Here is a 57,671-nt window from a genome sequence, read left to right as displayed (position 1 = left end):
ACCTCTTCGATAGTCTTTTCCTTGGTTACAGTATCACTTTTTTTGGTTTGAGCATGTACGTCGGCACTAAAATAAAATGCCGCTACAAGGCACGAAACCTGTAACACTTTTTTGTTCATACTAATACTTCTTTACTTTAACTTACATTCAATTGTCTCCAAAAAAGACTATATCAAATATATATTAATTTCTCTTAACATTACAACAACTTTTTTTAACATTTTATTATAAAAAAATAAAAACCCCTTAAAAAAGGGGTTTTATATTGTTCTGTAAGCCAAATAATTAATGTTCCACTCTGAGGGTTCTCTTGCGAAGAAGCAGTACCAGATTAAGGAATATAAGAAGAAAGTCTAAAGTAATCCAGATAGCTTCTGTAACTGTATCATTAACATAAGCATTCACCTTTTTGACTCCTAGATCGGACAAACGTTGACTTTGATTGATATAATTTCGTACCTCTACCAGTTGGTCTTCATTTTTGTTCACAACAGTATGTTGTGAAAAGTAAACCAACTTTTTCTTTCCAATGAAGCCCATTAACCAATATTCATCAGAATTTTTTACATTAAAATATTCTATTCTGTAATATCCGGATCTGATTGTACCTAAATGGTTAATAACATCTCCTGCATCCGGGCCTTTATTAATTCTTACCGTATAAAAATCTATAGGTTGCTGTAAATTATTGATAATCTGAACTGATAAAGAGTTATCCGTAAGTCTTGGAAAGCTCTTTTTGAAAAACCACCAACTAAAGAAAGCAATACCTCCGATAGTAATAACCCAGCGAAGTATCTTTATAGAAAGAGCCAGTCTTCCTGTTCGTATTGTGGATAACAATAACGAAAGACACAGGAATATAAAGAGTATTATGGTAATAGCGTACATCATAATTTTCAACAAAAATAAGATTTTCTACGGAATAGCTCTATACTACAGCATTCCATTCGTCATAAAATTGCTGTAGGAAATTTTCCATGTATTGGTGTCTTACTGTTGCCATTTCTTTTCCTTTTTCAGTATTCATAAGGTCTCCCAACAATAGAAGCTTCTCATAAAAATGGTTGATTGATGTTCCGTTGGACTTCTTATACTCTTCTTTGGATAAGTTTAGTTTTGGCTCTTCTCCAGGGATATAGATAGGATTATTTTTAAATCCTCCGAAATTAAAAACTCTTGCAATTCCTATTGCACCGATAGCATCCAAGCGATCTGCATCCTGAACCACCTGCAATTCTATTGGCTTTTCTTTTGGCGCTTCATTTCGGTTCTTAAAGGATATATTTCTGATAATAAAGATTACCTGTTCAATAGTATCTTCGTCTACATTCTGACTTTCTAAAAAAGCTTTTGCAGTATCCGGACCTATGTTTTCATCACCGTTATGAAATTTGGGGTCTGCGATATCGTGTAGTAATGCTCCTAATTCTACAATTTCTATGTTACATTCTTCTGCCTCGGCAATCTTTTTAGAAAGTTTCCATACTCTTTCAATATGGAACCAATCGTGCCCCGCCTCTGCTCCTTCTAGTTTTTTCTTTACAAACTCAATTGTTTTAGAAATTAAATCGTTCATGAATTAAATTTTATTGTTTGATTTATCAATTACCGGGAATAGAAATTTTGCTGTTAAAACAAATTAAAAAAACTTATACTTTTTCAACACCTTAGTAAAAAGCTATCTAACAACAATATTAAGTGTGTTTAATTAAAAGCAAATTCTAATGGTTTAAGGTTAGATTTTAAAATCCATTTAGACCACAACAAATATACATTGTAGCCCTGAAAAAAACAGAATATAACGATTAGAAAATTGTGTGGTTATGTTATTTCATTCAGGATAATTTTCCACAATTTCCGATTATAACTTCGGAAAAAATTAATGTGTCCAATTTCTCCTTTTTCGGATTCGGATACTTTTATCAGTCTGTAGGTAGGCTTCATATTCGGGTAAGTATCATTCAGCAGGCTCTTAACTCCTTTTTCTGTCAGCCATACATCATCCTCTGCACGAATTACAAAAACTTTATGGTTGAAATTCTCGGCAAAGCTTTCTGTACGTTCCAAGAGTTTATTCGTAGATTTTTTATTTAGAATTAATTTTCTCCAATCGAAAGCATTTCCTTTTGGCAAGCTTTCTCCCAGCCCAAACCATTGCGCCGGAAAATAACCGAATAATCTTGTAATTAAAGGTTGTACAACTCCAAAGCCCAGATAAGCCTCAATTTTGGTCTTCCATTTAAGATTTCCAACGTATGCATTCTGGGTTCCGACAAAAATAAATCTCTCAAATATTTCTGAATCAGCATTCATTCCTAGTATCAGAGCACCCACAGAATGCCCCAAACAGTATTTTTTATAATCAGAAAAGTTTTCTTTGATATAAGCTGTAATAATTCCAAAGTCCTCTTTACCCCATAAAACAGCATCGGAATTGAAGTTGCGCATATCCGAAGGTTTAGAGAGTCCTATCCCTCGATAATCATAGGTAATAACAGTAAAAGAATTTTCGGCAAAATATTGGGCAAAAGCAAAATAAACCTGCTGCTTCACTCCTGTTGCAGAATTAATCAGTAATAATTTGCCATTACTTTTATCGGATTGAAAAAGATGAGCTATAATATTGACGCCATCCCGGGTTTTCAGAATTACTTCCTTCATATCGTTTGTAAAAGAAAAAATCCACTTAAAGGTGGATTTTTATTCTCAATATAATATATTTTATTCAGAGTTTCTATATGCAGTAAATAGCTTAAAAACTGAAATCTTTCAAATATGGTAATCCTTTTTGAGAACCTTTATTAGCAGATGCCTTCAGGGATACTTCATTACCAAATCTTACACATTCGTCTATTTCATTTCCATGGCAAAGAGCAATTGCAAAACCTGAAGTAAATGCATCTCCCATTCCCATTTTATAAGCAATGGTATCTGGTGCATTACGGTAGTACTTCATTTCCTCACCGTTAAAATAAACTGTAGAGTTAGTATCATCACGAATAAATAATTTATTCGGTAGCTTTTTCAGTACTTTATCTCTTCCCTCTTCTCCAAATACAACAGACAAATCATTGCTTTTGATTACAATAAAATCTGCTTTTTCGGCAATATCTTCTCCTATAAACTTTGCTGGTGAAGCATACAATCCAATTTTGGTACTATGTTTTTTGCAAATTTCAAAAAGATATTCCACTACCTCAACCGGAATTTCCAGCTGCGTCAATATTATATCTGCTTCTGCAATTTCTGCTTCTGCCTTGTCTATATCAGCCGTGGTTATAAAATTATTAGCAGCAGGTGCAACTATAATACTGATCTTACCATGTGCAGAAGTAACATAAGCTGTACCTGTAGGATAATCTGAATTTTCCTCTACAAAATTGACGTTTACCCCCTCATTAATCAGATTTTCAAGTACATGCTTGCCGTTAGTATCTTTACCGACACACCCTACAAAATGTACCTTTGCTCCTAACCTGCTGGCTCCTACAGCCTGATTTGCTCCCTTACCACCAAAGAAATTTTCGGTTTGGGTAGCCAGTACTGTTTCATTGATACGAGGGTGATGCTCGGTTGTAAGCACCAAATCTATTGATGAACTTCCTACTACTACAATTTTGGGTATATGATTTGAAAATTTCATTATAATACTATCAAAAAAATTTCAAGGACTAATCTACTACTATTTCGATAAATTCGGTAATTAATTTTACAGGAATACCATTTACATCATAGGCTATATAGCTTGCGTAGAAGCCTTCTCCGAATCCTGTTTCAAAAGCAAAGATATTATTGGCTTTATCCAAGTAAGGTTTTAGTAGCGTATACTGATGTACCGCACCATCTTGCTCATAAAAATGTTCATGGAAAAACTCTGCATAAATTCCTTCAAAATCATCTGCTTTTTTCTGAAACATTTCCTGTTCCAAAGCATTGAGTAATTTCTGGGTTTCATAGTCCATAAAACAGCCCATTCCGCTTTCTACAGGATATCCGAATACTTCTCCTTCGGCTAAATCTTTTACGTTCTGGCCATTTGTTGTTGCCAGTTTCCAATCTGTAATCTTAGCTTCCTGAAATACAACCTCAGCATAAGCAACACAATTACTTTCCCTTTCTTTATGGATATTTACAGCAAATTCTCCTGTTGGAAATTGTTGATCAAAAGCCTCCTTATCTGGTGTAATCAGTGGATCACTAGCTACAATTTCTCCTGTAGTAATTACCAGTTTTCCTGCATCAAAACTTTCCAACAAAGGTGACTCTACAAAATTCTTAGAAAAAAGCTTCTGTATGTTTTCTATATGATTCATTACGATTCAATAATAATTAAAGATAAAATAAAAAAGACCCAAAAAACGAATGTTCTCAAGTCTTTTTTATTTTTTATGAAAGATGACTTACTATAAAGTTTTCAGTTTCTCTTCCAATAATGTTATTTTATCCTGAGCATCTTTTTGTTTTTTCAGCTCATTATCTACAACTTGTTGTGGAGCACCAGCCATGAATTTTTCATTACTAAGCTTCTTTTCAACGGAGATAAGGAAACCTTTCAGATACTTCAGTTCTTCTTCTGTTTTGGTTTTCTCCTCACCCAGATCAAGATTCTCACTCAACGGGATAGAACATTCCACTGCACCTACAAGGAATGTAAAGCTTGGCTTATCCGTTTTTTGTGCATAGTGAATCTCCGAAACATTAGCCAGTTTTTTGATAACAGCTTCATTTTCGAACCGAGAAACATTGGTATAAACCTCAACTTCTTCTCTTGGAGAAATACCTTTGCTCTGACGGTAGTTTCTTACTCCTGAAACGATTTCTTTCGTTTGTTCGAAGTTTTTAAGAACATCTGCATCAAAAACTGTTTCTTTATTTTGTTGAGTAATAATTAATGCTTCAGAAGTTTGTCTCTCTTCAATCGCCTGCCAAATTTCTTCTGTTAAGAATGGCATGAAAGGATGCAGGAACTTCATTAAATTTCCGAAGAATTCTATTGTTTTGTCATATACCTGCTGACTGATAGCCTCACCATAGTTTGGCTTTACAATTTCCAGATACCATGAACAGAAATCGTCCCAAACTAATTTATATAATAAATGTAATGCATCAGAAATTCTGAACTTTTCGAACTGGTCATTAATTGCAGCAACAGTCTTATTGAATTCTGCTTCAAACCATTCAATAGCTTGTGCATTTTCTTCAGAAATCTCTTTATCCTCTTTCTTCCAGCTTTGAGTCAGCTTGAATGCATTCCATATTTTGGTTGCAAAATTACGTCCCTGAAGCATTAAATCTTCATCAAACATAAGGTCATTACCTGCCGCTGAGCTTAATAAAATCCCTACTCTTACTCCGTCAGAACCATATTTGTCCATTAGTTCAATCGGATCTGGAGAGTTTCCTAAAGATTTAGACATCTTACGACGCTGCTTATCTCTTACAATTCCGGTAAAGTATACATTTTTAAACGGAATCTGGTTTTTAAACTCTAGTCCGGCCATAATCATACGGGCTACCCAGAAGAAGATAATATCTGGTCCTGTTACCAAATCCGAAGTCGGATAATAGTAATTGATATCTTTATTATCCGGTGCAGTAATACCATTGAATACTGACATTGGCCATAACCATGCAGAGAACCATGTATCCAGTGCATCTTCATCCTGTCTTAGGTTATCAGTTGTTAGCTCTGTATTACCCGTTTTTTGTTTTGCAAGTTCTAATGCTGCTTCAATCGTTTCAGCAACTACAAAGTCGTTCTCACCAGATGCATAGTAATAGGCCGGAATTCTATGCCCCCACCATAGCTGGCGGGATATATTCCAGTCGTGTACATTCTCCATCCAGTGTCTGTATGTATTCTTGAATTTCTCCGGATAGAATTTAACTTCATCATCCATTACAACATCCAATGCAGGCTTTGCCATTTCACTCATCTTCAGGAACCACTGTACAGAGATTTTCGGCTCTATTACAGCTCCTGTTCTTTCGGAGGTACCTACTTTATTCAGATAGTCTTCAGATTTTAACAAAAGACCTTTCTCTTCAAGCTCTTTTGCAATTTCTTTTCTTACTGTAAATCTGTCTTTGCCTTGATAGTGTTTTCCGTTTTCATTAAGAACAGCACTATCGTCCATAGAGTCTATAATCTCCAATTGGTGGCGCTGACCAATTTCGTAGTCATTGATATCATGAGCCGGGGTAATCTTCAATGCTCCGGTACCAAATTCTATATCAACATAATCGTCCTCAATAATAGGAACTTCACGTCCTACAATTGGTACAATTACTTTTTTACCTTTCAGGTGTGTATAACGTTCGTCATTAGGATTGATACATACTGCAGTATCACCAAATATCGTTTCCGGACGTGTTGTAGCAACTGTAAGGAACTCATCTGAACCTACGATCTGATATTTCAGGAAATATAATTTACCATTTTGCTCTTTATAGATTACCTCCTCATCAGAAATATTTGTTTTTGCTTCCGGATCCCAGTTTACCATTTTATAACCACGGTAAACAAGTCCTTTATTATAAAGGTCCACGAATACTTTAATAACTGCTTTAGACAGATCATCTTCCATTGTGAAGCGGGTTCTGTCCCAGTCACAAGAGCATCCCAGTTTTTTTAACTGCTCCAGAATTGTTCCTCCATATTGATGCGTCCAGTCCCAGGCATGCTCTAAAAACTTCTCGCGCCCGATATCCTGCTTAGAAATTCCTTCAGCTTTCAATTTAGCTACTACTTTAGCTTCTGTAGCAATAGAAGCATGGTCGGTCCCAGGAACCCAGCATGCATTATAACCACGCATACGTGCACGGCGAACTAGTACATCCTGCAATGTATTATTAAGCATATGCCCCATGTGCAAAATTCCTGTCACATTTGGAGGTGGTATGACGACAGTATATGGCTCTCTTTCATCTGGCTCGGAATGAAAAAATTTATTTTCCTGCCAATATTGGTACCACTTTTGTTCTGCTTGTTGCGGATTGTACTTGTCGGAAATTTCCATTAGTTTGATAATTAATGTTTTTATGAGATAAGTTGCAAAAATACGGGAAAGGAGATGAAAATAAAAACTCAGTACCAAATAATTGACTAATTTTGTTATTTAAACTAACCTTATAAAAATTCATTCGAAATGAAAAAATTATTTTTAGGATTGTTTTTAACTGGTGCATTTGCAGCAGTTTCTGCTCAGTCTATAGCCTTTGACAAAACGACATTAGAATATGGTGATATCGCTCAGAACTCTAACGGAGAAAGATTCTTCACCATTACCAATACAGGAGATAAGCCTCTTATCCTTACAAATGTAAAAGCTTCTTGCGGGTGTACAACTCCACAATGGAGTAAGGATCCTATCCTTCCAGGGAAAAGTGCAAAGCTAAAAGTTGGTTATGACACTAAATTTACAGGAACTTTTAAAAAGCTAATCGAGGTTTATTCCAATGATCCGGAAAGCCAGAGAAGCGTAATATGGATTGCAGGAAACGTAACTACTCCTAACAAAAAATAAAAGAGACCAGAGATAAAAAGCACCTTAATTAAGGTGCTTTTTATTTTCAGTAATATAATATTCTAAATTCAATTTTTTTCTGCTGACATATTGTTGTCATAATAGTATTTTAGCTTTGCCATACAGCAGACAAAAGAAAATATGGAAAAAACACTGACATTACAGGATCTCCAACGGATAACATTAGAAAGCCAGGGATTGTCTCAAGTTCCTATATTCGGGACAGGAAAGAATGCTGTACTCAATGCTTTGGAACATCTTGGATATGTACAAATAGATAGCTTATCAGTTGTTGAGCGTGCCCATCATCATACTTTATGGTCAAGAATAGATGATTACAAAACACATTATCTGGATGATTTGCTAAAAGAACGCAAAATATTTGAATACTGGTTTCACGCAGCATCATTTCTCCCCATGAAAGACTACCGGTATGTTTTACCCCAAATGTTAAGTTTCAAACATAATCAGTCTCAATCTTATAATGCCGATCCCAAAGTCATGCAATATGTAATAGATACAATACGTACTGAAGGGCCTAAAAAAGCTAAATATTTTGAGAATGAGAGAAAAACTGCAGGAAGCTGGTGGAATTGGAAACCTGCAAAGCTAGCCCTCGAAAGGCTTTTTATGCAAGGTGACCTGATGATTAGCGGCCGGGATGGTATGCAGAAAATATATGACATTAGTGAAAGGGTATTGCCTGAAACAACCGACTTAACAATACCAACCCCCGCTGAACTTGCCGAATATCTGGTAAAAACACATCTTCGTGCCTATGGACTTACTACCTTAAAGCAAATAACCCATCTTAGATCGGACAATGTTTTAAGAAAAAACGTGGAACAAGTCCTACAATTGATGGTTGAGGATAAAATAATACAAAAAACAGAAATCAACGGGGTTTCTCCAATGTACATCCGAAAGGATTTAATCGAAAAAGAAACAGACTCTTCTACCTCAGAAATTAAACTATTATCTCCTTTTGATAACTCACTTATCCATCGCGATCGTTTTAAACAACTTTTCAATTTTGATTTTCGCCTTGAATGTTATTTACCTAAGGAAAAACGGCAATATGGCTATTTCTGTTTACCTATTTTGTACGGAAATATATTTATTGGCAGAGTCGACTGTAAGGCACATAGAAATATTAAAAAGTTTGAACTTATAAACATGCATATTGAGGATACCCATATTGATATTGAATCATGGGTAGCCGTTTTTGTTGAAGCTATAGAACGCTTTGCCCATTTTAATAGCTGTGATTCTATAATATTAACAAAAGTCAATCCCTCGAAATATACAAAAATACTAAAGCGGGCACTATATAAGTAATTATAAAAACCTGAGTGTTATGATACTCTATTCACAAATAAAAAGAATATCCGATATCACCTCCGAACCTCTAATTTCAAAGTATTTCTTAAAAAATATTTTTATCTTTATATAAATACAAAAATATATGAGTGAAGATTTTAACGACTTTGTTGCTGAAGACAAATTTTCTATAAAAAAAACATCAACCCAATATGAGGGTAAAATGACCAAAGACGAAGGAATAGCTTTACTGAATGAGGAAAAAAAGAAACTTCATAAGCTGCAGGAAAAGTTATATGCAGATGGGAGCAGATCTCTTCTTATTATTATTCAGGCTATGGATGCTGCAGGAAAAGACAGCCTTATAGAACATGTTATGAGTGGCGTTAATCCACAAGGTTGTCAGGTTACCAGTTTCAAAACACCAAGCTCAAAAGAATATACACACGATTTTCTATGGAGACATTATCTTGCATTACCTGAAAAGGGAAAAATCGGAATTTTCAATCGTTCACATTATGAAAGTGTTTTGATTTGTAAGGTACATCCGGAGTACAATCTGAGCGAGAAAGTATGGAAAGACGTTAAAGACTTTGATGATAAATTCTGGAACAATCGCTACGAAAGTATCCGTAATTTTGAAAAGCATCTATCTCAAAACGGTACAAAAGTCATAAAGTTCTTCCTTCATGTTTCCAAAGATGAGCAGAAAAAGCGTCTCTTAGACCGTATTAATGAACCGGAAAAAAACTGGAAGTTTTCCTCAGGTGACCTTAAAGAAAGAGCACTTTGGGATAAATATCAAAAGGCATATGAAGATGCTATTAATGAAACATCTACAGAATATGCGCCTTGGCATATATTACCAGCCGATCAGAAATGGTTTACAAGACTTACTGCCTGCCAGATTATAACACAAACCCTGGAAAAAATGGATTTAAAGTTTCCTGTTCTTAGTGATGCAGAAGCCAATGAGTTGGAAGCATCTAAGACCAATCTGGAAAACGAAAAATAAAAAGACAAGCGCTATAAGCCGGATTCTGTATCCCGCTCCCAAGGGAGCGGGATGCCTGTTATTTATCTGCCCGTATCGTTGCCGATACGATGTAGCTGCTTACCCCCCGGCATTGGACGAGCCGCCCTTAATTGCCGGTATACATAGCATTGCACCACATAGAGTTTACCTGGTTTCACTACAGCCGAACTGTACTTGCTTTCTGTTGCACTTGTCCTACCCTTACGGATGACGGCCATTAACCGCTATGTTGCCCTACGGTGTCCGGACTTTCCTACCCTTACGGATCAACAGGCCACGCTTGTCGGCTGCAAAGATATAGTTTTCCGCTCAATTACAGAGTCGGAACATCGAATTACAAAATCTAAAGATTGCAGTTATATTCATTATTTCACAAAAACCACAAAGTATCAGTCAGAAACTGGCAAGTAATTATGTCTTTTTTTCTATCTTCGTGAAAAAATTTCACCATTCATCACTTTCTGAAAAAAATAAATGTCACAGAAGGAAAAAGATTTCTCTAAACTGGTTAAAGAAAACCAAGGCCTGATCATTAAAGTGGCGAGGATGTATACCAACACGCCCGATGATCAGCAAGATCTTTTTCAGGAAATCGTGTTACAATTGTGGCGTTCTTACGACACATTCAAAGGAAACTCTAAAATATCAACCTGGATGTATCGTGTAGCACTTAATACAGCCATTACATTATTCAGAAAGACAACCAGAACTGTTAAAACAGATGAGCTGGCAGATTTTCATCAACCAATAGACGATGATAATGATGACAACCAGCAACAAATAACCTTGCTTTATAAAGTTATTAAAATGCTTGGGGATATTGACAGAGCTATTGTGATGATGTATCTGGACGATGTACCATATAAAGATATTGCTGAAAATATTGGGATTACAGAAGTGAATGCCCGTGTAAAGATGAACCGATTGAAAAAAACTCTAAAAGACTTAATGACCCAACATGCAGAATGATTTTGACATAGACCAACTGAAAAATGCCTGGCAAAAACAGGAAACAGGCCCTAAGTATCAGGATTCGGAAATATTGGAAATCCTGAATAAGAAGTCGCGCAACTATGTGAAATTTATTTTCTGGGTCAGCGTTGCCGAATTCGCACTTTTCCTTATCCTTAATATTTCTGCATGGTTACGTCATGAGAACGGAGATGCTTATTTCACTCAGCTTTCTCAGCTGGGAATACAGATTAACGAAAATGTAAAAGCGACTTTCCACAACATCTACTTTGTATTTAAAATGATTAGTCTTTTTATTATTCTTTTCTACGTATGGGTTTTCTTCCGGAAATATAAAAAGATAGATGTAGAAAGCAATCTGAAAAGCTTTATCCTGCAGATTATTTCTTTCAAGAAATCGGTTAACCGTTTTATACTGGTTAATATTCTGTTTTTATTATGCTTCCTCTTACTCATCACTTTGTTCCCGGTAATCTATATACAACAGCAGCATATACAAATTAGTGATAGTAAATATGCCGGCTTTATTGTAGGAATTATTATTTCCTGTATTGTATGTGTACTTCTAATATTATTATACTATAAGCTTATATACGGCATATTGATGAAGAAGCTATCCAGAAATCTTCAACAACTGAAAAACATCGAAAATGAACAATAAAAAAAGCGCTGAATTCAGCGCTTTTTTATTTTATAACTCTTTTCTTAATCTTGCTACCGGAATATTTAACTGCTCCCTGTATTTAGCAATGGTACGTCGGGCAATATTGTATCCCTTATCTTTCAGCATTCCTACTAACGCATCATCGGTATAAGGTTTTCTTTTATTTTCCTTATCTATAATATCCTGTAGGTGATTTTTAATCTCTTTAGTTGAAACCTCTTCACCGTCATCATTTGTAAGACTATCCGAGAAAAGATTCTTCAGATAAACGATTCCGTTAGGTGTATCTGCATATTTACTTTTCACCACACGGGAAATTGTAGAAATATCAAAACCTGTAATATCCGCCACATCTTTCAGAATCATTGGTTTTATACTTTTATCGTCCCCGGTAATAAAGTAATCTTTCTGTAACCTTATAATAGCATTAATGGTCTGCATCAATGTATTCTGACGCTGATTAATAGCATCTATATACCATTTTGCAGCATCAAGCTTTTGTTTGATAAACAAGGCTGCCTGCTTATGCTCCTGAGATGTTTTATCGTGTGAGTAAGTTGTTAAAATCTCTTTATACTCATCCGAAACACGTAACTGAGGAGCATTCTTACTATTAAGTGCTGCTGTAACTTTTCCGTCCTTTACGTTAATAACGAAATCCGGAATAATTTCCTGATTGATTGTAATTGTCTGTGTATCGAAATTACCGCCTACTTTAGGGGATAATTTAGAGATTTCATCAAGCGCATCTTTCAAATCATCCTCCTCCACATCATACTTATGCATGATTTTGTTATAATGCTTGTTACTTAAAGCATCAAACTGATGAAACAGAATATTATGTGCTAATGATACTGCTGGATTTCCGCTTACTTTTTTCTCAATCTGGAGCAGAAGACATTCTTTCAGATCTCTTGCTGCTACTCCTGGCGGATCCAATTTTTGCACATAATTGGTTAAGACATCTTCTACATTTTCAGGTGTTGTATATACTCCTAATGAAAAAGCCATATCATTAACCAAAGATTTTATATCTCTTCTCAGGTAACCATCATTATCAAGGTTACCTATAATATATTCTGCTATTTTCAGATCCTCTTCACCGATCTTCGTTAGCCTGATTTGCTCTATAAGATAATCGTACAAGGACTGTCCTTCTGTAAGCAACGACTGGTTATCGAATTCCTCATCGTCCGGCGAGTAGTTACTTGCAGCAGTTTTATAAGAAGGTTCGTCATCAAACAGGTATTCATTTACATCGAAATCAGTTTCTATAGACTCTGTTCCTTCATCATCGTAACTACTATCAATATCCGAGTATTCATCTTCCTTAGCCTCGTCCACAGCTTTTTCCAACGCTGGATTTTCTTCCAGCTCCCGTTGTAATTCTTCTTCAAATTCAAGAGTATGAAGCTGAATAAGCTTCATCAACTGAATTTGTTGTGGTGCCATTTTCTGGCCAAGTTTTATCTGTAAATTTTGTTTCAGCATAGGTATTTCTACTTAACTACATTGTAGATTAACTCTACGAAATTAAACATTTTTATTTTAAAAAAAATAAAATTGCACGATTTTTGCTATTGAAATTTGTTTTCATAAAAAACCCTTAGAGATTTCTCTAAGGGCTTTTTATTTATTATTTTTTAGAATTCCGCACTCTTAGGCGTTCTTGGGAAAGGAATCACATCACGGATGTTGGTCATTCCTGTAACAAAAAGAACTAATCTTTCCAGCCCTAAACCAAATCCTGAATGCGGAACAGAACCAAACTTACGGGTATCTAAATACCACCAAAGTTCTTCCTGATCTACATGCATGTCATCCATTTTTTTCTTCAGAACATCTAGTCTCTCTTCTCTCTGAGAACCTCCGATGATCTCACCAATACCAGGGAAAAGGACATCCATAGCAGCTACAGTTTTGTTATCCTCATTCAGACGCATGTAGAATGCTTTAATTTCTGCAGGATAATCAAATAACACTACAGGACATTCAAAATGCTTTTCAACAAGGTATCTTTCATGTTCAGACTGAAGGTCTGCACCCCACTTTTCAACAGGATATATAAATTTACCTTTTTTATTTTCTTTCGAGTTCAGAAGAATGTCAATTGCTTCAGTATAGCTTACACGCTTAAATCTCTTCGCAACTACATTTTCCAACTTCTCAATCAGACCTTCTTTTGCTCTTTCTTTTTCTGGTTTTTGTTTTTGTTCTTCAGCAAAACGCTTATCCAGGAATTCTAAATCGTCCTTACACTTATCTAAAACATACTGAATTACATATTTTAAGAAATCTTCAGCAAGGTCAATATTATCTTCCAGGTTATTAAAAGCTACTTCAGGCTCTACCATCCAGAATTCTGCAAGGTGACGTGTTGTATTAGAGTTTTCCGCACGGAAAGTAGGTCCGAATGTATAAATTCTTCCTAATCCCATTGCTGCAGTTTCTCCTTCCAACTGTCCTGAAACGGTAAGGTTAGTTTTTCTTCCGAAGAAATCCTGTGCGTAATCTATAGCACCTTCTTCTGTTCTTGGAATATTATCCATATCAAAGTTGGTAACACCGAACATTTCTCCCGCACCTTCAGCATCTGCACCTGTAATTACAGGTGTATTCAGATAGAAAAACTGTCTGTCGTTGAAGAATGAGTGAATCGCAAAGCTAACAGCATGGCGTACTCTGAATACAGCACCAAATAAATTGGTTCTGAATCTTAAGTGAGCTTGTTCACGAAGCTTTTCTAAGCTATGCTTCTTTGGCTGAAGTATAGTATTTTGCAATTCTTCTGTAAAGTTATCCCCAAGTACTATAATTTTCTTAGCGATAATTTCAACTGTTTGTCCGGCACCCTGACTTTCCACCACTTCGCCAACAATTTTCAATGAAGAAGCCGTATTTATATTCTTGATAAGATTCTCATCAATATTTTCGAAATCAACTACGATTTGCAAATTATTGATTGTTGAACCATCGTTTAAGGCTATAAACCTGTTTGAACGAAACGCACGTACCCACCCATACACGGTGATATCGTGATGCAAGAACTTTTTGTAATTTTCTAAAACTTCTTTAATTGTCTGCTTATACATGATGTAAAAATTAACGCTTGCAAAGTTAAGAAAATTATATAGTTCTTTGGGCTTTAGCCGTTCAGATAAATGTTCTTTTTAATATCTTTTCCTTTTCGGATACGCCACGCATGATAAGAACTTGGTACATCATGCTGCCATTTCGGAAGAAATAAAACAATAAGAATAACATCTACATGTGATACAAACCCTAAAATAATAGCCAGATAAAAAAAGAATCCTACCTGCTGAAAGCCTATTAAACCTGTAAATGCGAATAATAAACTCAATCCCCACAGCTTGGATAGGAAAGCATGTGTACAGGTTTCTTTTCCAAACTTACCAAGGCTTATTATATAACACAAAGCTTCCATTATAAAAATTAACGCAATACCTCCCCAGTGTTCTTTTATCAATTCCGGATTCAGCAAATAAGCCGAAAAACCAATACATAACCAGAAAATTAAATCGGTCTGACTATCCAATCGTCGAAGTTTTTCTGAGGACACTCCTGCTTTCCGGGCAATAATACCATCAAAAATATCAGTAAATAGTCCCAAATACATTAGTATTAAAAGCAGTATTCGCAATTCATCTCCTTTTAAATAGGCAAGAATTAAAATAAGCAGAGCAAGGATAAACCGAGTTGCAATCAGGATATATGGTATGTTTTTCATGACTTTAGATTTACAATTACTGGATCCTCTTATATTTCTCTGCATAATTAATGCTATAACCAGCCCACATAATAAACAATGCAGCTCCTGAATTTTCATAATAATCCTGTATTAAGAGATGATTATCTTTTGTAAGCCCCATCCTTGACCGAAAATTTTGACAACCTCCAAGCAAATAAGGAATTCCATGGCATTCCGATGTATAATTTTCCAATAGAAGCAATCCATTTTTTAGTTTTGCATTATGTTTAAAAACATATCTCACTGAATCATTTTTTATCAGCCTAAATTCTAATTGATAGGTTTTATTTTTAGCTAAAGATTTTAATTTTATTTCTACATTATCAATCTCTTCAGATTTTACTTTGCTTTTCTGACTCAACATTTTAGAAAATCCTTCTATTTTTTCAGATTTATTCCGGTTCGAATCAATATGCTCATATCCTTCAGAAGAATATTTTCCTTCTATCAAATTCACATTATCTTTTTTTACAACCGTCAAATCATCTTTTATCATTCTCTTGCTGAAACTCACACAAGAACCTAGCACCAGATATAGTACTAATAATATCACAGAATTTTTCATTGCTTTATATTTTTAAATTATACTCCAAAGCTAAATGTGAAAAACGCGATACTAAATGTGGAAAAGCATTAATAAAAATTATACATTTGTGAAAAACGCAAATTATGTATCAGGAATATTTACTGAAAGAAATCCGTAAAAAGATTGGTGAAAAATCGCTGAATGATGAAATCGCTAACATTCTCAATATTAGCTATGATGCTGCACACAGAAGATCCTCATCAAAAGCAAAATTTAGTTTTGAAGAAGCACTTGAGCTGGCAAAACATTACCAGATTTCTCTGGATCAGTTTCTGGGTGCAGAAAATCAAATGGTCGTAAAACGTACTCAACCGATAAAAACAACTAACGATTTACTAAGTTATTTTGAGAACTCACTCAAGATACTTCATATCTTTCAGGAAAATAATAACTCACAGGTATACTATTCCGCAAAAGACATCCCGTTTTTTTATACAATTTCAGATTCTATACTATCAAAATTTAAGTTTTATGTCTGGATGAATCTGCTGAATCAGGATAAATTTCTAAGCCCTTTCAATGAATTCAGTCTGCAACACCATTCTGGTAAAAATGAAGCTCTGAAAGAATTCTATGAACAGCAAGATGTTACTGAAATATGGAATGAGACAACCATTAACAGTATCCTTCAGCAAGTCTCTTTTTATCATGAAATCAGAATGCTGAATACCACAACTGTCTTACAAATTCTGGAAGAATTACAGGAACTGATTACAAACCTGGAACAAAAAACATTACATAATCCCAACTTTCAGATCTATGTAAACGATCTGGTTATTCTGAATAACAGTATTCTTTTTAAAAACGGAAAACAAAGTTCTTACTTTCTTCCGTTCAATATGTTTGGCTATATTATGATGAATGATCCTGCAGTCTGTGCGGAAACATTAAGTTATTTTGAACATCAGATTAAAAATTCAAAATCACTGAATACATCTGGTAATAGAGATCGAAAAGCATTCTTTAATTTGATGCTGGAAAAAATAGAAAAATTGAAGGAAATAATTAAGTTGAAATAGACTCTTGATGATTCTCAATCCTTATCAAAAAATTTTATCCGGAATATCAATTTTAGTAAAAAATAGAAAACCTTAACAAGGATTAATCGCTTATTTTTGTTTCTTTTATAGTTGAGGAAATAGCAAAAAAAATGACCGAAAATTTCTTCCGATCATATCTTATAATTACTCATCTTTCTTTGAAGAAGTGGTAAACACATCCAGAAGCCCTTCCGGCAACTGCATTGTCATAACTTTTTCTTCTCGATCCAGAGCAATAATCCAGTCTTTAATTATAGGAACTACAACTTCTTTATCATTAAGTACCAAAATGAAATAGTGTTGTGCCGTCTGATCATTCACAGAACGGATAAGACCATAAGATTTCCCTTCGGTATCTTTAATCTCGTAACCAACAATTTCGTGGTAATAGAATTGTTTCCCGGATAGTTTTGGCAGGGAAGAAAGGGGTTGGTATACCTCCTTTCCGATTACCTGATCTACCAAAGCTTCGTTAGAGTTTTTAAACAGGATATTTAAAGAATCACCTTTACTCCATGACAGCTTATCAACAAAAAACGGAACCAATAGTCCATTGATTTCAATGAACATTGATTCCATTTTACTGTAAAATTCGGGTTGATCGGTATCCATTTTCAGGATTACGTTGCCCGAAAGGCCATGTCTGCGGGTAATTCTACCAAGAAAATAACATTCTTCTTTACGCATCAGGCAAATTTTGTATTAAGCTTCAGCATTTTCTTCAGAAGCATCAGCAGCTGGAGTTTCTTCAGTTGTCTCTTCAGCAACTACTTCTTCAGCAACAGGTGCGTTAGCAGCTTCCTCAGCAGCTTTAGCGTCAGCCTCAGCTTGAGCAACAGCAGCTACTCTAGCTTCGTTTACTTTAGCTTCAGCTTCTAAAGCAGCTTTCTTAGCGTCAGCCTTAGCTTGAGATAAACCATCTACTTTACCTTGTACTTTAGTTTCTTTAGCTTCTAACCAAGCGTTGAATCTTTTTTCAGCTTCAGCTTCGTCAAATGCTCCTTTAGCTACACCACCTTGAAGGTGTTTTTTGTAAAGAGCACCTTTGTAAGAAAGAATAGCTCTTGCAGTGTCAGTTGGCTGAGCACCGTTGTTTAACCACTTTACAGCAGCATCAACATTTAAGTCGATAGTTGCAGGGTTAGTGATTGGGTTGTAAGATCCTAGTCTCTCGATGAATCTACCATCTCTTCTAGCTCTTGAATCTGCTACAACAATGTGGAAAAAAGGTTTTCCTTTTTTACCGTGTCTTTGTAATCTAATTTTTACTGACATAAATAATTAATTTTGAGGGAACTCGTCCCGGTTAATTTTAAGCTGCAAAGATAGAAAAAATATTCAAAATACAAGACAAAAAAAATAAAGAACTGCATTCAGGGATCTCCTTCTACGTCTAAATTTAGAATTTCAAACTTTAAAATATTTCTTCAATCTTTTGATGAATCCGGTTGAGAACAAACTCGTCACCAACCTTCTTTCCAATCATCATTTTTGCCATAGGGCTCTCTTCAGAGATTGCGTACATTCTGTCTCCTTCAAAGAAAAATTCCCCCAACGAAACGGAAATATAAAAACGGGCTTTATTGGTAATCACTAATGATCCTAACTGAATAACGGACATTTCGGAATTCAGCACACGGGCCATTCCGTTTTGCAACTTATGAAGTTCTGCCAGCTGTTTCTGCATCTGATAGATTTCTTCATGTGCCTCTTCCCGTACACTATCGTATTTAGGAGTCTTTTTAATGTCTTTACTGGCTTCTTTTGTAAAATACACAAATTTCTCCAGTGTTTGGATTTTATCAGCGATAACGCTTTTTACATAATTCCGGATATCCTTTTTATCGTAAATCGTCTTCTTCATAGGTCCAATTCTTTCTTAAAGATAACAATTTCCTAAAATGATCCCTATATTATGCTTCTAATTTTACATCCTCATCATCTGCATCTCTGTGCAACTGCGCCTTATAAAGTGTAGCATAATAGCTATCTCTTTGCAAAAGTTCTTCATGTTTGCCTTCTTCTACAATTTTACCCTGATCCATTACAATAATCTTATCTGCATTTACAATGGTGGAAAGTCTGTGCGCTATAATGATAGAAGTTCTGTTTTTTGTAATTTTTTCCGTTGCCTTCTGAATTAGTTTTTCAGATTCATGGTCTATAGAAGATGTAGCCTCATCCAGAATCAAAATACTTGGATTTGTTAAATAAGCTCTTAGGAATGATAATAGCTGACGCTGTCCTAATGAAATAGAAGAACCTCTTTCGCTTACAACATAATCATACCCGCCCGGAAGTCTTTCGATAAATTCGTCTACTTCAATTTCCTGTGCAGCCTGTTTTATTCTTTCCAGTGGAATATCTTCACCTAATGTAAGGTTCTCGTAAATAGAACCGTGGAATAAAAATACATCCTGCAGTACAACACCAATATGGCTGCGCAGATGATGAAGTTCATAATCCCTAAGATCTATATCGTCCAGTAATATTTTCCCGGAATTAATATCATAAAATCTTGTAATAAGGGTAATAATAGTAGATTTTCCGGCACCCGTAGCTCCAACAATAGCAACCGATTGTCCTGGTTCTACTTTCAGACTGATTCCCTTTAATACTTCCTGTTTCTCATCATAAGCGAAATGTACTTTCTGGAATTCGATTTTCCCTTCAACTTTTTCTTTTATTACAGTTCCGTTGTTAGGCATTGCATTGTCCTCATCCATAATGCCGAGTACACGTTCTGCACCAACTAAACCTCTCTGAATATTATTGAATCTGTCTGCGATCTGACGCAACGGACGAATCAGCATACTGATAAACTGAATAAATGCAATAACATCTCCTGGGCTGGCATCACTATTTGTTAGCGCATTATAACCTGCATAGAATAGAATAAGTCCTATAGATACAGAAGAGATAAGCTCTACTACCGGGAAGAATAAAGAGAAAAAGAAAACGGTTCGCAAAAGTGCACCTTTCAATTGTTGGTTAATATCATCGAATTTCTCAAATTCAGCTTTCTGACGGTTGAAGACCTGTATCAAAGACATACCTGCAAGTCTTTCCTGTACAAAACTATTCTGAGTAGCAGTCCAGGTTCTTTCGTCTCCAAAGGCTTTCTTCAACCTTTTCTGGAAAAATCTTGTAACCAATAACATAATTGGTAAAATGGCCAATGCAATGAAGCTGAGCTGAACGTTTACGTTAAACATGGCTACTAATACCAGCACTACACGCAATACATCTCCAAAAACCATCAGGAATCCGTCAGTATATACAGTAGCAATTGTTTCCACATCCCCTACAGCACGGGTTACCAGATTACCAATAGCTGTTTTATCAAAGAATGAAGTTTTGAAATAAATAAGTTTACGATACAATCTCTCCCGGATATCACGGATTACATTTTGCGAAATGTAATTGGACAGATATACCAAACCGAAGTTCAGGATTGTTTCTGCAGCTACCAAACCTATCAGGAGATAAACATCATGCATTAGTAAGTCGAAATTCTTCTCCTTAATAATGTCATTATCCACAACATCTTTGGTTAGTATAGGTCGATATGTTCCTACTAAAGCCAGAACAACAGATATAATAAATGCGGAAATAAACCAACCCCGGAAGCTCATTCCGATTTTAAAGAGTCTGGCAATTATATTTCCAGTGCTTAATTTTTTCATATTTTCTACCTCAACAAAGGCTATATTATTCAGTTTCTTTCTTTCCTATAAGATCTATATCTATAGAAGGCTGTGTTTGTCTTTCACTGATCAGTTTGTGTTCAAGTATTTTATGAACTCCCCACACCGCTCCTCCGGCAATTGACCAGCCAATCAGGTTAAGTGGTGTAATTCCTACAACAGTACTTTCATCCTCCAGCTCACCAGGTTCTGCAATAGCCAGATAAAAACCATACAAACCTCCGACTGTCATTTGTACTGCCATAAAAATAATACTTCCCAGTAACCCATAATGCCATTTAACCTTAGCATATCGTTTTGCCAAGTTCGCATAATACCGGTAAATAAAGATCAAAAATAAAATTCCCAGCATATATTCCTCTGCTTAATTATCAAAGTTATAACCTACATCCACCAGATACAATCCATGGGCAGGAGCCGATGTTCCGGCGGCATTCCGGTTTTTCTTTTCAATTATATCATGGATATCTTCCGGCTTTATTTTTCCGGTACCTACTTCTACCATCGTTCCCACTATTGCACGAACCATATTCCGTAAAAAACGATCAGCCGAAATAGTCAAAACCAGCTCTTCTCCATGTTGCTCCCATACCGCTTTCTTAATTTCGCAGAAATTAGTTTTGTTATCGGTATGCAGTTTTGCAAAACTTGTAAAATCTTTATACTGAAACAAAATTTCACAGGCTTTATTCATCGCATCTACATCCAGACTTTTCCGCCAAAGCTGCCATGCAGAGTTTTCTGTAAACGGATTCTTTTTCAGCGAAATATAATATTCATAAGTTCTGTATAACGCACTGAATCTCGCATGCAGATCTTTAGAAACCTGAAATACTTCCTGAACCGCAATACTTGGCGGCAAAAAGCTGTTTAGCTTATGTACCAGCTGATCTCCTGGTATACTACTGGTTTCAAAATGTGCATACATTTTTTTAGCATGAACTCCGGTATCCGTTCTTCCGGCACCTGTTATTTTAATGTCTTCACGCAGCAATGTACTCAATGCTTTTTCTAAAGTTTCCTGGACACTAATTTCGTTGGGTTGTATTTGAAACCCGAAGAAGGACGCGCCATTATAGGAAAAAGCAATGAAATAGCGTAATTTGTTTGTATTTTTGTCTAGATTTTCGATATGCAAAAATACGAACTCTATCGCAACTGAAAGTTCTCTTTATGAAAAAAATATTATTACTTTCCGACACTCATTCTTATATGGACGACCGCATCCTGTCTTATGCCGAACAGGCAGATGAAATATGGCATGCAGGCGACTTCGGAAACACAGGTGTAATAGAGGCTTTACAAAAAATAAAACCTTTAAAAGGAGTATGTGGAAATATAGACGGAACCGAAATAAGAAAAGAATTTCCGGAAGTTTTACGTTTTCGGTGTGAGGGAGTAGAAGTATTAATGATCCATATCGGCGGATATCCCGGACGGTATTCACCTTTAGCAAAAGCTGAGATTAACAAACAAATACCTAAAATATTTATATCGGGACATTCCCATATTTTAAAAGTTATGATGGATAAGGAAAAAAATATTCTTCATCTTAATCCGGGTGCTTGTGGTAAAGTTGGCTGGCATAAGGTACGTACGATGCTTCGTTTTGCAATTGACGGGAGCGAGATAAAGGATCTGGAAGTTATCGAATTGGGGGCAAAATAAATAACAATGAAGGCAGGAGATAAAGTTTCGGTACTGAATGATAATTTGAAAGGAAAGATTATCAAAATTCACAAAAACCTCATCACCATAGAAGATGAATATGGTTTCGAGCATACTTACCCATCATCTGAAATTGTTCCGGCAGAAGCGGACTTATATAATTTGCAGCCTGTTACAGTAAAACCGGAACCCAAAAAAAATATTTCTAAAAAGAATAAAATTCCAGCTTTAGTTTTGGATCTTCATTTTGATCAATTGGTCAACAATCCGTCCGATTACGATTCTTGGGAACGACTTTTCATTCAGAAGCAGCGTCTGCAGGAAACCATTAATTTTTGCAGAAAACATCACATCAAAAGGTTAGATGTGATCCATGGCATTGGCGATGGCATATTACAGTCGATGGTTTTGGATGTTCTTCGCGGAGAAACAGGCCTGGAGTATGAAGATGGGACCTTCTTCAAACACCAGTCCGGTACAATTACCGTGATCCTGAAATAAAATGACGCTAAATTTACAACTGGAAAAAGACGGACTAATCTCAAGAAAAGTTTATGGCAAGAAGCCACCAATAAAAGTTATTTATAAATTAACCAATTTTGGAAGTACCTTTATTCCGGTATTAGATGCTATAACAAGTTGGGGCAATCAGATCGTTGATAAGAAAGGTGAATTCATCGATAATATATAACCTCTTTACATTATATTTCATCATTTACCTTCATCAGGTTTATTAGGATTTAATAGAGATTATTATCCACACCTAAGGTGATAATTTTCAACTGCCAACTAAAATACTTAAATTTGCACATTAGGCTGAAAAACATGCAGAAATTATCTCTACTTTTCACAAAAGACGGTTTACAATGGACCATAGGCAAGGGCTCTTCATACACTGAGAGAACTTTTTTCAAAGATGAAGAAACGCCTGAAGGTTATATTTCCGATAAACTTACAGAAGTATTAAAACAAGGGAATCTCAAAAAAATTGAGGTAGTCTCTGCGCTTAATCATTTCAGTATGTTACCTTTTGGTTTCGACCAGCACCAGTTGGGCTACCAACTTATTTCTTATAATGCTCCGGTAGATGAAGCTAATGAAGAATTAATGCTGGCGATTAACAAAAAATTTCACATCCAGTTTTATTATACCATGCCAAAGGAATTTTATCAGAAAATAAAGTCTTCTAATATTCCTGCAGTTTTTAATTTTTCTGGAGAGAAATTTCTGAGCCAGACTCTTACCAAAACCAGTGGTGAACAAATACACATTAATCTTTACCATAATCAGGCAGAATTTTTTGCCATGAAAGACGGAAAGATTTTGCTTTACAATAATCTGGATGCTAATTCCGAGGTAGACTTTCTCTACTTTATCATGTTTGCTGTTTCTAAACTAAACTTTGACCTTAAGAATCTTCAGTTCCTTGTTTATGGAGAGATTGACGAAAATGAAACCTTCCTTAGCGAATTACAGAAGTTTGCCCATCAGGTAAAAATTGTAGAGAAAAGCATTAAAAACAAACACAACTTTATCCTTCAATAAAATGTACAGAATTATATCGGGGAAGTGGAAGGGTAAAAAAATTGCCGCTCCGAAGAACTTTGAAGTTCGCCCAACAACAGATTTTGCAAAAGAAGCACTATTCAGTATTATTGAACACCGCTTCGACATCGAATATTTATCCGTATTGGATCTTTTTGCAGGAATAGGTTCTATCTCATTAGAATTTGCTTCCCGCGACACAAAAGACATTACCTCTGTAGACCTTAACCCTAAGCATTGTGGATTTATTAACTCTACAGCAAAAGAATTAGGTTTTGAGTCTCAGGTAAATCTTAGTCGTGGTGATGTATTCGACTGGTTAAAAAAAGAAAGAAACCATGGTAAATTATACAATCTGGTTTTTGCAGATCCACCATTTGATATGGACAAAGCCAAGTACGATGAATTAATAGATCTTGTACTGAATAAGAATATACTTGCGGAAAACGGAGTTTTTATTTTGGAACACCAATCTAGGCAAAAATTTGAACATCCAAATCTGCAGGAAACCCGAAAATATGGAAATGTGAGTTTCAGCTTTTTCGCAAAAAAAACAGATTAATAATTATTATTTATATTTCGCTCCATCCGAAAATCCGGATGGAGCTTTTTTATAAATTTGTGGAACACAAACAAACCACTATATGAAAAAACTGCTATTACTTTTTATAATAGTTTTATCTTACACTGTACAGGCGCAGCAAAAGACGGATTCTCTGAACACAGCACTGCGAAACATAACCAAAGACACCAAATTCGGTTTGGCCCTTAGTGGTGGCGGAGCAAAAGGTTTTGCACATCTGGGAATTCTGAAGATGATAGATTCATTAGGGATTAAAATAGATTATATAACCGGTACCAGTATGGGTGGTATCCTTGGAGGTCTATACGCTATGGGGTATAACGCGGATCAGCTAAAAGAGACGGTTTACAAAGTACACTGGAACAGAATCCTGAGCAATAAAATCCCGTACAATAAAATTAATATCAGTGAGAAGGACGAGTATGACAAATACATTCTGGAGTTTCCGGTTGTAAAAGGCTTCCCCACCCTTCCCAGCTCCTATATTGAAGGTCAGTATATGGGAGAGGTTCTAAACACACTTACCTTTAATGCGAAACATATCAATGACTTCAGTAAACTAAGAATTCCGGTTGAACTTACTTCTTCTGATATTGAAAATGGCGGACTGGTTATGCAGAAAAAAGGTTCTCTACCCTTAGCAATCCGCTCTACACTGGCTATCCCTGCAGCATTTGCTCCGGTTTACATCGATGGAAAGCTTTTAGTAGATGGCGGATTGGACAGAAATTTTCCTGCAAATGAAGTACGGGAAATGGGAGCCGATTTTGTCGTTGGCGGCTATACCGGGTTTAGGCTTTTTACAAAGAAAGAGATTGAAAATCCTATGAAGATGATCTACCAGACACATGCTATCCGTTCGGTAGAAGACTTCAAACATCAGCAAGCATTATCCAATATTATGGTTGACTTTGTAAAGCCATTGGGAGATATAACAACTAAGGATTTTGCGAAGTATGACGAGATTATAAAAATCGGAGAAAAAGAAGCTAAAAAGCATTTATCAGAATTTGTGGCATTAGCTGAGGCCCAGCAAAAGCTCGGTATAAAATATGATCACAAAATGATTGAGGAAGTGAAAATGCCGACCACACAGTTTACATATAGTGAAGAAGACGAAACTCCGATTACAGATACAAATGAAATAGAAACTATCCGCAAACAGATGGAACTGAAAGAGGGTAACTATTACGATGCTAAAACGGTAAATGAGGCAATAGACCGTATATTCGGAATGCGACAGTACGAAAAAGTGTATTATACTTACACCAATACAGGCGACGGTCTTACAATGAATATCTTTGTAAAAAGGGCTAAAAAGGGAGCTTTCAAACTGGCTCTGCATTATGATAATGAGCAGTCTGTAGGAATTATCGTTAATTATACTTACCGGAATTTTGTTTTCAGTAAATCCAGATTGTTAGTAACTGTAGATGCTGCGGAACGTTTTAAGGCGAGAATAGATTATCAAAAATTTTTAGATAATGGACACCGCTGGTGGCTAAATTTGGAAGGAAAGATGGTATACCTCCGAAGTAACGACCTAACGTTCAGACTTCTTGACACAGAAAGCGATGACGAAAATATAAGATTTCCGAACTACATGTACAGAAACATTACCGGGAAGATTGCAATAAATTATAATATTCATCCAAATGCTTTTATCTCTTTCGGAACCGAGTTTAGTGCGGAGCGAATGAACCGCTTTCTGGATAAGATAGATCAGTCAAAAGTAAATAACTATAGCAAAAAGCTATACAGCCATAGTAACTTTAATACATTCCTGAAGCTTGAACAAAATAACCTGAATAAAAGATATTATTCCACCAGAGGAAATCACCTACAGGTAAGTACAAGATTTTACTATGGAGATCAGTATGATTTGTATGATCTGGCAAAAGTTCAGCCTGAGTTAAATTTAATACTAGATCCTAAAACACCATTCTATTATAAACCTCAAAATTTGATTTCATTTACTTTAAATGAGAATTATGCTCAGCCTATTACCAAAAGACTTACAGCTAAAGTGAATGTCTTCTTGGGGGCAAGTTTTGGCAAAGAAAAAGATCTATTTCCATACTTGTTTCTAAACCAAAAATATAACCTTGGTGGCAGCGAATATAATTATGACATGATGACTCCTGAGTTCAACGGATTCCGTCAGAAAGAATTACCCCTGACTTCTGTAGCAAAAGCAGGATTATCATTGCAATACAGGATTATGAAAAAGTTATACCTTACACCTTCTTTTAATTATGGTGCATTTAGTGACCGGCTTTCTCCGTTCAATGATAATATTAATATAATAGGATACGGACTAAATCTGGGATATGAATCAATTTTAGGTCCTATCAATGTCAATATTTCTAAAAATGATTTTCTAAATCTCTGGAGAGTATATTTCAGTATAGGATTTAAATTCTAGTACTACTTAATAAAAAGAGGTTTCCATTATAACGGAAACCTCTTTTTTATCAGAAATCTGTTTATAATAGGTTACGAAATTAAATTTGCCAGATATATTTGTGCTGGTTCTTCCAACAACTCATCGGCCTTGGATACAAAAGCTTTAATATACTCCTGTTTATTATGCTGCTCCAAACCCTCTGTATTTTCCCATATTTCATGGAAAATAAATAAGTTCCCATCATCTCTTCCTTGCTGCAGATCGTATTTAATACAAGCTGCTTCTTTTCTTGTATTTTTTACCATATCCTGAAGAAGTACCAACAGTTCTTCTTTTTTACCTTCCTTAGCTTTTAGTATAGCAGTTAAATAGATTTTCATATTTTTTTAAATATATTCATGAATATTGTTAAACTTTGGCTGCCATCCTAGTTCAGCCTTTGCTTTATCTGAATTACAATAACTATTAGAAGCAAAACCAAAATAAGCTCCGGCTTCTCCAAAATATTGAACAGCCTCATATATAGAAATGCTTTCTGCACGCTCAAGTTTATACTTTTCTGAGATCGTATTTGCAATTTCCTTGAGAGAAGAAGCTCCATTCTCCGCATAATAAAGAGCACCCGCCTTTGCCTTCTCTAATGCCAATACGTATAATTCAGCAAGATCTTCAATATGCAAATTAGACCAGATGTTTTCCCCCTTTTCTATATAAATACCTTTTCCTTTTTCTATTGAAAATTTTACAAGAGCCGGGATTTGTATGCTTTCCTTTTTCAACCCTGTCCCCTCACCGTAAACCATTGTAGGTACAATAACAATACTTCTTATATTCTTTTGTGCTGCCTGTAATATTGTCTGGTTAATATTGACACGCAATGACATTTCTAATCTCGGAGATAGCGGAATATCTTCTGTAAACTGGAAATTTGGTGCTTCTCCGTTTTCTTTTCCTCCCAGAATAGCAGATCCCGAAGTGAAAATAAATGTCTTTCTGGTTTCTTCCAATATTTTCAAAAAATTAGTTGCAGCATAAGCATCATCGGCTGACTCGGCTGTATGAACAACTATATCCACACCTCTACATATATCGCACAACAATTTATAGTCATTAATATTTCCTACAATAGCTTTAACTCCAAACTGTTCAACTTTGGCTACATCCTCTTTTTTTCTTACCAAACCATAAATCTCATACTCTTTAGCCAGAAGTAATTTAGCAACTGAACCGCCTATATACCCTGTTATTCCTGTTATAAGAACTTTTTTCATTGGTTAAGTAATTATTAGTTCTGAAGAATACATTTTTCTTTTGCGAAAACATTCTGTACATATTCTTTATAAAGGGTTTCATACATTTCCACCCTTTCCAGAGTAGCATTCTTTTCCATATCGTGGAAATGGAAGCTGCCTATATGTGCCAGTCCGGCAAAAGCATTCATTCTGTGGAAGCCAAATAAAACACCTTCATCAACAGATTTCTGTTGGAAGAACTCTCCCTCCATTGTAAACGCTGTATCTGGCGCGTTCCAGCTGGAAGTTACAAAATATTTTTTCCCATGCATTAGCCCTCCGGTTCCGTAATTAATTTGCGGATTTGTACGGGAGCGACCGTCACTTTCATAAATACCATTTTTATGTCCGGCAGTAAATACCTCATCTATATAAAATTTCAGTCTGTTGGGTACCTGGAACCACCAAACCGGAAAATGATAAACGATAACATCTGCCCATTTAAAGTTTTCAGCCTCATCCATAGGATCAAACTCATCGTTAACATTACTTACCCTTACTTTAAAGCCTTCTTTTTCTAAAACTTCTTTTGTCCATCCTGTAATTGATTTATTAAAAGCGCCGCCTGAATGTGCAAAAGTCTGTCCTCCGTTGATGATAAAAATATTTTCCATTTCTAACTGTTTTTTTTTGATGTTACAAATTTCTGACAGAAAAATCAATTATAAAAATAATTTAATTTATAACCTTGTATCATAATTATAATACATTTAAAATAATAAAACTTTTAAGATTAGAATGACACATATTTAAAAATGAGAAAGCCGAAAGACAATTCTTCCGGCTTTTTATTATTTTTTTTAAAGATCTATGTTATAACACTTTTAATTCGAGGCTTATTTTATTTCCAAAGAACTTTCTTGAAATTTTCTCGAAATTCTTAGTAATATCTGATAAATAAAAATGATAAGAAGGTATATGATTTTGCTCATTAAGCAAATGATATTTATCCAGAATTATTTTCAGCTGATTAGCAACTATATTCGGAGAGTCGATAACCCTTACTCTGTTTCCGTAGTATTGCTTGATTTCGTCCAGCAGCAAAGGATAGTGGGTACATCCCAGTATAAGTGTCTCTATATTTTTCAGCTTATTATTACTCAGGTAATTATAGATAATAGCATGAGTAATAGGATGATTTTTGAAACCTTCTTCTATTGCAGGAACCAGTAACGGAGTTGCCAGTTCATCTACTTTGATAAATTTATTGTGCTTTCTGATACTCTTTCGGTAAAGTCCCGAATTAACCGTTGCTTTTGTAGCAATAACACCTACATTGGTATGGATTTCATATGCTACTTTTTCTGCTACAGGATTAATCACATCAATCACCGGAACTCTGCCCGCCACAAGCTCTAAGACTTCTTTCAGTGCATTAGCCGTTGCAGTATTACAGGCTATAACAATAGCTTTACAATTTTGCTCCAGCAAAAAGTTGGTAATTTTGGTAGAATATTCTACGATAGCTTCCTTCGATTTTTCACCATAAGGAAGGTGTTTAGTATCTCCGAAATAGATCAAATCTTCATTCGGAAGCAGCCTTTTAATTTCTTTAGCCACAGTAAGCCCACCTACCCCGGAGTCGAAGACACCTATTGGCTGGTTTGGAGAAAGTCCCTGTATATTTACTTTATTCAAAGTTTTCATCTAAAATTGGGCCTGCAAGTTACAAAAATTAGAAGGTTTAATTAAGATTTCGTACCGATTATTCTTCATAAAATTCAACTCCGGCAACCGTAGACTGCTGACCCTCCGTAAGCTCTTTTGGAACGAGTTTTATCAACTTGGCCGTAACCGGTTTATCAAAATTTATTCTCGTCCACACAGGATTGGCTTTTATATTAGAAAATTCTCCCTCTTTCAGTAATTTCCAACGTGAATTACCATCACTGGTATAAACAGCATATTTCGTAATCATACCATCAGTTTTACCATCCTGTCTAGGTAAATATCCTAAACCTGTAATATTCCGGCCGTCAATATTAAAAATCAGAGACTCGCTCTTTGGAATTGATACAAATGTATTGGAGTTTTCATTCAGAATAACCTGATCTATTCTGGCCATTCCGGTAGGAATCTTTATCTTTTTAGCTTCTGTTATATGATCAAATGAAAAAGCCTCTTTATATTCTTTATACAATCCGAAGTCACTTAGTGTAATTGCTACAGGTGCATAAATATGAACCCTGAGATCTGTAAGGCTAACTGGTTTATCCAACTTTATCAGGCGGTTTGCACCAATACTGGTTGCTTTACCCAATGTTTCCCATTTTCCGTTAACCAAGCCTTCTATTCTCACACTGTCTATACGCTGTCCCAGTTTAATATTTTCTCTTAAACGAATAATATCGAATGTTGACTGTTTTGTCAATTTAATATCCAGCTGTGCCTGCGTTACGCCGTCATTTGTTGCCCAGTAGCTATAGCGGTCTTTGTCCAGAATAAACTGTGTCCCGAATTTTTTCAGATTTTGACCTCTTACATCAGATGCCTTAATACTCGCCCGTTCTGCAAAATTAGTTTTAAACGTTTCTGCTATTTTTACCCCAAAGGCCTTTAGGGATTTCACATCATTATCATGAAGGGTTCCTGAAGGCATAGGCGATAATCCCAAATTCATATCAGCCCCTCTCCCAACAGACTTCATATAAATATCAAACAACTGATCCGGTGTTTTTACTTTAGCATCCTGATCTTTATGGTAAAACCATCCTGGTCGTAAAGGTACATCACACTCTGCAGGAATCCAGTATTTACCATTCCGGTCTCCGGTTCCTGCATTTGTATAAACCGCAGCTCCCGGCACAGGTTTCTTTCCGTCTAATCCTATGGGCGTAAATGTTGCCCATGATGTTTCTGCTGCATATCCATGTTCATTCCCTACCCATCTCATATCTGGCCCTATATCCGAAAATATAACAGCCTCTGGTTGCAGCTTTCTTACTATAGGCCAGGTTTTCTCTGTCCATTGATAATATGTAGTACGATCAATAGTTCTCTTCTCATTACGTCCGCCATAGTAACCATCTCCTCCGTTTGCTCCGTCGTGCCACGAAGTAAACAATGGTCCGTAATTAGTCATAAGTTCTGTTAGTTGTGCCCTGTAAGCATCTGCATAGGCTGGTGTTCCATACCTCACATCATTTCGGTCCCACGCAGACAGGTAAACACCAAATTTGAGATGTGCATTTTTAGAAGCCTGCATAAAATCCTTTACCATATCTCCTTTTCCTCCTTTCCATGGAGAAGAGGCTATGCTATAAGATGTTGTTTTCGTAGGCCAGAGACAAAAACCATCATGATGTTTTGCTACTGTAATCAATCCTTTTAATCCGGCAGATGCAGCAGCTCTGGCAATCTGATTCGCATCGAATGAAGCGGGATTAAAAATTTCCGGTGAAGCATCTCCGAATCCCCATTCTTTATTCTGAAAAGTTGTAGGTGTAAAATGTATTAATGCATAGGTTCCCATCTCATGCCATCTCAGTTGCCTTTCCGAAGGAATAGCTCCGTAAGGTTTCAGCTCCTGAGCAAGGAGAAAAGGTGCACTCATTAAAAGAGCCACATGTACTATTTTTTTCATGGTAAAGTTTTTAGTTCTTGCAGCCTTTGGCAGCAAAGGTTATTTCTTCAAAAATAAGGAACATTTTTGAATGTCAGAATAATACATTCAGGAACCTGAACTATACCAAAAAAAGATCGGAAGCAATACCATCGGCTAAAAACCAATGCTTCTCAGGAATTTTGAGGTAACCTGAATCTTCAACAATCAATCCTTCTTCTTTCTTGGCACTCAGAAGATAAAGGAACTCTTCCTGAATATCTTTTTCAAAAGTCGAATGTATTTTAGCCATGTCAACTCCCCATATTGTGCGAAGTCCAATCATAACCAGTTCGTTCAGTTGGTCTTTAGGAGAAAGCTGTTCTTCTTCAAAGTTTCTCGTATTTTCAGCAAGACCCTTTATGTACAAAGCATTATTAGCGATATTCCAAGAACGTATATTCCCGCCGTTGTAAGAGTGGGCGGAAGGCCCAAACCCTAAATAAGGCTGTCCTTTCCAATACGCAGAATTATGCTTGGAATAAAAACCTTCTTTCGCAAAATTGGATATTTCGTAATGAATGAATCCATATTCTTTTAGAAACTCCGACATGTAGTAAAACTCTTCATTCTGAACTTCTTCATTCGGAGCTTTCACAACTTTATCTTTTATCCATTTTGCAAGAGCAGTCTTAGGTTCAACAGTCAGTGCATAGGAAGAAATATGCGGTATCTGTAATGCTATTGCTTTTCGGAGATTTTCTTTCCATATTGGCATGGACGACGAGCCATAAATAAGGTCAATACTTATATTCTCAAGTCCAACATCCTGTGCTCTTTTAATAGAATCTTCTGCTTCCCCAGAAGTATGCGCGCGATTCATAAGCTTCAGATCATCTTCAAAAAAAGATTGTGTTCCAATACTTAGTCTGTTAACACCACTTTTGGAAAGCTCCTTCAGAAAGGAAGCATTCAGATCATCGGGATTAGCTTCTAAAGTAATTTCTATTTCAGAATCGAAATCATAATATTGTGCACTCTTATCCAGTAAAGCTTTTATTTCATCAACTGAAAGCAATGAAGGAGTACCTCCACCAAGATAAAGTGTTTTAATATGCTTATCAGGAAGTTCATGATGTCTGGAATCTATTTCCTTATGAATAGCCTTCATCATATCATCCTTCAGATTTAGCGAAGTTGAGAAATGAAAGTTACAATAACTGCATTTTTGTTTGCAGAAAGGTATATGGAAATAAAGCATAGCCTGTATATATAATTATCCGTTGTTGGACAGATAATTTCGCCATTTTTCAACTGCCGTACTCATATCTTCCGGCATAGGACTTTCAAAGAACATTTCTTTTTTAGTCGTCGGATGTATAAAACCTAAGGTATGAGCATGTAAAGCATGACGTGGTAAAACCTCGAAAATATTCTGAACAAACTGTTTGTATTTTGGAAGGTTTATTCCTCTCAGTATAGTATGTCCTTCATAACGTTCGTCATTAAACAAAGTATGTCCTATATGCTTAAAATGCGCTCTGATCTGATGTGTTCTCCCGGTTTCCAGCTTACACTGTACCCAGGTCATATAGCGGAAACGTTCCAATACCTTGTAATGGGTTACAGCATGTTTTCCATGGCTGCCGTCTTCATACACGGCCATCTGCATACGGTTTTTAAGATGTCTTCCGATATGTCCTTTGATCGTACCTTCATCTTCATCTACATTACCCCATACAAAAGCCCAATACAAACGTTTTGTTGTTCTGTCGAAAAATTGTTTTGCCAGAAAGCTTAGTGCATATTCGTTCTTAGCAATTACCAACAATCCGGAAGTATCTTTATCTATACGGTGGACAAGACCTACGCGGTCCAAGTCCGATTTATCTCCGTTTTGTTCAAAATGATATGCCAATGCATTGACAAGAGTTCCGCTCCAGTTTCCAAATCCCGGATGCACTACCATTCCTGGCTCCTTGTCTACTACAACAAGATCATCATCTTCATAAATAATATTAACCGGAATATTTTCAGGAATAATAACGTTCTCTCTTGGTGGATGTGCCAACAGAACGCTTATTTCATCGCCTGGTTTTACTCTGTAGTTTTGTTTAACAGACATACCGTTAACCACTACATTACCGGCACGACAAGTTTGCGAAATTTTATTTCTTGTGGAATTCTGTCTGAATAACAGCAGATATTTATCTATACGCAGGGGTTCCTGCTTTTTATCGACAACTAAATTAAGATGCTCGTAAAGACCTCCGGTTTCATCTGATATCTCTATATCATTAACATCATCAAAAAGGTCTTCATTTTCTTCTTCTGTCATTATTCAATAATTACCTTTTTCTTTTCTTTTGGTTTATCAGCAGGTTTATGTTCTTCAGACTTAGGCTTCTGCTCTGTTTTCGTAACCGTTTTTTTATCCGTTACTTCTTTTTTCTCAGGTACCACTGTCTTAGGCGCATCCGTTTTTGGTTTTTCCACAGGTTTTGGTTTCACCGGACGTGGCGGCGGTGGAGTATCAAAATCATCGAAATTAGTATCTCCCGGGTCTACTTGCGGAATAAGATTATGGCGATAAATATTATCCAGTTCATTAATCTTTGCATGCATTTCTGCCGGAGTTTTCTTACTTGCCCACAGGTCTACCTGTACACCCTGATCGGAAATACTTCCGGCAGCAGGGTTCTGATAGAATACAATCATTGAAGGATCAGACACAGACTGGTCATATTCATCATAGAATAAACCACTTTCAAAATAATTCTGCTTAATGATTTCTTTAGCTTCTTGTAATGTTCTTCCTACGATATTGGGTACTGGTACATTTCTTTTAGGCCCTTGACCTACTACTACATCTATAACTGAGAAACGAGGTACAAAATCACCTGGCTTCACCTGTGCTCCGTTGTACATTAAACGTATTACAGCATCTTTAGCAATACTTGGCTCATACAAAGTATCTCCAACTTTTAACCCTACAAGAGTAAGTTTGTCAAAAGCTCTGTATTTATACGTATCTATAACCTCCGGGATAACAACTTTAGCCCAGGTTTTAGGATTTATATATACTTTAATTGGTCTTCCGTCTTTCACACGTGAACCTGGCAACGGATCTACTTTTAATACCTGAGATGGTTTAAATTTAGGATCAAATTTAAGGCTGTCTAACTGATAAGCCACCCCTGCATTATCCAATACTTCGATGGCCTTTTGTGCTGACATGTTGATAACATTAGGCACTTCAATTTCTTTACCGTGATTGGTATGGAAATCTAACCAGCGAAAAGTTAACCAGACTAAACCAACGAAAACAACGATGGCTAAAAGGATATTAAGTAATACTTTCCAATTGAAAAGTGATTTTAGCATAAGGCAATTCTTAAAAATAGTAACGCAAATATATAAATTATTCAGCTAAACTTTATCGCAATATTTTTTTAGCTAAATTTGCCCTAATACATACCTTTTTATTTAATCGAATGGCAAAAAAAAATGTGGCCGTAGTAATGGGCGGCTATTCCGACGAATATGTAGTATCCCTGAAAAGCGGACAGCTTATTTTTGATGAACTAGACAGAGACCTGTACAATGTCTATAAAGTTCACATCCTGAAAGACGGATGGTTTTTAATTACTGATAACAACGAAAAATTTCCGATCAATAAAGGTGACTTTTCTGTTGACCTAAACGGAGAACAGCTAAAATTTGAAGTATGCTTCAATATTATCCACGGTACTCCGGGAGAAAATGGAATATTACAGGCATACTGGGATGCGGTTGGACAAAAGTATACAGGATGCAACTTTTATCAAAGTGCACTAACCTTTAACAAAAAAGATACACTTGCTGTATTGTCAAAATATGGAGTCCCTTCTGCAAAAAGTATTTACATCCGAAAGGGAGAAGATATTAATCATGATGAAATTATCAGTACACTGGGACTACCTCTTTTTGTAAAACCTAACCAATCAGGATCATCATTGGGAATTTCAAAAGTAAAAGAAACTTCAGAACTTCAGAATGCTATTGAAATTGCGTTTAAAGAAGATGACGAAATTTTAATAGAAAGTTTCCTTAACGGAACAGAAGTGTCGGTTGGTGTATTAGATTATAAAGGAGAAACAATTGTTCTGGGAATTACTGAAATTGTTCCGAAGAACGAATTTTTCGATTATGAAGCAAAATATAATGGTGCTTCAGAAGAAATTACACCGGCAAGACTAGATGACGCTACCAGATTAAAAGTAGAAGAAATTTCCAAGAGAGCTTATGATTCATTAGGCATGAGTGGTTTCTCCAGAAGTGAGTTTATTATCATGGATGGTACACCATATATGCTGGAAATGAATACAAATCCAGGGTTCTCACCAGCCAGTATCTTACCTCAACAGGCAAAAATATATGGTATTTCCATTAAAGATTTATGTGGAAATGAAGTAGAAAAAGCCTTCGAAAAAAAATAAAATCATGAAAAAATCATTAGCTTCTTTGTTATTAATACCAGCTTTTGCATTTGCTCAGAATAGCTATGAAACTTTAAAGCTTAATATTCCAAAGAATACATTGGAACCTAAATCGGTTCGTTTTTCAAATGATGCTATTTTTTTAGATGGGCAAAAATGCTTCAATTATGTTATAAAACATAATGTAATAATCGCTAATCAAAAAATACCAAATTATTTCGAGATTAGTTCCTTAGAAGATGTTGTATTATTTTCCGGAAGCATCAAAAAAAATGATTCTGGTAATTTTGAAAGCTCAATTGATTTTCTTCCAATCAATAAACTTAATTATAGTAATTCAAAAATTATTGGAAGGAATGCCCTGATTTTAAATTTATCTTCTAATCAAGTTCTAAATAATAACTGTAGTCTTAACCTTGATAACCTAAGGCTATTTTACGAAAAATCAAACGAAAATAACTAAGACATGAAAATCGCGGTATTTCCGGGGTCTTTTGATCCGATAACATTAGGTCATTACGATATTATTGAAAGAGCAGCACCTCTTTTTGACAAACTGATTATTGCCATTGGCCAAAATTCACAGAAGAAGTATATGTTCTCTCCTGAAAAAAGGATGGAATTCATTCAGAATTCTGTTGCCGAATTCCCAAATGTAGAAGTTGATTTCTTCGAGGGGCTAACTGTTGATTATTGTTTTAAGAAAAATGCTCAGTATATTATCCGCGGATTAAGAAATCCTGCTGATTTTGAATTTGAAAAAGCAATTGCCCATACCAACAGAACGCTAGCTCACAAAAAACTGGAAACAGTATTTTTGCTGACTTCCTCTGGAAAATCATTTATCAGCAGTAGTATCGTCCGCGAGATTATTACCCATGGCGGAGAATATGAACTATTAGTTCCTAATGCTGTAAGAGTTTAGAAATAAAAAATGAGTAATAGGTAATATATGCACGAACAACTCAATTTCGTCATCGAAATTCTCGGTACGATTTCCTTTGCGATGTCAGGATCTTTTGCTGCAATGCAAAGGAGATTCGATCCTTTTGGCGTCGTTATTATTGCATTTATTACATCTGTAGGAGGTGGTACAGTCCGGGATCTATTGTTAGATGTTCCCGTTTTCTGGATGCATGATCTTACTATGTGTTCTGTAATATTTATTACCGCTATTTTTTCAATGATTTTTAAATCTATTGAAAAGAATTTTCAGGTGACACTCTTTATTTTCGACTCCTTTGGACTTGGTCTTTTCACTATTATAGGACTTCAGAAAGGACTTAATGCAAACCTTCACCCCATGATATGTATTGTTTTAGGTACAATTACAGGATGCTTTGGTGGTATTATCCGGGATATTCTTCTGAATAAAATTCCATTAATCTTTCGTAAAGAAATTTATGCAACAGCATGTATTATAGGAGGCTCAGCATTTCTATTGCTGGCGAAATTCACGACCCTTACCTATTCATTTGTACAGGTTCTGACTATTTTGCTAATTGTAGCCATACGAACTCTGGCAGTAAAATATCATTGGGAAATGCCCAAGTTTTATGTCGGAAAAGAAAATTCTGAAATGTAAAATTAAATCAATAAAAAAAGCCACTTTTCAGTGGCTTTATATTTTTAGAAATGTTTTCCTCTTTGGCGCATATGTGGGTTATGCATATGTTTCTGCATATTCGGCATCTTCAATTGCTCTCTCATCATTTTGATCTGATCTCCCATCATATCTGAAGTGTCTAATCTCTTTGCCTCATCCATAAGGATTTTAGCTTCTTGTTTTCTGCCTTTTTGCATTGCTGCAGCTGCAAGATTAAGAGTTGCCAGTGCGCGGTCATGTTTCATATTCAGCCCATACTCCAATGCTTTTTTCATGTAAGGCTCTAGTTTTGCCGGATTATCCTGCGCTGTAGTTAGCCCGGTTAAGTAGTGGTAATAACCATACTGGCTTTTATGAAGCTGAGACTGATAGTTTTTAATATTTGAAAGCCATTGTGCTGCTTTGGCAAAGTTTTGTTTTCTTAATTGCCAGAATGCCAACAGAATGTATTCATTTTTAAAAAATAATAGAATTGGTATTGCAGATAAAACGATAACAATCACTCCCCACATGACATTTCTGTTAAATATCAGATAAATTCCGGCAGCGATTATTAAACCTGCAATAAGAAATTTTATGTACTTATTCATCTTTAAATTTTGAAGTGCAAAGATAAGAATTTTAAACAGGAAATTTATTCAGATGCGTTTACCTGTGTTCCTTTCTCTTCTTTTTTTATTCTTTCGAAAGTCTGAAAACAGAAATCAAATGCATTTTTATCATCTTTTTCAATACATTCTTCCTGAACAATTCGCCATTGTTTTTCATTAATTTCCGGGAAGAACACATCTGCATCAAATGTTCCGTCCACTCGCGTTAGCTCAATGCTATCAGCAACTTCCATACATTGCTTATAAATATCTCCACCGCCAATTACGAAAACTTTTTCGTCAATCTTTTTAGCATGTTTCAATGCTTCTTTCAATGTATTTACGATAAGAATACCTTCTTCAAACCAATCAGTTTTTCTCGTAACAACAATATTGGTACGGTTAGGTAAAGCTTTCCCTATAGAATCATAGGTTTTACGTCCCATTATAACAGGATGTCCGTTTGTAATTTCTTTGAAGTGTTTCAAATCTTTCGGAAGGTGCCATAACAGCTGGTTTCCTTTCCCGATTTCGTTATTTTTTCCTACTGCAACTACTATTGTTATCATTATTGAGGTTTGTTTTACAAATTTAGCACAAAAATTGTATTTTTGATTGAAACAAATTTTAAACATTAAAAAGATAAACTATGAAAAATAAAGGATGTATGAGTGCTGGTGTTATCGCCATTGTACTTATAGTTATTGTAGCGATTATTGGTTTCTGGGGTGTAGGAAAATACAACTCACTGGTAACCAAAGACCAAAATGTACAGAGTAAATGGTCTAATATCGAAACTGTTTACCAAAAACGAGCAAACCTTATCCCTAATTTGGAAAGAACAGTAAAGTCTTATTCCAAATTCGAGCAAGAAACATTAACAAAAGTTGTAGAGGCTCGTTCTAAAGCAACATCTGTTACAATAGATCCTACTAACATGACAGAAGCTGACATTGCAAAATTCCAAGCAGCTCAGGGAGAATTAAGTGGAGCACTAAGTCGTTTAATGGCTGTTGTAGAATCTTATCCTAACCTGAAAGCAGATCAGCAGTACATTAACTTCCAGGCAGAATATACTGCTATAGAAAATAGTATCAGAATGGAAACTGTTAACTATAACGATGCTGCTAAAGAATACAATACATACAGAAATCAGTTCCCTACAAATGTGGTAGCTAACTTTACCAACTTTAAAGAAAAACCATACTTTAAGGCTGATGCTGGTGCTAGCAAAGCTCCGGATGTTTTTAAAGGAGAATAATTATGACAACTGACTTCTTAACTAATACAGAAATGGCTTCCCTTGTGGAAGCCATTCAGAAAGCAGAGGAACATTCTTCAGGAGAAATACGTGTCCATATTGATACCCATTCCGAAAAGGATCTGGCAAAGGAAGCTATTGATGCATTTCATAAACTGGAGATGCAAAAAACGCAACATCGCAATGCCGTACTTTTCTATATTAGTTTTGAACAAAAGTATCTGACAATTATTGGGGATAAAGGAATTCATGAAAAAGTGCAGCAGCACTTCTGGGATCAGCTTCATGATGAAATTACCAAAAAATTTGCACAAAAACTTTACTTCCAGGGACTAAGAGATGCTCTCTTAAAAACAGGAACAGAATTGAAAAAACATTTTCCTGCAGATCAGGAAAACAAAAACGAACTCCCTAATGAGATCAGCTTCTCTTAAGTTATTTTTCACCTATATCTTTATAGGTTTCTACAGCTTACTTTCGGCTCAGAATATTCTGCCAAAGCCAGATATTCTTTATCCTGTATATGATAAAGTGGGACTGCTTACCCAGCAGGAAAAAGATGCGCTGAACAATAAACTTATAAAGTTTGCTGATTCAACTTCCACAGAAATAGAAGTAATTATTCTGCCCAACACCAGTGGTGAAGATGTAAACTACCTGGCCGCTCTCTATGGTGAAAAATGGAAAATTGGACAAAAAGGTGTTAATAATGGTGTTGTCTTTCTTATTGCTACGGAAGACCGTACAATGTCCATACAGCAAGGACGTGCTGTAGAGCAATATATTACAGCATCTACAGCCAAACAAATACTGGATTATCTTGTTACACCTTCTTTCAAACAAGGACAATGGTATAATGGTATAGACAGAGGGACTTCCGCTATTATGGAAGCTGTTCAGGGGAAATTTAAACCCCAGAAAAAAGCTCCGGAAGAAAAAAGAGGCAATTCTTCCTCTTTCCTTATTCTTATTTTTATCATTATCATTGTTATTATCGTCATGAGCCAGGGCGGTAAAGGTGGTGGAGGGAGATATGACGACGACGATGTTACACTTTCCCGCAGAGGACGCAGTATATTCCCTGGTGGTATATTCTTCCCTGGCGGATTCGGCGGTGGTGGAGGTTCCTTTGGAGGAGGTTCTTCCGGTGGCGGTGGATTCGGTGGATTTGGTGGTGGCGGTTCTTTTGGTGGTGGCGGAGCCAGCGGTGGCTGGTAATACTATAACCCTCGCTGAATTCCCATTGCTTTTCTAGCTGATTTTCAGTAAATTTACCAGAAATGTACAACATTGGATAAAACACTGGTAATATTTGCTCATCCTTATTTTGAATATTCTAAAGCTAATATCAGGCTTATTGAAGCATATCAGAACATTGAGAATATTACTTTCCGGGATCTTTATGAGGAGTATCCCGATTTCAATATTGCTGCATTTAAAGAGAGAAAAAGATTGATGGTGTATGATACTATTATATTTCATTTCCCGATGATCTGGTTTGGCATGCCTCCTTTACTGAAATTATGGATAGATGAAGTATTTGATATGAAGTGGCTATCTGACTCGGACACAAGTCCTGTAAAAGGAAAAAAAGCTTATATTGTTTTGACTACGGGAGGTTCTCAGAATGCCTATACATCTGACGGGATATATGGAAATCCGGCCGAAGATTATATCAAAACACTTACCCAAAGTCTAAAGATTAATCATATGTCTGTAGAGGATATTATTATAATTTATAATTCGGATCAGCTTTCAGATCATGAATTAGATCATCAGTGTAGAAACATCAGAAAATTAGCATTAAACACGTGAGCGAACAAATATTCACCAATACACTTATATTTTTAGGAGCAGCTATTATCATGGTTCCTCTTGTAAGAAAATTGGGATTTAGTTCGGTTATTGGTTATATATTAGGTGGCATTATTATTGGCCCCTTCGTGCTTAAGCTTACAGGAAATGCAGATGATGTAATGCATGCCACCGAATTTGGTGTCGTAATGCTTCTGTTTATTGTAGGTCTGGAACTGGAACCTAAAAAATTCTGGTCTATGCGCCGGACCATACTTGGATTGGGAGGTATGCAGATGCTGGCAACAACAGCATTTTTATTTCTCATATTCTTCTGGACCGGATGGTATTATAAGATAGCTATTACAATGGCATTGTGTTTTGCGTTATCTTCTACCGCTATCGTTCTGCAAACACTAAAGGAGAAAAACTTATTTAATACTGCTGCGGGCGAAGCTTCTTTCTCAATTCTTTTATTACAGGACATCGCAGTTATACCGATTTTAGCCTTTCTTCCCTGGATCGCTAATCCGGATATGGATCAGGTGAATCATTCGGCGTTGCTTATCAACATGCTTCCCAATTGGATGAAACCTTTTTCCGTACTCATTGGCGTAGGGATCCTTATTATATTGGGTCGTTATATTTTTGTGCCTTTTCTCCGTTATGTTTCTTCTTCAGGAATGAATGAACTTCTCACCGCTACTTCCTTATTTTTAGTCGTTGGTGTTTCACATTTAATGACATTAATTGGGCTTTCTCCTGCATTAGGAGCATTCTTAGCAGGTGTAATGCTTGCCAATTCCGAGTTCAGACACGAACTGGAAAGTAACATAAATCCATTTCGGGGGCTTTTACTCGCCGTATTCTTTGTTAGTGTTGGATCCACGATTAACTTTAATGTTATAAAGGATGATCCTTTATTCATATTTTCTGTTGTTGCCATTATACTTATTGTAAAGTTTGCAGTACTCTTTTGTATTGGAAAGGTCTTTAAAATGAGTATGGAGCAAAATCTTTTAATGTCTCTCGGTTTGTCTCAGGTAGGAGAATTTGCACTTGTACTCCTTAGCTTCTCCACCAAACTTTATCTGATCAATGAGGAGCTTAATTCCCAGTTGATGGCTGTGGTTGCCATCACTATGTGTATTACACCTATATTACTATTAATTAATGAAAAGCTTATAGATCCTTATTTTAATGTAAAAGTGAGTGAAGATCCCCATAAAAATGACGGAATGTTTGGTGAAAACAAAATTATCATCGTAGGATACGGCCACTTCGGAAGCACTGTAGGCCGGCTTTTAAAAGTCAACGGCTTTCAGGCTACTATTCTGGATCATGACTCGGACAGAGTAAGCATGTTAAGAGATAACGGGCTGAAGGTTTTTTATGGTGATGCTACCCGAACAGAACTACTAAGAGTTGCCGGTGCCGAAAAGGCTAAAATATTAGTTTTATGTCTTGACAGCCCTGAAGACAATTATACAATTATCCAGATTGCGAGAAAACAATTTCCACATCTTAAAATCTTTGTCCGCGCAAGAAATAGACTTGACAATTATGACTTTCTGAATAAAGGTGTTGAGAATATTTACCGCGAGACATTAGGAACGGCTGTAAACATGGGGGTAGATATCCTTCAGGCCGCAGGTATGCGTCGATATGCAGCACGTAGAATAGGACACCGTTTCGAAATTATTGATAAATTATCTACACGCCGTCTGGCCAAAGAAAGATTAAAAGAATCTCCAACCTTCACCATCAAGGAAGCCCTAGAACGTGAAGCAGAATTGCTGAAGGATGATAATATATCTTTCGATGACCAGCACTGGGTAGATATAGAAAGTTAACGGATTGTTACGCTTCCGCTACTGCTTTCACTTTTATTAATGGATGGATTACCACTTTTATAGATAACCACATCTCCACTGGAAGAGGCACTGGCGTTAGCTTCTTTAACTACTGAAACCAAGACATCACCAGAGCTGGATGCCTCTACACGGGCCTTCTCTGCCTGAACATCTTTTGCGTTAATTGTTGCAGAAGAAGATGCACTTGCACTAAAATCTTTTACTTTTCCTTTTACAAGAATATCACCGGAGGAAGATGCTCCCAGAATAGCATTTACAGCCCATATATTTCCTTTATAAGAACCACTACTATTAGACTTAATGTCCATGCTATTCGCTTCAAAGTCTCCTTCCAGGCTACCGCTACTGGATGTAGCAATGCTCATTTTATCCTGAGTAAATTTATCTTTAACAATAACATCTGCAGAAGAATTAGCTTTGATACTGTTAAAATCTTTAGCAAAAATCTTAACTTTCACATTTTTGGTAGACAGATTAATTCTGAAACCACTTTTGTAATGTATATGCAAATCTCCACCGTTATTTTCTACCAGTATCAAATCCTGAAGATCTGACGGTGCAGAAATAATTACTTTCTCTGTTCCTGATTTTATAACTTCAGCATCCAGACCGGAGCTTACTTCTATAGAATTAAAATCTCCTGAATAGGTTTTATCCGTAACGGGACCAGTCCCTTTTACATCAGTAAAACTTATTACCGCTCCCTCCCCTGATTTCACTTTAATACAGGATTGGAACACAACTAAGGCAATTGCCAGAATACTTAATTTTTTCATATCATACAGATTTAGGTTAACTTAAAAAATACGTAACTTTCGCTACATATATAATTAGACAACTGAACTATGAGAAAAGTTACATCTTTAGCATTAATTTCTTTAGGATTATTTGCTACAGGACAATCTAAACAACAAAAAACGATGAACCAAAGCCATAATACATCCAAAGTTACTAACAATTCTGTTTCGTCACAGAACCCTTTGCTTCGCAAAAGTACTTTACAATATCAGGCTCCTGAATTTGATAAAATTAAAGACGAAAATTTCAAGCCGGCGTTCGATTATGGAATTAAGGAACAATTAAAAGAGATTGATGCTATTGCTAACAACGCTGAAGCTCCAACTTTTAAAAACACAATACTGGCTTTAGAAACCAGTGGCCGCGATTTCGCAAGAGCTGTATTGGTTTTCTCTAATCTTAACAGCGCCAACACTAACCCCACCCTACAAAAATTAGATGAGGAGTACGCTCCGATATTTGCAGCACATGCTGATAAAATTTACCTAAACACTAAGCTTTATAACAGGGTAAAAAAAGTATACGATCAGCGTAATAGCCTGAATTTGGATCCGGAAAGTTTACGTTTGGTAGAAGTATTTGAACAAAAGTTTGAAATTGCCGGAGCTAATCTTTCTGATGCTAAGAAACAAGAGCTAAAACAAATCAATGGGCAATTAGCAACACTTTCTTCTGCATTTAACAATAAGCTTTTAGCAGCAAGAAAAGCAGGCGCTCTTATTGTATCCGATGTTAAAGAACTGGATGGTCTTTCTCAGGATGAAATTGCAGCAGCAGCTCAGGATGCTAAAAATGCTGGTCAGGACGGAAAATATCTTTTAGCATTACAAAACACAACGCAGCAACCTTTATTACAAAACCTGAAAAACAGAGCTACAAGAGAAAAATTGTTTAAAGCTGCCTGGACAAGAGCAGAAAAAGGTGATGAAAATGATACAAGAGCTACCTTAGAAAAAATTGCAGCTTTAAGACTTAAAAAAGCACAACTATTGGGCAAAAAAAGTTTCTCAGAGTGGGCATTACAGGATCAGATGGCTAAAACTCCGGAAGCAGCTATGGATCTGCTGGCAAAACTTGCAGCACCTGCTGTAAAAAAAGCAAAAGAAGAAGCTTCGGAGATACAACAACTAATTGATAAGCAAAACGGAGGATTCAAACTAGAGCCTTGGGACTGGAACTTCTATGCGGAGCAGGTAAGAAAAGCGAAATATGACTTAGATGAAAATCAGATTAAACCATATTTTGAAGTAACCACTGTATTAGAAAAGGGTGTTTTTTATGCAGCAGAAAAACTTTACGGATTAAAATTTAAAGAAAGAAAAGATCTTCCTGTATACCATCCGGATGTTGTAGCTTATGAAGTATTCGACAGAGACGGAAAATCCATTGCAATCTATTATTTGGATTTTTATACGCGCGATAACAAAAACGGAGGAGCGTGGATGAGCAATTTTGTAGAGCAATCTCATGTACTGGGACAAAAACCGGTTATTGTTAATGTCTTCAATTACCAGAAACCCGCTCCCGGAAAATCTTCGCTTATCAGCTATGATGATGTGACAACTATGTTCCACGAGTTTGGACACAGTATCCATGGTATGTTTGCTGATCAGAAATACACAACACTATCCGGAACCAATGTACCTCGTGATTTTGTAGAATTCCCATCTCAAATCAATGAACACTGGGCTTTGGAGCCATCAGTATTAAAAAATTATGCAGTTCATTATCAGACTAAACAACCTATTCCACAGGAGTTAGTAGATAAACTAAAAAAATCTAAAACCTTTAATGAAGGCTATGCTGTAACTGAATTATTAGCAGCTGCAACATTAGATATGGCTTGGCATAGCATTACATCTGAAAGTCAATTGAAGCCTGCAAATGATTTTGAAACTGAAGCATTAAAAAAATATGGTTTGCTGGTTAATGAAGTTCCTACGAGGTATCACTCTCCATACTTTTTACATATCTGGAGTAATGGATATGCATCAGGTTACTATGCTTATATGTGGTCGGAGATGTTAGACTTCAATGCATATGACTGGATCGAAAAACATGGCGGACTAACCCGTGAAAATGGTGATCGTTTTCGTAAATATATTCTTTCTGTAGGTAACAGTGTTGATCTGAATAAAACTTTCAAGGAGTTTAATGAAAAAGCACCAACTATTGATCCTTTACTAGAAGGCAGAGGGTTAAAATAAAAATAAAAAAGGCTTCCAAATTGGAAGCCCTTTTTATTTCTTTTCTTTATCCTTAATCTCAGATTTTTATTTCAAGATCTGGATATCTGATTCTTTAATATTATAGTATTTAACTACTGCATTATAGTCTTGATAGTTCACAGGCGAAGTCCCAACATTTCCTTTAGTACTTGCTTGTGCAGATGCAGACATATTACCTGGTACAATAACTGCTCTGAATCTCTGATTCTGTAAAACAGGAGCTACATAGCTTTCAGGATTATCTTTATTAAAAGTACCTCCGGCAAAGAATGTTACTCCACTTACACGAAAATTAAAATCAAAATCAATTTGTCTGCTAGTAGTTCCATCTGCACTAAATGCATAATATGTTCTTGGAATTAACTGCCAAACATTTTGTCCGTTTGAAACACTTTCCAATCTGTAAATAAATACATTATCCCCTGTTGGGATATTTTTTTGAAATGGTACAGATACCTGATATCCATTCCCTTTAGAAAAAGAAACAGTTGTCTCAGTTACCAAAGCAATTGTATCCTGATCGTTTACAACTTGCGTATCATTATTCCTGTCGCAAGAAACAGCCGTTAAAGTTGCTCCTGCCAAAAGTAGAGCCGAGATATAAGTTTTCATATTTAATATGTTTAGAATTAAATCTGAATAAACAAGTTGTATGCCATTTTTTACATTAAAATTATCTCTTGTCATTATCACTATTAAATAAATGTTAATTAAAAAAATTATACTACATTAATAAATACATTAAATAAATCTAACAATACACATAAATACAAATCAATTAACCATATAAATTAGATCATTTTCAAATAAATGAAATAATTATTGTTTTTTTCATTAATATTGTGCAGTTAATTAAATGTTAATACTAAAACCATGAAGCAATTAAATGTGAAAATTCCTTTTTCAATAGGTGTTTTTTGTTTTTTGCTGGGAACTACTGGTCATGTAGAAGCTCAGAAAGTAAAGAAAGATTCATCTAAAACAAAGGAGATTCAGGAGGTTGTTGTAACAGCTCTCGGAATCAAAAGAGAACAAAGAAAGTTAGGTTATGCTATCACCAAAGTTGATAGTAAAGATATTACACAGGCTGGTGTAGTTAATCCAATGGAAGCACTTCAGGGTAAGTTACCTGGTGTAGAGATTATTGCCGGTGCTGGTGGCCCACAATCTAGTGCGAGAATTCAAATACGTGGAAATACTTCATTAGGAAAAAATAATCAGCCCTTAATTGTAGTCGATGGTGTTATTATCGATAACAGTGTTACGGGAGCTGATGAATGGGGATCTGGTTATGATTTTGGAAATGAAATGAAAAATCTGAACTCTGATGTTTTCGAATCAGTTTCTGTATTGAGAGGTGCAGCAGCTTCTGCTCTTTATGGATCTCGTGCTGCTAACGGAGTAATTGTTATTACCACTAAAAAAGGAAAAGGTAGAAATGGTATTGGTGTTAAAATCAATTCTTCCTTAACAACCCAACATGTCTATGCCGGACCAAAATTTCAAAATGAATATGGAGCAGGCGTAGGATCTGAATTCCAAACGGATAGCAATGGACAACGTTTTATTGATCCAAATACTTTTTTTTACAGCTATGGACCTAAATATGATGGTAAACCTGTAAGAGATGTTGATGGGCGAACAGTGATGTGGAACCCTCAACCAGATAATTACAAAAATATCTATCAGGTAGGATTTGATCGGAAGAACTCAGTAGAACTTTCAGGTGGAAATGACAAATCAACATTCCTTCTAAGTTATACCAATCAAGAGGCGGATGGTATTCTACCACGTAACAAATTCACCAGAAATGCATATTACCTACGTGCTACTCATGAATTCAGCAAATATTTACAAGTAGATGCCAGCTTAAACTACAATAGATCTTTTGGCCAGAACCCAGTTCCACAAGGAGGTAATGACAGTCCATTATTTAGTTATATATATGGGGTTCCTCGTAGTTTTGATGCTGCTTATTGGAGAGATAATTATTTGGATCCGATAAATGGAGGAATAAAAAGAGATGGAGCTGACCCTTACGATATGGCGAGCAAATATTTCAATCTCTTTCAAAATACGAGAACTCAAAAAGAAAATAACTACATTGGACGGTTAGAATTAAAATCACAATTAACAGATTGGTTAAACTTAACTGTTAGTGGTAATTTCAACAATTACAACTTCGTCAATGAGTCCAAGATATTGGGTGACAACCCTGGATTTGCTGGTGGAGGGTATAGCATTTTAGAAGGTACAAAAGAACAATATAATGTTAAGTTTTTATTCAATGGTAATTTTAAGCTTACTGAAAATCTTACATTAAATGCTTCATTAGGGGGAGAAGATTTTAGATCCAGATATAAATCCACAAGACAATGGACAAATGGAGGTCTAAATACTCCTAGATTATTCTTAATTCAAAATTCTGTAGATCCTGCTGGTAATGAAGTTTCTTATACTGATAATGAGCAGTCTCCAAAAAGAATTCAATCTATTTATGCATTTGCTAACTTTGCCTGGAAAAATCAACTTTTTGTAGATATCACAGGGCGTAATGACTGGTCATCGACACTAGCTTATCCCGATGGACATGGGAAAATAAGTTATTTCTACCCATCTTTTGTAGGAAACTGGAGCTTTTCCAATTCATTCAAGTTACCTGAATGGATTAGTTTTGGTAGTTTAAGAGGTAGTTTATCTTGGGTAGGTAGAGATACTTCACCGTATAATACCAGTTCAGGATTCTATTATAGGCCAGACCCATCAGCATATAACTCTCCAAACGGACCCCGTATTCCACTAGTGGGATTCAATAGTAATGCTCTTGCTAATGCTAATTTAAAAAATGAATTAACAAGATCAATCGAACTTGGATTGAATATGGCATTTTTAAATAACAGGTTAGACTTTGATGTCTCCTTTTATAAAACCAATACTACAAATCAATTACTAACCTTATCCTTACCTCAGGAATCTGGTGTAAGCTCACAGCAAATTAATGCCGGAAATCTACAAAACCAAGGTATTGAAGTTATCGTAAATGCTGTTCCTATTAAATCTAATAACTTTAGATGGGATACAACTCTTACATTCTCAAAAAATAAAGATAAGCTTATTGATTTATATCCTGGGGTGAATGAATACGTATTAGATTGGGGAATGGGTAGAGATGTAAAAAGTGTAGCTATCCCGGGGCAACAATATGGGCAAATACAAACAAATTATGCCTATGCCAGATATCAAGCTTTGGATGCCAATGGTAATAAAATTGATGATCCAAGAAATGGGATGAAAGTATTAAAACCTTCAGGTTACTATCTACGTTCAAATTCTTATCAAAACCAAGGCTATGTAACTGTAGGTAATCTAACTCCGGATTTCTTAACCAGTTTTAGAAATAGTTTCAGATACAAAAATTTATCTTTAAGTGTATTGATTGATGCAAGAGTTGGAGGAGATATTCTTTCTGCAACCTATAACTATGGTGTTCAATTTGGTAATTTACCATCTACACTACAATACAGAGATGAAGCCAGAGGAGGAATCAAATATACAGATGCTAATGGTATCACTCAGTATGGAATGATCCCGGACGGAGTGTATGGTCAAAACACCAAAATTAATGATAAGACAGGAACTACAAGGGATGTAAGCGGAATGACTTATAAAGAAGTATATGAAAAAGGATGGGTAGATCCTGTTCGAACAGATTTATACTACAGAAACTTAGCATCTTGGGGAAATGGAATTCGTGAAAATGCTATTTTCGAGAATACCTGGGTAGCACTACGTGAAGTAAGACTAACTTATTCATTCAAACCTGATATGATCAGACCACTTGGTTTGAATACATTAAATGCTTCAATTATAGGAAGAAACCTGGCTTATATCTATAATAAACTTCCGGATGGTATTAACCCTGAAGGAAGATATTCTAACAAAGCAGGAAACTTTGCAGAATATGGAGGTTCTCCAATGTCAAGATACATAGGATTTAATTTAGATTTTTCTTTCTAAAAACTATTTAACTTAAAATTTCAAAAATGAAAAAGATATTAATATTAGTTATATCACTTTATTTATTCAATTCTTGTACAAGTGATTATGCTGAAATAAATACAAATCCACTGGACAAAGTAACTGCTACTCCCGAGGAGCTCTTACCATTGGCCATTAAAAAAGGATACGATGCCAGTTATGAATATTATTATGACTTTTATCGTAGGATTATGCCGTGGACTCAAACTTTAGTTCCTGTCACTGGTAATGTTTCTGAGTTTATGGATGATGGCTCAAACATGAATCAAAGAAAGGATGTATTTTATGGAGATCATGGAGGATTATTAACAGATATTCTTCACCAAATAGAATTAATGCCAGCTGCCCAGCAAGCTAAATATGTTAACATTAAAAGTATTGCTACCATCCTAAAAGTTTATTATGCATGGTATGTGACAGATGTGAATGGAAGCATGGCATATACAGAAGCATTTCAGGCTCGTTATGGAGGTACCTTAACTCCCAAATATGAAACCCAGGAACAGTTATATGATATTTTTGATAAGCAACTAAACGATGTATACACTTCCATAGAAGGAGCTGATCAATCCATACAAGTAAAACCTGGAAATAAAGATTTGTTTTTTGATGGTAACATAACAAAATGGAAAAAGGTTGCCAATTCATTAAGGCTAAAAATTGCCTCAAGGTTAATGAAAAGAAATCCGGCTAAGCTTACTACTATTGCTTCTCAGGTATTATCGAGAGAGCAAATTAACAGTACTGATGAGGATTTCTCTCTGCGTTCTAAAAGATTTACGGAACATGGTAATTTTAACCCCGAAGGTATGTCTGCTCCAAAGCCTATGGTAGACTTCATGAATGCTAATAGTGATCCAAGAAGGCCAATATTTTTTCAACAAAATGATTATTCTCAAGAAAATATTAATAAGCTTGTTGCTGCCGGTAAAATGAAGGCTGCTACCGAATCTCAAAGATTTGTAGGAGGCCCTACCAGTCCAGATATGGTTAGTGTTAATAAGAGTCGTTATTACACTTCTGCAAGAAGATTATTAGATGGTGTAAATTATGATACAATATCAAAGTTACAATACAGAATTTGGCAGCCGGAATACAGAACAGGTACAGGGAATGCTATATTTCCTATCCTGACTTTTGCTGATTACTCTTTGTTGAAAGCCGAATTGGTACAAAGAGGTATTATTGCTGGTAATGCTCAGTCATTATATGAACAAGGAATTAAAGCATCCATTCAAACATATAATAATATTGCTAAAGAGGCCGCAGTAGATAAATATGTTCCAACTACAGATTCAGAAATTACTGCCTATATCAATGCTTCCCAAATAAAGTTTGATGCATCAAAAGCTCTTGAACAGATTATTATTCAGGAATATTTAAATTACTTCAAACAACCTAATGAGATTTGGGCACTTATTAAAAGAACAGGGTTACCAAACACTTCTACAGCGCTTAAACTAGAAACACTTTCTCGTGATGGTGGTATTCCATTAACAATGCCTAGAAGAATTGTACTCCCTACTCCGTCAAGAGACAACCTAAACTTCCAAAATCAACAATCAGCTCTTGATCAAATGAAACAAGATCCTGATTTTGGAGCTAGTGAGAATGATATTCAAGGACGTATCTGGTGGGATAAGAAATAAGTAGTCTTGCAATACAAACTTAGACAAATAAAAAAAACGACCTGATATCAGGTCGTTTTTTATTATTAGTAATATGAAATTACTGCTTTTTGGCCCACCACATAGGGGTGAATACATTATCAGTTCCACCTAAAAGAGATGTTGCATGTGTATATCCTTTAGGGTCAGAATTTCTAAATGCACTAGGGTATTTCAATCGCTGAGGGAAGAAATTAACCTGATTTGTCATATAGTTTCCTGAGTTTAATGCTGGTAAGTTTGGTAATGGATTCTCAATCGCGGGATTTTCAAAGAAAGGCAATCCTAATCTTCTCTGATCACTCCAAGATTCAAGCGGTAACCATGGCATATTAGCCAGATACTTCTGAGTGATAATTTTGGTTAGCTTATCATTCTTAAATGCTCCGTTTTTATAAATTGTATTTACCGGATAATTAACATTCACGGATACCAATGTATTGGTATTCGGATCCATATACTTCATCGTATGAGTAGACCCTGGTTCGGTTGTATGACTATAGCTAACAGAAGTACCATCTCTGTTGTATTCTGTGGAGGCTATATATTGTCCATAGAATCCAGAAACTTCATTATAAGTAAAGCTATCCTGAATACCTTTATTATATGCTGCCTCGTCTGACATTGGTGTTGCCCAGCCTTTTAACGCTGCCTCTGCAATTAAGAAATAAGACTCCCAACTTGCAAAGAAAATTCTTGAATTAGCGCTTTTTCTATACTGACTACCTAGGCCAGGAGATCTTCCTACTAAACCTCTAAGACCATTCCTTTGTCCCTTTACTCCCCAATCTCCAATTGCAAATGCATTCCAAGTATTCACTGTACTAATTGTTTTCTTGGTTCCATCAGCAAATGTTAATTCTCCAAAATTAGTTTTTGCGTCATTGGTATAAGTAGGATATAAAGAATAGTTAGGACTATTAAAATCTCCCGGAATAAAGAATGTTTTATAAGCTCTTGGATCTATTTTATTTGGTAAACCATCCATCCAGTAACCAGCTGAAGGATCATTGGTTTTAGATGAGAACTGCTGATCATACTTTACACCAATATAATCTTCATCTTTAATAGCATTCTGTTTATCTGCTCCCAACTGGTCTGCAGATTTTATACCTCCTAATCCAACATACATATTATTAAGTGTAGCAGACAACAACTGAGAATTCCATTCTCTGGACATAACACCAGCTAAAGGATTCCAACCATTATTTTCAGCCACTTTAAAATTCTGATCACTACTAATGATATACATATTGGTAGCAACAGCCGCCTCAAATTCTGATTTTGCCTTTGCAGGATCTACTTCAGACATACGCATTGCCAATCTCATTCTCATGGAATTTGCATATCTGATCCATTTATTCCAGTCATATTTATATGCCAAATCAAATTTCTCGTCCGGTTTAGGTTTATTTGCATCAATTTTTGCAGCAGCATCTTTTAATTCAGCCAACATAAAATAATAGGCATCCTTTTGCGAATTAAACTCAGGATTTTTTGACTGGAATGCTTCAATAGGTACTGCTCCATAAATATCAGACATTTCACTCATCAAATAAGCTCTCCATATCCTTGCTACCTGAATCAAATTATCATTATATGGTGCCGCAATACCCTTTGCTGCTTTTTCATTTCCAACCTGAATCGCAGTATTAGCATTATTCAACCATTCTGAAACATATCTCCAGTATTCAGATGACCAATCATCATTATCTGTACCTCCAGCAATACCAGTAGTAAAGTGTTGTCTTGCTGCTGTTTTCCATATAAGTACAAAAGCTCTTTCAGCAATATTCGGGTCTTGTTGTGCTCCCAAAATTGAATTATGAAGAAAGAATTCAGGCTGTACCTGATTTGCATCCGGAGAATAAGGATCTACATTAATCTTATCAAAATCACTACAGTTTGTTAAAAACAATGCTGATGCAATGATTGAGGGTAATATATATTTTTTCATTTTTATTGTAATAAAGAATTAGAAGCCTAGTGTTAGGTTAAAGAAATAAGATCTACTCGTAGGCAATGCAAAGTTTTCAAAACCAACTGCATTAGAGCTTAGTGCAAAAACAGATTCTGGGTCTACACCTTTAGCTTTGCTATAAATCATCCATACATTGTTTGCAGAAACAGAAACTTTTGCGCTCTTAATTACAGAATTTTCAAACATAGATTTTGGAAAATTATACGAAATCTGTACATTTCTCAGACGTACATTGGTCGCATCATAAATATTCTGTTCTGTAACACCAAAATTAGGAGAACTAAGAGAACCTACAGCATTCCAATATCTCTGTTGTGTAGTTTCTGTAGTATTTGTTTTATAACCACTACCATCTGCTACAACACCATCTACAACAAAATTATCTCTTTTGCCTCCTGGAGCTGTAATTTCAGCTAATCCTGATCTTTGTAATGCAGCCTGAGTTCCAGAGAAGAACTTCCCACCAAATCTACCATCTATCTGGAATGATAACCCAAAGTTTTTATACGAGAAACTGTTCGTTAATCCAACCAGAGCTCTTGGCGTCTGATCTCCTAAATAAAACATTCCTTCTTCTGCCAATGGTAGCCCGTTTCCATCTAAAATCATTTTACCATTGTATTGACTATTAGGATCATTTACTCTCTTAAACTTAGATCCAAAGATAGCACCATATCTTGCTCCAACTTGAGCATTGATTAATACATTGTCAAATCCTCCCAATTTATACATAGTCAGATCCTCATACAATGCATTAACCGTGTTCTTGTTCTGTGAATAATTAGCATTTAGGTTCCAAACGAAACTTCCATTGTTAATAATGTCAGAATTTACCATAATCTCAAAACCTTTATTTTGAATCTCTCCTGCATTAATTTTTCTGGAGTCATATCCTGATAAAGGATTCATCGGTAAATTAATCAGTTGATTTTCTGATCTTGTATTATAGTAACTAAAGTCAATTGAAACTCTGTTAAAAAGCTTAATATCTGCACCAACCTCAAATGTTTTTAATAATTCATTTTTCAGATTAGGATCATATAATGTTTTCTTTCTACTTGTAATAACATTACCATAAGGGTCTCTACCTACAACATAGGTATTATATAGTTCATAAGCTTCCAAAGAATTACCTGTAACAGCATAAGAAGCTCTTACTTTTGCGAATGAAAGAATCTTTGATTTGCCTCCGCCTAACTTATTAATCATATCTGTTACTACTAATGAAGTACTGATAGATGGATAAAAATAAGATCTGTTTTCAACAGTAAGTGTCGATGACCAGTCATTTCTAGCTGTTGCATTGATAAACCAGTAACCATCATAGTTAATTTCGGCTGCAGCAAATACAGAGTTAATTTTTTTATTTAATTTGACAGGATTAATAGACGGATTCCCCTCAGCATTATTAATGTCAAAGTAATTTGGCATCGCTAATTTAGGAGCTGAAAGGTAAGTAGCATCTGTTTTGGTTTCCATCATTTGCCCATAAACAGATAAGCTAGCACCCCATTTTCCAACAATATTATCTTTCTTAGCTGTTAAGCTTGCTATATAATTATTCTCATAGAATTTCTCCTGACTTACATTATAAGAATTATTCATCTTAGATCCTGCCCATGTCTTTGATTCTGCATTTAGAGAATAGAAGTCAGTTCCTACTCTTACATCAGCACTTAACCAATCATTAAACTGATATTTTAAATAACCACTCATGATGAAACGGTCTTTTTTATCTTCATTCAGTCTGTTATATGCTGACCAATAAGGGTTAACTCCATTCGAAGTAATCCATCTGGAATTTACACCATTCTCCATCTGACCATCTCTGTAGCTTCTGATATCAATATTTCTTGGCATTAAAAGTATATCAGGATATAGGTTACCACCATCAGCCATACCACTTATCGGTCTGTTATTAGCTCTTGCACTAATGTATTGGAACTTAAAATCTGAAGTCCATCTTTTATTTTCACCGAAGACTGAACTTACTTTAGCCATGAAATTCCATCTTTCATATTTAGAATTTGGAATCTGACTATTACTATTAAGGTATGTCGCAGAAGTATATAAATTTGTTCCCGGCCCTAAATTTTCCTGAAAAGTTAAGCTATGTTGAACATTGCTTCCAACTTTGAAAAAGTTATTAAGGTTATCATAAACCTCGCCTTTTATAGGAGCTCCCCAGCTGCTGGTATCCTGACTTCCTGCAGGGTAGTCACCACCATCTGTACCTCTTCCGTAAGAGCTTTGCAAATCAGGCTTAATAAACATACTTTCAAAGCCCATACTTGTAGAATAAGTAATTCCTACTCCTCCTTTTTTCTTACCTGTTTTGGTTGTAATTAAGATAACACCGTTACCAGCTCTTGAACCATATAATGCAGATGCAGCACCACCTTTTAAGACAGAGATACTCTCAATGTCTTCCGGGTTAATATCGCTTAAGCCATTCCCCATATCCATATCGGGAATCCACATATCATTGTTCTTATCCTGAGAATTGCTTCTACTTTTATTACCTGCAGCATTACTCATTGGAACACCATCAACAACAATCAGTGGCTGGTTATCTCCTCTTAAGGAGTTAAATCCTCTAAGATTAATTTTAGAAGAAGAAGCTGGCCCGTTATTACCCTTAATAATCTGAAGACCCGCTACTTTACCTACCAAAGCGTTTGTAACGTTAACTTCCTTTGCATCTACTAAAGCCTGGCCTTTAACATCCTGGAATGAATAGCCCAAAGCTTTCTTTTCCTTTTTCACTCCATAGGCTGTAACCACAACTTCATCAATACTGGAAGTTTTAATAGAATCTTTTTTTTGTGCATAACTCATTACCGATGCTAGAAGCAAAGGCATTTGTAATAGCCCAAGTTTAATTACAACTTTTTTCATACAGTTATTTTAAATCAGACAAACATATAAAAAAAAATTAATAAAATATTAACATTACTTAAAATTCAGTTAAAACAAGAAAAAGTTATAACATTACAATATCAAAGCCAATTTATATTAATTATATGTACAAATAATTGTAAAAAAAAAGATTTTATATATCCAATAATTAGATATTACTAAAGAAATGATTAACCAAAAAGTATGGCTAGGATTAGATTAAAGTGCCAAAATTAGTTAAAAAATTATAGTATTCCTATATGCCCTATAAACTTAATAGTCTAATAAATTATGGGCATAAGTTCGTAAGGCTTATAGGTATAAGAGCTTTATAACTCTATAACCTTAAGTCATATAACTTATGTAACTATTCTATTCATTTTGTATTCAGTATTAGCTGTTTGGCGTCAAGAATAAAAAGTGACAGGTGATAAATAATGGGTAATAATTGACAAGTTATTGACAGGTATTAAAAACGAAAAAGCCTCTGCATTACTATGCAAAGGCTTTTCAAAAATAAAAACTGGCGGCGACCTACTCTCCCGCGTTAGCAGTACCATCGGCGCTGGTGGGCTTAACTTCTGTGTTCGGAATGGGAACAGGTGAGCCCCACCGCTATAACCACCCTAAAGTTTGTTATATATTTTAGAATTTAGTCAGATAGTCCTTAGTCGTTAGTTATTTCTAACTCCTAATCTCTATCTTCTAACTTCTTTTTCGGTAGTTTCAACATCACAAAGGCATAACCTTTAGCGCACTCCTTAAGTATTTTTGCAAAGCTTACTTATTGCTTTTAGCT

At 35.6% G+C, this 57,671-nt stretch carries 54 protein-coding genes, 1 rRNA gene, 1 other RNA gene and 1 pseudogene (1 of these 57 running past the window's edge); 24 read left to right on the top strand and 33 right to left on the bottom strand.

From position 1 onward, the window contains the following. From C8J95_RS14560 to C8J95_RS14530, 7 genes are all read right to left on the bottom strand, one after another. Positions 1–119 carry the 5' end (the start) of a SusC/RagA family TonB-linked outer membrane protein gene (locus C8J95_RS14560; RefSeq protein ID WP_107809485.1) on the bottom strand. The gene continues 2,704 nt to the left of window position 1, outside the view, so the window shows 119 of its 2,823 coding nt (coding positions 1–119); the start codon lies at positions 117–119; its stop codon lies beyond the left edge, outside the window. A gap of 166 nt (positions 120–285) precedes the next feature. Further along, a complete protein-coding gene (locus C8J95_RS14555) occupies positions 286–894 on the bottom strand; it encodes a hypothetical protein (RefSeq protein ID WP_255412825.1) in 609 nt (202 codons plus the stop codon). Positions 895–931: 37 nt separating this feature from the next. Continuing rightward, the gene (locus C8J95_RS14550; RefSeq protein WP_107809484.1) at positions 932–1,579 is read right to left on the bottom strand and encodes an HD domain-containing protein; all 648 of its coding nucleotides are present in this window, start codon (positions 1,577–1,579) and stop codon (positions 932–934) included. Positions 1,580–1,824: 245 nt separating this feature from the next. Beyond that, the gene (locus tag C8J95_RS14545) at positions 1,825–2,664 is read right to left on the bottom strand and encodes a serine aminopeptidase domain-containing protein (protein WP_107809483.1); all 840 of its coding nucleotides are present in this window, start codon (positions 2,662–2,664) and stop codon (positions 1,825–1,827) included. Positions 2,665–2,755: 91 nt separating this feature from the next. Further along, on the bottom strand, positions 2,756–3,646 hold the full coding sequence (locus tag C8J95_RS14540; protein ID WP_107809482.1) for a ribokinase: 891 nt from the start codon (positions 3,644–3,646) through the stop codon (positions 2,756–2,758). Between the two features lie 28 nt (positions 3,647–3,674). Further along, a complete protein-coding gene (locus tag C8J95_RS14535) occupies positions 3,675–4,316 on the bottom strand; it encodes a DUF4241 domain-containing protein (protein WP_107809481.1) in 642 nt (213 codons plus the stop codon). A 90-nt stretch (positions 4,317–4,406) separates the two neighbouring features. Further along, positions 4,407–7,022 carry a valine--tRNA ligase gene (locus C8J95_RS14530; RefSeq protein WP_107809480.1) on the bottom strand — a complete coding sequence of 872 codons (2,616 nt, stop codon included), beginning with the start codon at positions 7,020–7,022 and terminating at the stop codon, positions 4,407–4,409. A gap of 129 nt (positions 7,023–7,151) precedes the next feature. On the opposite strand from C8J95_RS14530, the gene C8J95_RS14525 reads away from it, so the two are divergent. The 3 genes from C8J95_RS14525 (at position 7,152) to C8J95_RS14515 (ending at position 9,864) form a co-directional block, all read left to right on the top strand. Continuing rightward, the gene (locus C8J95_RS14525) at positions 7,152–7,529 is read left to right on the top strand and encodes a DUF1573 domain-containing protein (RefSeq protein WP_059325231.1); all 378 of its coding nucleotides are present in this window, start codon (positions 7,152–7,154) and stop codon (positions 7,527–7,529) included. A 141-nt stretch (positions 7,530–7,670) separates the two neighbouring features. After that, positions 7,671–8,867, top strand: a complete 1,197-nt coding sequence (locus C8J95_RS14520) for a winged helix-turn-helix domain-containing protein (protein WP_107809479.1) — start codon at positions 7,671–7,673, stop codon at positions 8,865–8,867. Between the two features lie 127 nt (positions 8,868–8,994). Beyond that, the gene (locus tag C8J95_RS14515; protein WP_107809478.1) at positions 8,995–9,864 is read left to right on the top strand and encodes a polyphosphate kinase 2 family protein; all 870 of its coding nucleotides are present in this window, start codon (positions 8,995–8,997) and stop codon (positions 9,862–9,864) included. On the opposite strand, the gene rnpB is transcribed toward C8J95_RS14515, so the two are convergent. After that, positions 9,863–10,171: RNase P RNA component class A (gene rnpB / locus C8J95_RS14510), an RNA gene on the bottom strand. The genes C8J95_RS14515 and rnpB overlap by 2 nt on opposite strands. 188 nt (positions 10,172–10,359) lie before the next feature. Here rnpB and C8J95_RS14505 point away from each other — a divergent pair. After that, entirely contained in the window at positions 10,360–10,854 is a 495-nt protein-coding gene (locus tag C8J95_RS14505) for an RNA polymerase sigma factor (RefSeq protein ID WP_059325228.1), read from the top strand. Beyond that, a complete protein-coding gene (locus C8J95_RS14500) occupies positions 10,844–11,518 on the top strand; it encodes a hypothetical protein (RefSeq protein ID WP_107809477.1) in 675 nt (224 codons plus the stop codon). Before C8J95_RS14505 ends, C8J95_RS14500 begins: the two co-directional genes overlap by 11 nt. 30 nt (positions 11,519–11,548) lie before the next feature. Here C8J95_RS14500 and rpoN read toward each other — a convergent pair whose 3' ends face one another. The 4 genes from rpoN to C8J95_RS14480 form a co-directional block, all read right to left on the bottom strand. After that, on the bottom strand, positions 11,549–13,012 hold the full coding sequence (gene rpoN / locus C8J95_RS14495; RefSeq protein ID WP_107809476.1) for an RNA polymerase factor sigma-54: 1,464 nt from the start codon (positions 13,010–13,012) through the stop codon (positions 11,549–11,551). 152 nt (positions 13,013–13,164) lie between these two features. Next, entirely contained in the window at positions 13,165–14,613 is a 1,449-nt protein-coding gene (gene asnS / locus C8J95_RS14490; protein WP_107809475.1) for an asparagine--tRNA ligase, read from the bottom strand. 53 nt (positions 14,614–14,666) lie between these two features. Continuing rightward, positions 14,667–15,269, bottom strand: coding sequence for a CDP-alcohol phosphatidyltransferase family protein (locus tag C8J95_RS14485; RefSeq protein ID WP_107809570.1), 603 nt, complete (start codon positions 15,267–15,269; stop codon positions 14,667–14,669). A 16-nt stretch (positions 15,270–15,285) separates the two neighbouring features. Next, positions 15,286–15,855: a hypothetical protein gene (locus tag C8J95_RS14480; protein ID WP_255412824.1), complete on the bottom strand. Its 570-nt coding sequence runs from the start codon at positions 15,853–15,855 to the stop codon at positions 15,286–15,288. A 104-nt stretch (positions 15,856–15,959) separates the two neighbouring features. Between C8J95_RS14480 and C8J95_RS14475 the strand changes: the two genes are divergently transcribed. Beyond that, complete coding sequence (locus C8J95_RS14475) at positions 15,960–16,895, top strand: transcriptional regulator (protein ID WP_107809474.1); 936 nt, start codon at positions 15,960–15,962, stop codon at positions 16,893–16,895. A gap of 165 nt (positions 16,896–17,060) precedes the next feature. Here C8J95_RS14475 and rimM read toward each other — a convergent pair whose 3' ends face one another. From rimM to truA, 6 genes are all read right to left on the bottom strand, one after another. Beyond that, entirely contained in the window at positions 17,061–17,603 is a 543-nt protein-coding gene (gene rimM, locus C8J95_RS14470; RefSeq protein ID WP_059156612.1) for a ribosome maturation factor RimM, read from the bottom strand. Between the two features lie 15 nt (positions 17,604–17,618). Continuing rightward, entirely contained in the window at positions 17,619–18,191 is a 573-nt protein-coding gene (locus C8J95_RS14465; protein WP_107809473.1) for a 30S ribosomal protein S16, read from the bottom strand. Between the two features lie 139 nt (positions 18,192–18,330). Then, complete coding sequence (locus C8J95_RS14460; RefSeq protein WP_107809472.1) at positions 18,331–18,780, bottom strand: GreA/GreB family elongation factor; 450 nt, start codon at positions 18,778–18,780, stop codon at positions 18,331–18,333. A 49-nt stretch (positions 18,781–18,829) separates the two neighbouring features. After that, complete coding sequence (locus tag C8J95_RS14455) at positions 18,830–20,602, bottom strand: ABC transporter ATP-binding protein (protein WP_107809471.1); 1,773 nt, start codon at positions 20,600–20,602, stop codon at positions 18,830–18,832. 25 nt (positions 20,603–20,627) lie between these two features. Further along, positions 20,628–20,975 carry a hypothetical protein gene (locus C8J95_RS14450; RefSeq protein ID WP_078678107.1) on the bottom strand — a complete coding sequence of 116 codons (348 nt, stop codon included), beginning with the start codon at positions 20,973–20,975 and terminating at the stop codon, positions 20,628–20,630. Between the two features lie 12 nt (positions 20,976–20,987). Beyond that, positions 20,988–21,761, bottom strand: coding sequence for a tRNA pseudouridine(38-40) synthase TruA (gene truA, locus C8J95_RS14445; protein WP_107809470.1), 774 nt, complete (start codon positions 21,759–21,761; stop codon positions 20,988–20,990). Between the two features lie 35 nt (positions 21,762–21,796). Between truA and C8J95_RS14440 the strand changes: the two genes are divergently transcribed. The 6 genes and pseudogenes from C8J95_RS14440 (at position 21,797) to C8J95_RS14415 (ending at position 26,844) form a co-directional block, all read left to right on the top strand. Further along, positions 21,797–22,291 carry a metallophosphoesterase gene (locus tag C8J95_RS14440; RefSeq protein WP_107809469.1) on the top strand — a complete coding sequence of 165 codons (495 nt, stop codon included), beginning with the start codon at positions 21,797–21,799 and terminating at the stop codon, positions 22,289–22,291. Between the two features lie 6 nt (positions 22,292–22,297). After that, on the top strand, positions 22,298–22,792 hold the full coding sequence (locus tag C8J95_RS14435; RefSeq protein ID WP_107809468.1) for a Smr/MutS family protein: 495 nt from the start codon (positions 22,298–22,300) through the stop codon (positions 22,790–22,792). Between the two features lie 16 nt (positions 22,793–22,808). Then, positions 22,809–22,982: pseudogene (locus tag C8J95_RS14430) on the top strand (winged helix-turn-helix transcriptional regulator); the annotation flags it as partial. A 134-nt stretch (positions 22,983–23,116) separates the two neighbouring features. After that, positions 23,117–23,836 (top strand): DUF3822 family protein, encoded by a 720-nt coding sequence (locus C8J95_RS14425; protein WP_107809466.1) that lies wholly within the window; start codon positions 23,117–23,119, stop codon positions 23,834–23,836. Between the two features lies 1 nt (position 23,837). Continuing rightward, positions 23,838–24,398 carry a 16S rRNA (guanine(966)-N(2))-methyltransferase RsmD gene (gene rsmD / locus C8J95_RS14420; RefSeq protein WP_107809465.1) on the top strand — a complete coding sequence of 187 codons (561 nt, stop codon included), beginning with the start codon at positions 23,838–23,840 and terminating at the stop codon, positions 24,396–24,398. Positions 24,399–24,480: 82 nt separating this feature from the next. Next, complete coding sequence (locus C8J95_RS14415) at positions 24,481–26,844, top strand: patatin-like phospholipase family protein (RefSeq protein ID WP_107809464.1); 2,364 nt, start codon at positions 24,481–24,483, stop codon at positions 26,842–26,844. A gap of 71 nt (positions 26,845–26,915) precedes the next feature. Here C8J95_RS14415 and C8J95_RS14410 read toward each other — a convergent pair whose 3' ends face one another. The 8 genes from C8J95_RS14410 to C8J95_RS14375 all read right to left on the bottom strand — a co-directional run bounded on the left by C8J95_RS14410 (position 26,916) and on the right by C8J95_RS14375 (position 35,043). Next, entirely contained in the window at positions 26,916–27,206 is a 291-nt protein-coding gene (locus C8J95_RS14410) for a putative quinol monooxygenase (protein ID WP_107809463.1), read from the bottom strand. A gap of 6 nt (positions 27,207–27,212) precedes the next feature. Then, positions 27,213–28,097: an NAD-dependent epimerase/dehydratase family protein gene (locus tag C8J95_RS14405; RefSeq protein WP_107809462.1), complete on the bottom strand. Its 885-nt coding sequence runs from the start codon at positions 28,095–28,097 to the stop codon at positions 27,213–27,215. Between the two features lie 14 nt (positions 28,098–28,111). Beyond that, on the bottom strand, positions 28,112–28,732 hold the full coding sequence (locus tag C8J95_RS14400; protein ID WP_107809461.1) for an NAD(P)H-dependent oxidoreductase: 621 nt from the start codon (positions 28,730–28,732) through the stop codon (positions 28,112–28,114). Between the two features lie 199 nt (positions 28,733–28,931). Further along, complete coding sequence (murI, locus tag C8J95_RS14395; RefSeq protein ID WP_107809460.1) at positions 28,932–29,765, bottom strand: glutamate racemase; 834 nt, start codon at positions 29,763–29,765, stop codon at positions 28,932–28,934. Between the two features lie 58 nt (positions 29,766–29,823). Then, positions 29,824–31,701: an alpha-L-fucosidase gene (locus tag C8J95_RS14390; protein ID WP_107809459.1), complete on the bottom strand. Its 1,878-nt coding sequence runs from the start codon at positions 31,699–31,701 to the stop codon at positions 29,824–29,826. Between the two features lie 100 nt (positions 31,702–31,801). Beyond that, positions 31,802–32,920, bottom strand: a complete 1,119-nt coding sequence (hemW, locus tag C8J95_RS14385) for a radical SAM family heme chaperone HemW (RefSeq protein WP_107809458.1) — start codon at positions 32,918–32,920, stop codon at positions 31,802–31,804. 15 nt (positions 32,921–32,935) lie between these two features. Continuing rightward, positions 32,936–33,997, bottom strand: a complete 1,062-nt coding sequence (locus tag C8J95_RS14380; protein ID WP_107809457.1) for an RluA family pseudouridine synthase — start codon at positions 33,995–33,997, stop codon at positions 32,936–32,938. Next, positions 33,997–35,043 (bottom strand): PASTA domain-containing protein, encoded by a 1,047-nt coding sequence (locus C8J95_RS14375; protein ID WP_107809456.1) that lies wholly within the window; start codon positions 35,041–35,043, stop codon positions 33,997–33,999. Before C8J95_RS14375 ends, C8J95_RS14380 begins: the two co-directional genes overlap by 1 nt. A 110-nt stretch (positions 35,044–35,153) precedes the next feature. Between C8J95_RS14375 and C8J95_RS14370 the strand changes: the two genes are divergently transcribed. From C8J95_RS14370 to C8J95_RS14355, 4 genes are read left to right on the top strand one after another with little or no spacing between them, the layout of a single operon-like run. Further along, a complete protein-coding gene (locus C8J95_RS14370; protein WP_107809455.1) occupies positions 35,154–36,137 on the top strand; it encodes a D-alanine--D-alanine ligase in 984 nt (327 codons plus the stop codon). 4 nt (positions 36,138–36,141) lie between these two features. Beyond that, positions 36,142–36,600 (top strand): hypothetical protein, encoded by a 459-nt coding sequence (locus C8J95_RS14365; RefSeq protein ID WP_107809454.1) that lies wholly within the window; start codon positions 36,142–36,144, stop codon positions 36,598–36,600. 3 nt (positions 36,601–36,603) lie between these two features. Then, positions 36,604–37,062: a pantetheine-phosphate adenylyltransferase gene (gene coaD / locus C8J95_RS14360; protein ID WP_107809453.1), complete on the top strand. Its 459-nt coding sequence runs from the start codon at positions 36,604–36,606 to the stop codon at positions 37,060–37,062. A 27-nt stretch (positions 37,063–37,089) separates the two neighbouring features. Next, entirely contained in the window at positions 37,090–37,722 is a 633-nt protein-coding gene (locus tag C8J95_RS14355) for a trimeric intracellular cation channel family protein (protein ID WP_059325205.1), read from the top strand. A gap of 44 nt (positions 37,723–37,766) precedes the next feature. Here C8J95_RS14355 and C8J95_RS14350 read toward each other — a convergent pair whose 3' ends face one another. Beyond that, positions 37,767–38,333 carry a hypothetical protein gene (locus C8J95_RS14350; RefSeq protein ID WP_107809452.1) on the bottom strand — a complete coding sequence of 189 codons (567 nt, stop codon included), beginning with the start codon at positions 38,331–38,333 and terminating at the stop codon, positions 37,767–37,769. A gap of 44 nt (positions 38,334–38,377) precedes the next feature. Then, positions 38,378–38,902 carry a dihydrofolate reductase gene (locus C8J95_RS14345; RefSeq protein ID WP_034866638.1) on the bottom strand — a complete coding sequence of 175 codons (525 nt, stop codon included), beginning with the start codon at positions 38,900–38,902 and terminating at the stop codon, positions 38,378–38,380. 80 nt (positions 38,903–38,982) lie between these two features. Between C8J95_RS14345 and C8J95_RS14340 the strand changes: the two genes are divergently transcribed. From C8J95_RS14340 to C8J95_RS14320, 5 genes are all read left to right on the top strand, one after another. Beyond that, on the top strand, positions 38,983–39,594 hold the full coding sequence (locus C8J95_RS14340) for a LemA family protein (protein WP_059156632.1): 612 nt from the start codon (positions 38,983–38,985) through the stop codon (positions 39,592–39,594). Between the two features lie 2 nt (positions 39,595–39,596). Beyond that, complete coding sequence (locus C8J95_RS14335; protein WP_059325202.1) at positions 39,597–40,028, top strand: TPM domain-containing protein; 432 nt, start codon at positions 39,597–39,599, stop codon at positions 40,026–40,028. Continuing rightward, entirely contained in the window at positions 40,009–40,812 is an 804-nt protein-coding gene (locus C8J95_RS14330; RefSeq protein WP_107809451.1) for a YgcG family protein, read from the top strand. The genes C8J95_RS14335 and C8J95_RS14330 overlap by 20 nt, the downstream gene beginning before the upstream one ends. 72 nt (positions 40,813–40,884) lie before the next feature. Beyond that, complete coding sequence (locus C8J95_RS14325) at positions 40,885–41,409, top strand: NAD(P)H-dependent oxidoreductase (RefSeq protein WP_107809450.1); 525 nt, start codon at positions 40,885–40,887, stop codon at positions 41,407–41,409. Further along, positions 41,406–43,241: a monovalent cation:proton antiporter-2 (CPA2) family protein gene (locus C8J95_RS14320; protein WP_107809449.1), complete on the top strand. Its 1,836-nt coding sequence runs from the start codon at positions 41,406–41,408 to the stop codon at positions 43,239–43,241. Before C8J95_RS14325 ends, C8J95_RS14320 begins: the two co-directional genes overlap by 4 nt. Here the strand turns inward: C8J95_RS14320 and C8J95_RS14315 are convergent. Next, positions 43,238–44,038, bottom strand: a complete 801-nt coding sequence (locus tag C8J95_RS14315) for a head GIN domain-containing protein (RefSeq protein ID WP_107809448.1) — start codon at positions 44,036–44,038, stop codon at positions 43,238–43,240. The two genes, C8J95_RS14320 and C8J95_RS14315, sit on opposite strands and share 4 nt — an antisense overlap. A 69-nt stretch (positions 44,039–44,107) precedes the next feature. Between C8J95_RS14315 and dcp the strand changes: the two genes are divergently transcribed. Further along, positions 44,108–46,267: a peptidyl-dipeptidase Dcp gene (dcp, locus tag C8J95_RS14310; protein WP_107809447.1), complete on the top strand. Its 2,160-nt coding sequence runs from the start codon at positions 44,108–44,110 to the stop codon at positions 46,265–46,267. 66 nt (positions 46,268–46,333) lie between these two features. On the opposite strand, the gene C8J95_RS14305 is transcribed toward dcp, so the two are convergent. Beyond that, complete coding sequence (locus C8J95_RS14305; RefSeq protein WP_059344966.1) at positions 46,334–46,900, bottom strand: hypothetical protein; 567 nt, start codon at positions 46,898–46,900, stop codon at positions 46,334–46,336. Between the two features lie 261 nt (positions 46,901–47,161). Between C8J95_RS14305 and C8J95_RS14300 the strand changes: the two genes are divergently transcribed. Both C8J95_RS14300 and C8J95_RS14295 read left to right on the top strand, forming a co-directional pair. Next, entirely contained in the window at positions 47,162–50,305 is a 3,144-nt protein-coding gene (locus C8J95_RS14300; RefSeq protein WP_107809446.1) for a SusC/RagA family TonB-linked outer membrane protein, read from the top strand. A 26-nt stretch (positions 50,306–50,331) separates the two neighbouring features. Next, positions 50,332–51,975, top strand: a complete 1,644-nt coding sequence (locus C8J95_RS14295; protein ID WP_107809445.1) for a SusD/RagB family nutrient-binding outer membrane lipoprotein — start codon at positions 50,332–50,334, stop codon at positions 51,973–51,975. Between the two features lie 79 nt (positions 51,976–52,054). Here C8J95_RS14295 and C8J95_RS14290 read toward each other — a convergent pair whose 3' ends face one another. The 3 genes from C8J95_RS14290 to rrf form a co-directional block, all read right to left on the bottom strand. Continuing rightward, the gene (locus C8J95_RS14290) at positions 52,055–53,950 is read right to left on the bottom strand and encodes a SusD/RagB family nutrient-binding outer membrane lipoprotein (RefSeq protein ID WP_107809444.1); all 1,896 of its coding nucleotides are present in this window, start codon (positions 53,948–53,950) and stop codon (positions 52,055–52,057) included. Between the two features lie 18 nt (positions 53,951–53,968). After that, entirely contained in the window at positions 53,969–56,872 is a 2,904-nt protein-coding gene (locus C8J95_RS14285; protein ID WP_107809443.1) for a SusC/RagA family TonB-linked outer membrane protein, read from the bottom strand. A gap of 521 nt (positions 56,873–57,393) precedes the next feature. Next, positions 57,394–57,501 (bottom strand): 5S ribosomal RNA (rrf, locus tag C8J95_RS14280). Between the last annotated feature and the right edge of the window lie 170 nt (positions 57,502–57,671).

The organism is Elizabethkingia sp. YR214 (assembly GCF_003058195.1).
In the GTDB taxonomy this organism is placed as follows: domain Bacteria; phylum Bacteroidota; class Bacteroidia; order Flavobacteriales; family Weeksellaceae; genus Elizabethkingia.
This window is presented reverse-complemented; position numbering and strand designations above follow the sequence as displayed.

Bases quoted from the DNA above. Each gene is read 5' to 3' on its own strand.
- C8J95_RS14555 (WP_255412825.1), bottom strand. From the start codon at position 894: ATGATGTACGCTATTACCATAATACTCTTTATATTCCTGTGTCTTTCG.
- C8J95_RS14550 (WP_107809484.1), bottom strand. From the start codon at position 1,579: ATGAACGATTTAATTTCTAAAACAATTGAGTTTGTAAAGAAAAAACTA.
- C8J95_RS14545 (WP_107809483.1), bottom strand. From the start codon at position 2,664: ATGAAGGAAGTAATTCTGAAAACCCGGGATGGCGTCAATATTATAGCT.
- C8J95_RS14540 (WP_107809482.1), bottom strand. From the start codon at position 3,646: ATGAAATTTTCAAATCATATACCCAAAATTGTAGTAGTAGGAAGTTCA.
- C8J95_RS14535 (WP_107809481.1), bottom strand. From the start codon at position 4,316: ATGAATCATATAGAAAACATACAGAAGCTTTTTTCTAAGAATTTTGTA.
- C8J95_RS14530 (WP_107809480.1), bottom strand. From the start codon at position 7,022: ATGGAAATTTCCGACAAGTACAATCCGCAACAAGCAGAACAAAAGTGG.
- C8J95_RS14525 (WP_059325231.1), top strand. From the start codon at position 7,152: ATGAAAAAATTATTTTTAGGATTGTTTTTAACTGGTGCATTTGCAGCA.
- C8J95_RS14520 (WP_107809479.1), top strand. From the start codon at position 7,671: ATGGAAAAAACACTGACATTACAGGATCTCCAACGGATAACATTAGAA.
- C8J95_RS14515 (WP_107809478.1), top strand. From the start codon at position 8,995: ATGAGTGAAGATTTTAACGACTTTGTTGCTGAAGACAAATTTTCTATA.
- C8J95_RS14505 (WP_059325228.1), top strand. From the start codon at position 10,360: ATGTCACAGAAGGAAAAAGATTTCTCTAAACTGGTTAAAGAAAACCAA.
- C8J95_RS14500 (WP_107809477.1), top strand. From the start codon at position 10,844: ATGCAGAATGATTTTGACATAGACCAACTGAAAAATGCCTGGCAAAAA.
- rpoN (WP_107809476.1), bottom strand. From the start codon at position 13,012: ATGCTGAAACAAAATTTACAGATAAAACTTGGCCAGAAAATGGCACCA.
- asnS (WP_107809475.1), bottom strand. From the start codon at position 14,613: ATGTATAAGCAGACAATTAAAGAAGTTTTAGAAAATTACAAAAAGTTC.
- C8J95_RS14485 (WP_107809570.1), bottom strand. From the start codon at position 15,269: ATGAAAAACATACCATATATCCTGATTGCAACTCGGTTTATCCTTGCT.
- C8J95_RS14480 (WP_255412824.1), bottom strand. From the start codon at position 15,855: ATGAAAAATTCTGTGATATTATTAGTACTATATCTGGTGCTAGGTTCT.
- C8J95_RS14475 (WP_107809474.1), top strand. From the start codon at position 15,960: ATGTATCAGGAATATTTACTGAAAGAAATCCGTAAAAAGATTGGTGAA.
- rimM (WP_059156612.1), bottom strand. From the start codon at position 17,603: ATGCGTAAAGAAGAATGTTATTTTCTTGGTAGAATTACCCGCAGACAT.
- C8J95_RS14465 (WP_107809473.1), bottom strand. From the start codon at position 18,191: ATGTCAGTAAAAATTAGATTACAAAGACACGGTAAAAAAGGAAAACCT.
- C8J95_RS14460 (WP_107809472.1), bottom strand. From the start codon at position 18,780: ATGAAGAAGACGATTTACGATAAAAAGGATATCCGGAATTATGTAAAA.
- C8J95_RS14455 (WP_107809471.1), bottom strand. From the start codon at position 20,602: ATGAAAAAATTAAGCACTGGAAATATAATTGCCAGACTCTTTAAAATC.
- C8J95_RS14450 (WP_078678107.1), bottom strand. From the start codon at position 20,975: ATGCTGGGAATTTTATTTTTGATCTTTATTTACCGGTATTATGCGAAC.
- C8J95_RS14440 (WP_107809469.1), top strand. From the start codon at position 21,797: ATGAAAAAAATATTATTACTTTCCGACACTCATTCTTATATGGACGAC.
- C8J95_RS14435 (WP_107809468.1), top strand. From the start codon at position 22,298: ATGAAGGCAGGAGATAAAGTTTCGGTACTGAATGATAATTTGAAAGGA.
- C8J95_RS14425 (WP_107809466.1), top strand. From the start codon at position 23,117: ATGCAGAAATTATCTCTACTTTTCACAAAAGACGGTTTACAATGGACC.
- rsmD (WP_107809465.1), top strand. From the start codon at position 23,838: ATGTACAGAATTATATCGGGGAAGTGGAAGGGTAAAAAAATTGCCGCT.
- C8J95_RS14415 (WP_107809464.1), top strand. From the start codon at position 24,481: ATGAAAAAACTGCTATTACTTTTTATAATAGTTTTATCTTACACTGTA.
- C8J95_RS14410 (WP_107809463.1), bottom strand. From the start codon at position 27,206: ATGAAAATCTATTTAACTGCTATACTAAAAGCTAAGGAAGGTAAAAAA.
- C8J95_RS14405 (WP_107809462.1), bottom strand. From the start codon at position 28,097: ATGAAAAAAGTTCTTATAACAGGAATAACAGGGTATATAGGCGGTTCA.
- C8J95_RS14400 (WP_107809461.1), bottom strand. From the start codon at position 28,732: ATGGAAAATATTTTTATCATCAACGGAGGACAGACTTTTGCACATTCA.
- murI (WP_107809460.1), bottom strand. From the start codon at position 29,765: ATGAAAACTTTGAATAAAGTAAATATACAGGGACTTTCTCCAAACCAG.
- C8J95_RS14390 (WP_107809459.1), bottom strand. From the start codon at position 31,701: ATGAAAAAAATAGTACATGTGGCTCTTTTAATGAGTGCACCTTTTCTC.
- hemW (WP_107809458.1), bottom strand. From the start codon at position 32,920: ATGCTTTATTTCCATATACCTTTCTGCAAACAAAAATGCAGTTATTGT.
- C8J95_RS14380 (WP_107809457.1), bottom strand. From the start codon at position 33,997: ATGACAGAAGAAGAAAATGAAGACCTTTTTGATGATGTTAATGATATA.
- C8J95_RS14375 (WP_107809456.1), bottom strand. From the start codon at position 35,043: ATGCTAAAATCACTTTTCAATTGGAAAGTATTACTTAATATCCTTTTA.
- C8J95_RS14370 (WP_107809455.1), top strand. From the start codon at position 35,154: ATGGCAAAAAAAAATGTGGCCGTAGTAATGGGCGGCTATTCCGACGAA.
- C8J95_RS14365 (WP_107809454.1), top strand. From the start codon at position 36,142: ATGAAAAAATCATTAGCTTCTTTGTTATTAATACCAGCTTTTGCATTT.
- coaD (WP_107809453.1), top strand. From the start codon at position 36,604: ATGAAAATCGCGGTATTTCCGGGGTCTTTTGATCCGATAACATTAGGT.
- C8J95_RS14355 (WP_059325205.1), top strand. From the start codon at position 37,090: ATGCACGAACAACTCAATTTCGTCATCGAAATTCTCGGTACGATTTCC.
- C8J95_RS14350 (WP_107809452.1), bottom strand. From the start codon at position 38,333: ATGAATAAGTACATAAAATTTCTTATTGCAGGTTTAATAATCGCTGCC.
- C8J95_RS14345 (WP_034866638.1), bottom strand. From the start codon at position 38,902: ATGATAACAATAGTAGTTGCAGTAGGAAAAAATAACGAAATCGGGAAA.
- C8J95_RS14340 (WP_059156632.1), top strand. From the start codon at position 38,983: ATGAAAAATAAAGGATGTATGAGTGCTGGTGTTATCGCCATTGTACTT.
- C8J95_RS14335 (WP_059325202.1), top strand. From the start codon at position 39,597: ATGACAACTGACTTCTTAACTAATACAGAAATGGCTTCCCTTGTGGAA.
- C8J95_RS14330 (WP_107809451.1), top strand. From the start codon at position 40,009: ATGAGATCAGCTTCTCTTAAGTTATTTTTCACCTATATCTTTATAGGT.
- C8J95_RS14315 (WP_107809448.1), bottom strand. From the start codon at position 44,038: ATGAAAAAATTAAGTATTCTGGCAATTGCCTTAGTTGTGTTCCAATCC.
- dcp (WP_107809447.1), top strand. From the start codon at position 44,108: ATGAGAAAAGTTACATCTTTAGCATTAATTTCTTTAGGATTATTTGCT.
- C8J95_RS14305 (WP_059344966.1), bottom strand. From the start codon at position 46,900: ATGAAAACTTATATCTCGGCTCTACTTTTGGCAGGAGCAACTTTAACG.
- C8J95_RS14300 (WP_107809446.1), top strand. From the start codon at position 47,162: ATGAAGCAATTAAATGTGAAAATTCCTTTTTCAATAGGTGTTTTTTGT.
- C8J95_RS14295 (WP_107809445.1), top strand. From the start codon at position 50,332: ATGAAAAAGATATTAATATTAGTTATATCACTTTATTTATTCAATTCT.
- C8J95_RS14290 (WP_107809444.1), bottom strand. From the start codon at position 53,950: ATGAAAAAATATATATTACCCTCAATCATTGCATCAGCATTGTTTTTA.
- C8J95_RS14285 (WP_107809443.1), bottom strand. From the start codon at position 56,872: ATGAAAAAAGTTGTAATTAAACTTGGGCTATTACAAATGCCTTTGCTT.